Raw genomic sequence first — 56,747 nt, forward strand, 5'->3', positions numbered from 1 at the left:
GTTCTAACCCACACAATCCTGCGGCGGGGTGAACTCTGGCGGGGGCCCGGCCCCCGCCCGGGGCCCGCCCCGCACCCCCCCCCCCCCCCCCGCCGTTGTCGTATCCGGTCACCTAGCTCGAGACACACCCGACCCCCCTCGATGGACAATCCACAGCTATCGATCGAGCAGGCCGTTTCAACCGGTCCGAACTCGGCATACATTGCACCTGAACCTGTTTCCGCAGGTGCAAATCACTCGATTACTAATCGGTAGTTAATAGCTGGCGATCAATATCGAAGCGCTTTGTGACCGACCAGTAGTCGAGCGATGTCAACAGTCTATGAAAAAACGTGACCTTCGTCACAACATGCCGTTATACAGGCGTTATAGCAATGTGATCTAATTCCCGAATTCTGACCGGGTGATACATTGATGCATACAGAATTGATGCATTCACCTTTCGGGGGTGGGAAGTATGACGGCTTTACAAGCCGGAGTTTTGATGATCGGATCATACCGGCCCGATCGAATTGTTTCCAATTCCGACCTGGCCCCCGAATTGGGTGTCGACGAAGAGTGGATAACCACGCGGACCGGAATTACCGAACGTAGATACGCCGGAAATCACGAGACAGTAATTTCGATGGCCGCGACGGCCGCGCGAAGAGCGCTCGACGCCGCCGAAATGTCCGCTCGACAAATCGATGTCCTCATGCTCGCGACGTCGACCCATCTCAACAACACTCCGGCCGCCGCCGCCATAGTCGCCGCCGAACTCGGCTGCGCGGGACCGGCGGCCTTCGACATTTCCGCGGGCTGCTCCGGCTACGCGCACGGCATCGGACAAGCCGCCGCACTCATCAACGCAGGTCAAGCCGACAACATTCTCGTCATCGGGTCGGAAAAGTTCAACAACGTCATCGATCGTGACGACCGTTCGGTGGGACCGATCTTCGGTGACGGCGCCGGCGCCGCACTCGTCGGCCGCACGGAATCCGGCCACATCAGGCGCACCGTATGGGGTAGCGACGGCACCCGAGCCAATCTGATCCGCCAGGAACCCACCTGGGAGGAATTGCGCTGCGCGCCGACCACGACGGCACCTCCGACTCTGCACATGGAGGGGACCGAAGTATTTCGCTGGGCGACCGGCGAGGTGCCCAGAATAGTATCCGAAATCGCGCATGCCGGCGGTATCACCCTCGCCGACGTAGAGGTATTCATCCCGCATCAGGCGAATTTGCGAATCATCGACGGGGTTGCTCGCAAACTCGGCTGGCAGGACGAATCGGTAGTGATCGCAGACGACATCCGGCGGGCCGGAAACACTTCCGCCGCCGCCCTGCCGCTGGCGATCGACGACCTGGTGTCTTCGGGCCGCGCAAAGCCGGGACAACTTGCACTGCAAGTTTCTTTCGGCGCCGGTCTGTCGTATGCGGGACAGGTTTTCGACCTGCCCCAGGTTGCCTGAACCGAATTGCTCGATCGCTCTTCGAAAGTTGCTCTGCCATGACCGTTTCTTTTTCCAGCTACGACGAACCCCTCGGACCCCGGTCCGATCGATACTTCGGTGAAGGTTACAAAAAGGTCAGCCCCGAGCTGGCCGACCTGCAGATCCGCCGCTCCACCCAGCTCGGCGCCAAGCACACCGGTGTGGCGCGGCTGAGCTACCCGGCCGCCTGGTCGACCAAGAAGCACCGCGAGCTGGTGCCGCACGTCAGCAGCGTCGACACGATCATGCTCGCCGCCTCCCTGTGCGACGCCTCGATCACCCACTCCCGGGACCTCGGCCCGGCCGAGTCGTCCCGCATGTGGGTGCGCCAAGCGGCCGTGCGGGCGGGCGCCGCACCACACGAGGATCTCGACAACATCCCGGTCGAGGCCGAGATCACCACCACCACCGCCGCGGAGGACGCCGACGAGATCGAGACCGCGTTCAAGTTCCGCGTCGGCAACCTGACCGGCACGCTGACCATGGTGCACCCCGTCGGTTCGGGCGCGCTGGACGTGCCGGGAACCGATCACATCGCGCAGCTCAGCGACATCTACGGCCCGGCGCCGCACTACTACCTCAACGGCGTCAAGGACCACACGCTGACCGCCGCGGACCTGATCGTGGACGAGACCGCCACCCGCATCAACAGCAGGCAGCGGGTCACCACCGGTGTCGAGGGCGGCTACGTCGGCGCGGAATCGGCCTACTGGGATTCGGTCTCGCCGATCGACGCCATCGTCGGCGCGGCGCAGCTCTCCCAGATCCTGCTCTACGAAATGGACGGACTGGACCGGCGCAACAGCAACACCCTGTGGATGCGCAAACTCGAGTTCGTCACCGAGGGGCCGCGCCGCCCCTCGAACGAACCGTTCGACGGCACGGTGGAGATCCGGCGCACCTCGACCATCGACCGCGGCGGCCAGCGCTGGCGCAGCGCGGATCTTCTGATCAAGGAGTTCCAGGGCGTCACCGGGTTCTGCCTGCTCGCCCACCAACTGCCCGACTGAGAATGCCGGGCAACAGAATTCGGTCCGTCTCACTCCGATTCCGGAGCGTCGAACCCGCAGTCCTGGCCGAGCGCGCATTCCGCGAGCGCGGCCAGCGCGGGGTCGTCGGCGTGTTCGGTGGCGTTCATCGCCAGCAGCGCGTTGAGCAGCATGCCGTTGGCGATGAATTCCCGTGCGCGCTCGGGGTCGCAACCGGTGCGTTCGACCAGCAGGGTGTACAGCGCGGAGACGAAACGCCTTGCGGCGGCGGCGATCTGCGGATGACCGGCGGCCGCGCTGAAGCCCTGCAACAGGACGACCAGCACGTCCCGGTCCTCGACCAGGCTGTTGTAGACCCCGCCGAGGCGTTTCCACACCTCGGGCGACGCGGCGACCTCCGGATCCTCCAGTTCGGCGGCGAACGCGGCGAGCAGGGACTGCACCGCCCGGTCGAAGACCTCCTGGAAGAGGTCGGCCTTGGTGCCGAACATCCGCACCACGTACGGCTGCGAGACCCCGGCCTCCAGCGCGACGACGTCGGTGCTGGTGCCCGCGTAGCCGCCGCGCGAGAACGCTCGGCCAGCGGCCTCGAGAATCATCTCGCGACGCTCGGCCGCGCTCAGTCTGGCCCTCATGTTGACAAGTTATCACTTGATTACTAGATTTTCGATGAACCCGGTGAAACCGCATTTGGCGTTCGCGTATTCCGCTTGCACACAAGGGGATACGCGGAAATGCGGGCACCCGCTATACAAGGACGCCCGATGAAGGATGCACCCGCGCTACGACTGGCCGTGACCGGCGCACCGCGAACGGGTAAGACCACCGTTTGCACCGCTCTCGCGCTGGCCACCGGCCTGGACCACGCGGCCATCTCCACCCACCTCGCCACCCCGGGCGTCGACCGGAGGCTCGCGCCGACGGTCGACGCCGCGGTGCGCGGCTTCGAACAGCGCGTGGATTCCGAAGCCCGGCTGACCTCGGGTTTCGTCTCCGACGGTTCGGTGCTCCAGGAATGGGTGGCGGCCGAGGCGCTGCGGCGAACCCGCAGACTCCGGCGCTGGCTGTGGAACCCGCGCGACCTGCCCTATCGCATCTTCGAGAAGAAGTACCTGCTGGCGCACGGCGGAATCGTGACCCGGCGGGCCAACGTCACCTACGACGGGTTCATTCATCTGCGGATGGACCGGGAATCGGCCACCGAAGGCGATGACCGATACCGCAGCACGATCGACCGACTACTGCTCGACACCCTGCACGAAGGGACCGTCCCCTATCTGGTGATCGGGGGGTCCATCGAAGAAATCGTCACCCGGGTGGCCGGAATGTATCAGCTACCGCAGCTGATGCCGGTGCCCGACGCGGTCTCCGCAGCGTTGCACGCCGCATAACCAACAGCCGTCGCCGCATACCACCTGGAGGGGAATTCCCATGGCATCCGCAGACGCCTTGACCAAGCCACCACAGCGATCGGACAGTGCGATCTGGACGCTGGTCGTCGTCGCGCTGGCGACGTTCATGCTGATGCTCGACCTCACCGTCGTCAACGTCGCGCTACCCGATATCCGCGAAGCCTTCGATTCCACGTTCTCCGCCCTGCAGTGGATCCTCGACGCCTACGCCCTCGGCCTCGCCGCGGTGCTGCTCGCGGCGGGTTCGCTCGCCGACCGCATCGGCCGCAAGAAGGTCTTCGACGCGGGCCTGGTGATCTTCGTGCTCTCGTCGCTGGCCTGCGGCCTCGCGCCGAACGATTTCGTGCTGATCGTCGCCCGCCTCGTGCAGGGTCTCGGCGGCGCGATCCTCTTCGCGGTCGGCCCGGCGCTGCTCGGACACGAGTTCCGCGGTAAGGACCGCGGCATGGCCTTCGGTGTGTTCGGCGGCGTCGCGGGTCTGGCGATCGCGTTCGGCCCGCTGATCGGCGGCGCCCTCACCGAGACCGCTGGCTGGCGCTGGATCTTCCTGATCAACGTGCCGGTGACCATCGCCGCGCTCGCCGTCGGCTACCTGAAGATGCGCGAATCCCGCAGCGACACACCGCCGCCCGTGGACTGGACGGGCATGGTCACCTTCTCGGCCGGTCTGTTCTTCCTGGTGCTCGGCTTCATGCGCGGCGAGCAGGACGGCTGGACCAGCGGCCGGATCATCGGCTGCTTCGCACTGGCGCTCGTGCTGCTCGCGGTGTTCACCTGGCTGCAGATCTCCCGGCCGAACCGCGCGATGTTCGACCTGACGCTGTTCCGCAACCGCACCTTCAACGGCCTGTCCGTGGTGACCGCGCTGTGCGCGCTGTCGGTGATGCCCGCGCTGTTCCTGCTCATCTCCTACGTGCAGAACCTGCTCGGCTACTCCGCCTTCGCCAGCGGCGTGCGCTTCCTCCCGCTGACGCTGCTGCTGTTCGTCGCCGCCGCCATCGCGGGCAGCATGGTCGCCAAGCTGCCGCCGTCCATCCTGGTCGGCGCCTCGCAGCTGCTCATCGCCGCGGGTTTGGTCGCGGTGCTGCTCGTCGAGCCCGGCTCCTCGTGGACCGCGCTGATCCCCGGCATGGTGCTGATCGGTCTCGGCATGGGTGTGTTCAACCCGCCGCGCGCCGCGTTCTCGATCGCGGTCACCAGCCCGGACAAGGCGGGCATGGCCTCGGGCGTGAACGAGACCTTCCAGCAGGCCGGTCTGGCCATCGGCATCGCCGCGGTCGGCGCGTTCTTCCAGAACCGGGTCGGCAGCGCCTTCACCGAATCCGAGGCGGCGCGCACGGTCTTCGGCGACAAGGCCGCCGAGGCGGGCGACGCGGTGGCGGCCGGCGGTCCCGCCGTCGTCGCGGCCGAGGTGCCCGAGTCGGTCGCCGAATCGGTCCGCGCGGCAGCGGAATCGGCCTTCGTCAGTGGCTTGGAGAACGCCATGGTGCTGGCCGCGGTGCTCGCGGCCGTCTCCGGCGCGATCGCGTTCCTCACGCTGCGCAGTCGCGATCTGGACGAGGCCGCGCTCGCCACCCCCGGCGTGCCGACCGAGGATGCCGACACCCAGCCCGCGCCGGTGGCCTGACCGTGCTGGCGACCAGGCCGCGCTTCGCGTTCACCGACGTGGACCACACCCTGCTGCGAATCAGCACCTTGCAGCACTTCGCCCAGTACTTCTTCGAAGGCACCGGGCGCGGGGAGGTGCTGGCCATGCATCAGAAGCGGATGCAACGCCTGGCCGAGACCGGAGCGGACCGGGAGACGCTGAACCGGAGCTATTACCTGCTCTGGACCGACATCCCGGTCCGCGAGGTCGAGGACAACGCGCGCGCCTGGCACGATCGCGTCCGCGCCGACGGGCTCTACCGCGAGCCCCTCGTGCGGCGGCTCGGCGAGCTGCGCGCGCAGGGCGTGGAGACGGTACTGGTCTCCGGCTCCTTCCGCGCCTGCCTGCGACCGATCGAGATCGAACTGGACTGCGCGGGCGTGCTGTGCACCGAGCTGGAAGAGCGCGACGGCGTGTACACCGGCGCGGTGCGCAAGTCCCTCATCGGCGCGGCCAAGCGCGCCGAGGTGGAAGCGTTCGCGGCCAGATACCCCGAGCACGACCTCGCGGGCGATTTCGGCTTCGGCGACCATCTCAGCGATGTACCCGTACTGGAGACGATCGGCCACCCGGCCGTCGTCCCGGTCGACCCCGCGCTGGAGCGGGTCGCGGCCGAGCGCGGCTGGGAAGTGCTGCGTGACGACCACTGAGCGATCGGAGAAGAAACCCGTGTATCTAGTTGGCGGGCAGCGCCGCGACAGCCTGAAGCTGGCCATCTCGGGCACCTACGGCGTCGGCAAGAGCACGACGACCGAGACGCTCTCGATCGCCACCGGAATCCCGCGTACGCACGCGCTCACCTCTCGTGAGTTGCTGATCGATCTCGCTCCGGGCAAGACGGTGATGGAGCTGAACTCCATCGAGCTGCTGCAACTCGGGCTGCGCCGCTTCGAGGAGCGGGTGCACAACGAATCCGGTGGCGGCTCTTTCATTTCCGACGGTTCCGTGGTGCACGAATGGGTGTACGGCACCGCGCGAATGGCGGTCGGCATCAATCCCGGCGCGGGGCTGCTGCTGCGCACTGTGAAGGCCGCCGCGGGCATCGGGCGCAAGGCGCCGCTGCGGGAGTACACCGACATCATCGGCGACGTCGTCAAAGAGCGGGCCGCCAGGCTCTACGACGCCTATGTGCACCTGCCGGTGGAATTCGAGATGAAGGCCGACGGCCACCGCCCGGTGTCGGAACCGTTCCGCAAGCTCTCCGACGACACGCTGCTGCAAGTGGTGAAGGACATCGGGCTGCCCTATGAAGTGGTGGGCGGGACCGTGCACGAACGGGTTTCGCGGATCATCGAGCTGTTCGACCTGGAGACCGTGATGCCGGTCGACGAGGCCATCGCCGAGGCCAAGCGCCGGGTGTCCGCCGCCACCGAGGTGCTGGAAGAGGACGACCGGTTCAAGGAAGCTCAACGCAAGAAGTCGCTGTGGCGCAAGGTCTCCTACGCCATGCGATACTGACCATCGGCGAAAGCACCACGCGGGCAAGACCCCTCAGACCATTCACGCGAAAGACGTGGGACCCCGAGAGCTAGTCCCGGGGTCCCACGTTGTTTTTCGCAGGCGTAGACGGTGTCCGGCTACGGAATCGTCAGCACCTGACCGGGTTCGATCGCGTCGGGGTTCGGAATGCCGCTGGCCTCGGCGATCTCCTGGTAGCGGTTGCCGTCGCCGTAGAAGCGCTCGGCGATCGCCCACAGGGTGTCGCCCGGTTCCACCGTGTAGGTCTGCGCCGCGGGCTGCGGGGGCGCCTGCTCGGCGGCCTGCGCCTCGGCGGGCTGTTCCTGCTCCGGTGCGGGCAGCGGGTTGTCGGTCTTGGTTTCCGACGCCCACAGCGCGCTGCCGTCGGTGCCGTACAGCACCACGTTGCGGTCGGCCTGCACGACGAGGCGGTCCGCGTCCTTGCCGTTGGTCTCGGTCGACCAGGCGGCGCCCTCGCCCTTGTAGAGCACGAAGTTGCCGTCGTGCTGGAACGTCGCCCGCTCCACACCCTGATCATGAGTCTGAGTGGCCCAGACGACGTTTCCATCCGGCTCCGACAGGACGAGGTTGCCGTCGGATTGCAGAGTGAGGGTGTACGCACCGCCACTCAGGGATTGGCCGAGTGCAAGTTCTTCGCCTACGCGCAGCGTGTCGCCCACGTTTTTCCTTTCGAAGATCAACTGTGCGGAGCATTCGACATCGATGCGGGGCGTATGCCACTTGCCCACATCGGAGCCGAATCTACAGTCGAGTCCACGTCGGTGAAGGCAGTAACGCGCGGGGTTCCAGGAATGTTCACCGGCGCGTCGATCGCTATGGTGGTCGCCATGAATCGCCGCCGCACCAGCCTCGTCATCGCCGCCCTGCTGCTCGGCCTCACCGTCGCGGGGTGCGGTAGCTCGAACGACGATGGCGCGCAACAGAACACCACCTCCGGCGCAACCACTTCCCCGCCGCCCACGCCGAGCGAGGTCGCGCAGCCGCAGGGCCAGCCGTTCATGGCCGATCCGACGATCGTCGGCGCGCACCCGATCCCGTTCACCTCGTGGGCCCGCGTCGCCGACGACAAGATCGCCGTCAACTTCCAGACCGGCGCGCCGGAATGCTACGGCGTGGACGCGGTGACCACCGAGACCGACAAGACGGTCACGGTGGAGTTGCGCGGCGGCACCCGCGCCGACGCCGTCGGCCGGATGTGCGTGATGATCGCGGTGTTCGGCACCATGGAGATCCCGCTGAAGGCGCCGCTGGGCGACCGGACGGTGCTCAGCGCAGCCTGACCACTCAGCGCCGCCTGACCACTCAGCGCCGCCTGACCACACAGCGCGGCCCGGCCACCCAGCGCCGCCTGACCACACAGCGCAGCCCGACCACACAGCGCCGCCTGACGCGGGCGTCGGCTCGACCCGACGCTTGCCCGGCGGTCCGGCCGGACGGTCCGCGCACCACCCCTCGGCGTAACCGCTCAGCGCGTGGCGAAGGTGTACTTCATGGCTTGATCCAGCGTGCTGTGCGTGAACTCGAAACCATTGCCCACCAGCACCTTCGGCACCATCTTGTGCCCGTGCAGCATCTCCGCGCCGCCCTCGCCGCCGATCAGTTTCAGCACGGCGCCGGGCAGCGTCAGCACGGCGCGCCGGTTCATCGCCGCGGCGAAGGCGGTGGTGAACTCGGCGTTGGTGACCGTCTCCGGGGCGGACAGGTTCACCGGGCCGGAGACCGAGAAGGTCAGCAGCCAGTTCACCGCCTCGAGCCAGTCATGCAGGGTGATCCACGGCAGGTACTGGCGGCCGGTGCCGAACTTGCCGCCGAGCCCGAGCCGGAACAGCGGGCGAAGCCGCTCGACGAGCATCGAGTCGGCGGAGAGCACGTTCGCGGTGCGCAGCAGCACCACCCGGACACCGGCGGTGGCGGCGGCCTCGGTGGCCGCTTCCCAATCCCGGCACATGGTGCCGAGGAAATCCGTTCCGTGCGGTGCGAATTCGTCGACGTCCTGATCGCCGCTGTCGCCGTACCAACCGGCGGCCGACGCGTTGAGCAGGACGGGGACGCCGGTCTCGGCCACCGCGCGGGACAGCACCCTGGACGGCACGATGCGGCTGTCGCGCATCTCCTCCTTGTACGCGGGCGACCAGCGCTTGCCGGCCACGGTCGCGCCGCACAGGTTGATCACCGCGCCCGCACCCGCCACGATGCCGCTGTCGAAGCTGGAACCGTAAGGGTCCCAGCTGATCTCGTCCGGACGCACGGCTTCTCGACGCACCAGGCGGACCACATCGTGGCCGTCGTCGTTCAGCTTGGAGACCAGATACTTGCCGAGGAACCCCGATGCCCCGGCGACCACGATACGCATGCGTACATTCTGCACCATGGAAATACTGTTCCGGGGATTCCATACCGGATAATGAGATCCAGACGTCCAGTTCGGTTACCGAAAAGCCTTGCGGCACCGCGGCATCGATTGCTCAGGGGTGCCGGTGAACACGAAAAACGCGGAGAGCGGACCCCTTTCGGGATCGCTCTCCGCGTTCGCTCGGATCAGTGCGCGAAGTGGCGAGACCCGGTGAGGTAGAGCGTCACACCGGCCTCGCGGGCCAGGTCGATGGTCTCCTGATCGCGGACCGAACCACCGGGCTGCACGATGGCGCGGATACCGGCCTGGATCAGTTGCTGCGGTCCGTCCGGGAACGGGAAGAACGCGTCGGAGGCGGCCACCGAGCCCTTGGCCCGGTCCCCCGCGCGCTGCACCGCGAGCTGCACCGCGTCCACCCGGTTGACCTGCCCCATGCCGACGCCGACCGACGCGCCGTCGTGGGCGAGCAGGATGGCGTTGGACTTCACCGCGCGGCATGCGCGCCAAGCGAATTCGAGATCGGCGAGGGTCTGCTCGTCCGCGGGCTCGCCGGTGGCGAGGGTCCAGTTGGCCGAGTCGTCGCCCTCGGCGTCGAGGATGTCGCGCTGCTGCAGCAGCGCGCCGCCGCTGATCGGACGCAGTTCCGCGCCCGCCCGCTGCGGCGGCTCGGCGACCAGGATGCGCACGTTCTTCTTGCGCTGCAACACCTCTACCGCGCCGTCCGCGTAGGACGGCGCCACGATGACCTCGGTGAAGATGTCGGCGACCTGCTCGGCCATCTCCACGGTGACCTCGCGGTTGGCCGCGATCACGCCGCCGAAGGCGCTCACCGGATCGCAGGCGTGCGCCTTGCGGTGCGACTCGGCGATGTCGGCGCCGATCGCGATGCCGCACGGGTTGGCGTGCTTGATGATCGCCACCGCGGGCGCCTCGTGGTCGTAGGCGGCGCGCCACGCGGCGTCGGCATCGGTGTAGTTGTTGTACGACATCTCCTTGCCGTGCAACTGCTCCGCCTGCGCCAGCCCGACCGAACCGCCGTTGTCGGTGTACAGCGCCGCCGCCTGGTGCGGATTCTCGCCGTAGCGCAGCACCGCGGCGCGCTCCCAGCTGCCGCCGATCCACTCGGGGAACGGCGTGCTGGCGGGCTCCTCGGCCACGCCGGGGGCCAGCACGCTGGTCATCCAGCTCGCCACCGCGACGTCGTAGCTCGCGGTGTGCTGGAAGGCCTTGGCCGCCAACGCCGTCCGCTGCGCGAGGGTGAAGCCGCCCGACTTCACCGCGGCGAGCACGTCGTCGTAGTCGCCGCTGTCCACGACCACGGCGACCGACGGGTGGTTCTTCGCGGCCGCGCGCACCATGGACGGGCCGCCGATATCGATCTGCTCGACGCACTCGTCCGGGCTCGCGCCGCTCGCGACGGTCTGGGTGAACGGGTAGAGGTTCACCACCACGAGCTGGAACGCCTCGACGCCCAGCTCGACCAGCTGATCGACGTGCTCCTGCTTGCGCGTGTCGGCGAGGATGCCCGCGTGCACCCTCGGGTGCAGGGTCTTGACCCGGCCGTCCAGCGTCTCCGGGAACCCGGTCAGCTCCTCGACCTTGGTCACCGGGATGCCCGCGTCGGCGATCTTGGCGGCCGTCGAACCGGTGGAGACCAGCTCGATGCCCGCCGCGTGCAGACCGGTCGCGAGCTCGATGAGCCCCGTCTTGTCGTAGACGCTCACCAGCGCCCTGTTGATCGCCTTGCGATCGGCCGGAACCACGGTCGCTTCGCTACGCTCACTCACTGGCGCACCCGCTCATCTGGAATTACTGCCTTTCGTCCGTCGGAGACAATGCCTCGCGTCGCGACGGCGGCGACAACCTCCGCCAGCAACCGTCGCTCGACAACCTTGATCCGCTCGTGCAGGGAGTCCTCGTCGTCGTCGGGCAGCACCGGCACCGCCTCCTGCGCGAGGATCGGTCCGGTGTCGACGCCCGAGTCGACCAAGTGCACCGTCGAGCCGGTGACCCGCACCCCGTACGCGAGCGCGTCGCGCACGCCGTGCGCACCGGGAAACGACGGCAGCAGCGCGGGATGGGTGTTGATGATCCGCCCGCCGAAGCGGTTCATGAACGCGGGACCGAGGATCTTCATGAACCCGGCCGAGACCACCAGGTCCGGCTCGTGGGCGGCCACCGCCTCGGTCAGCGCGGCATCCCATGCCGTGCGGTCGGGAAAGTCCTTCAGCGCCACCCGGAAATGCGGGACGCCCGCGGCGTCGGCGTGTTCGGTGGCGGCGCAGACACGGTCGACGCCGACCGCGACGATCTTCGCGGGATAGTCGGCGGCGCTCGCCGCGTCGAGGAGCGCGCGCAGCAGCGACCCGGTGCCCGAGGCGAGCACGACTACGGTGGCGGGCGCCGCGGCGGGCACCCACTCGGCATGCGGAGACGTCAGCGCTCTACTCCTGCGTGTCGGTCGGAACGGCGGCCGGATCGGGGCGCCGCCGGAGTAAAGCCTAGTCGGTGGCCTGTTCGTGACTTTCGACCGGTGGCGAGCGCGGCCGAACGCGCGGATGCTAGTGCGTGCCTTCTCCTCCGTCAGGGCTGGCCCGCCGCGACCTTCTCGACCGAAGGTGACCACGACCAGGTACCAGCCGGTGAAGGTGACATTCAGTCCACTACGACCATCCCGACCGAAGATGACCTCCAGCTGGCGTCGGCCGGTGAGGGTGACATTCAGTCGGGACGGTCGGGCGAGTGCGACGAGCCGGGGCCGGTGGGGCTGGTGGTGTTGGTAGAGCTGGCCTCGAAATCGGCGCGGCCGTGCGGCGGTCGTCGACGGGGTCTGCCGCTAGCGCCGGGTGTCGGGGTGGGGGTCGAGGTCGGCGTCGGGCTCGATGACCTCGGCGTCGACGATGTCCGGTGCGGCTTGGCGTGGGGCGGTGGTGAGAGTGGGCGGCTCATCGATGAGTTCGCCGTCGAGGGCTTCGTCGGACTCGTCCTCGTAGAGCGAGTCGTCCTCGTCGTGCGGGTCGTCGTCGTGGTACCGGTCGTCGTAGTACTCGTCGTCTCGGTAGTGGTCGTCGCGGTAGTCGTCGTAGTCGCCGTCCGCGTAGCGGTAGCCGTCGGATTCGTAGTCGTCCGAGTCGTCGTAGTAGTAGTCCGCGTCGGTGTCGTAGTAGTCCGCGTCGTAATCGTCGTCGTAGTCGTAGCCCGGCAGCACCGCGCCGACCGGAGCGATGAAGTACCTGGCGCAGACCAGGCCGACGTAACCTGCCCCGGCCAGCCATAGGAAGCTCACCAAGGCGAAGATCGGCAGCTCCAGCCCGACCCGCCCGAAGGAGCCGAGTTCTCCGCCCGCCAGCGCACCGAGCAGCACGAGCGACAAGGTCGCCACACCGGCGGAGGTCAGGGTCGCCCACGGCGCGGTGCGGCGGTCGCCGGATGTGCGTGCGGCGTCCACGCCGCCGAGCGCGCCGACCGCCGCGGGGATCACCAGCAACACCGCCCACCAGGCCGCCGCCGGTCCGGTCGGCACCGCCGCGATCACCGGCACCGCCGGAACCGGTCCGCCGACCACGCCGAACAGGCCGAGCGAGGCCGCACCGAAATTCGCGCCCGCGCCCATCAGGACGCCGAGCGCGCCGAGCACGACATTCGGCAGGTAGGCCAGCGAGAGCAGCGTCAGACCGATCAAGCCCCAAGCATTTCCGGCGGAGCGGTAGGTATCGCCGACGGCGCCCCAGTGCGCGAGAAACGACACCAGGGTGACCGCCGCGGCGCAGCCGAGCAGGCGAAGCACCGTGCGGCCCGCGCCGTAGACGCCCGCGATCGCCCATTCGGGTGCGCGCAGATCGAAGATCCGGCGTCGCATCCGCAGCGCGATACCGGCGCAGGCAGCGAGTAGGTGCAGGAAGAGGACCCAGCCGAAGGAGGCGAGGCTGTTCGGCGGTTGCAGCGCGACCACGGCGGAGGCGTCCTCCGCGACGGCCAGGCAGACCGCGGTGAGCAGCAGCGGCCCGCCGAGCGCGGCCCCCACCACCCAACCGAGCTCGGTGCGCGAACTGTTCGGCGCCACCGCGTGATAGCACTCCCGCCCTGCCGCGCCGAGCAGCAGCGCGGTCGGCAACAGCGGAAGAAGACCGAGCGTAGTTTTCCCGATCACCAACGGAACCTGGTGCATCGCAAGCCAGCTCGCGGCGATGGCGCCGGAGGCGCCCGCCAGTCCGCTGTCCGCGGCGAGCAATGTGACCAGCGCGAGCACCACGATCGCGCTGAGCGCGAAGGTGGCCGGGCGGGCCGCGACGAGCAGCAGGACGCTGGCGCGTTCCGGGGTGAGGGACAGGAACCCGGATTCGTCGGCTTCGGACGGATGACCGCTACTCATCGGCGATTCCGATGTGTCGGGTTCCCCACCGGTCCAGCGGACGAGAGAGTTCCGTGACGAGTTCATGGCACTTCAGCGTGACACCTTTCCCGAGGTGAGCGGGTCAGGCGCGCCGCGAGCACCCACCCGGTCCGGGTAGGTGCTCGCGGTACCTGCGTCTCTTACTTGTTGTCGTCGGACGGGCGGAACGCCTGGGTGGCGTCGCTCGCCGGGTCGGACGGCTTCTCGCCGCCGAACGGCTGGCCCTGCTGGGCCTGACCGTAACCGGGCGCACCGTACTGCTGCTGACCGGACTGCGCGCCGCCGAAGTGCTGCGTGGCGCTCTCGTCCGGACGCGGCTGCTGCTGCGGCTGCGCGGGCGCGGCGCCGTACGGCGAACCCTGCTGCGGCGCACCGTAACCCGGCTGCTGACCGTAGGACTGCTGGCCGTAGGTCTGGCCCGGCTGCTGCTGACCGTAAGTCGGCTGGCTCGGCTGGCTCTGGCCGTACGGCTGCTGCTGCGACTGGTACTGCTGGCCGGTGCCGTAGCCCGCCTGGCCGTAGGTCTGGCCCGGCTGCTGACCGTAGACCGGCTGGCTCGGCTGGCTCTGCTGGCCGTACTGACCGGCCTGGCCGAACTGCTGCTGGCCGTAGCCGCCCTGAGCCTGACCGCCGAAACCGGCCTGCGCGCCCTGCGCGGACGCGGGCTTGGGGGCGGGCGCCTTGATGATGCCCGCCTCGAACAGCACCGCGGCGACCGCGACGCCGGTCTGCACCAGCGCGAGGAAGATCAGCACCCACGCGCCGAACTCCGCGGTGAGCTGGTCCGGTAGCGCGATGGTCTGGAACAGCAGAAGGAGGAAGCCCGCGGCCGACGCGGCGGCGGCCGCGCCCTTCCAATTCTGCTTGGGCAGCAACGAGAATCCGGCGAGAAGACCGCCGAGCAGCAGCAGCCCGAGCGCGCCGGGCGCGCCGAACAGCGTGAAACCGCTGTAACTGTCGCCGGTGATGGTGGCGCCGGAGCGCTCGATCTCCTCCACCGCGAACGGCAGGAATCCGAGCAGGAAGTTGATCACGCCGAGCGCTGCGACACCGACCACCAGGAAGAACGGCAGCCCCTTGGCATCGGAACCGGAAGCGCTCGCACCTGTGCCTGCACCACCAGCGGTCTGGCTCGGGCTGGATGGTGCGGAGGGCGTCGCGGGTGTGTTGTACCCGGAGCCCCCGGTCGGGTATGACATGTCGTCGTCTCCTACGTCGAGTCGTTGTTCGGCTGGATCTCTCTTGACGCTACTGCACTCGCCCCTTCGGGTCATCCTCGAACAACTGGTCAGACGACCCGGCGGACGGACGACGAGGGCCACCTTTCCAGCGGAAAGGCGGCCCTCGTAACGATTTCGTTCGAACCGAATCAGGCGCTGATGCTTGCCTTCTCCAGGATCTCGCGAGCGAGCGCGGCGGTCTCCGACGGCGTCTTGCCGACCTTGACGCCCGCGGCCTCCAGCGCGTCCTTCTTCGCCTGGGCGGTGCCCGCCGAGCCGGAGACGATCGCGCCCGCGTGGCCCATGGTCTTGCCCTCGGGGGCGGTGAAGCCCGCGACGTAGCCGACCACCGGCTTGGTGACGTTGGCCTTGATGTAGGCCGCGGCCCGCTCCTCGGCGTCGCCGCCGATCTCGCCGATCATGACGATGAGCTTGGTCTCCGGGTCCTTCTCGAACGCCTCGATGGCGTCGATGTGGGTGGTGCCGATGACCGGGTCGCCGCCGATGCCGATGGCGGTCGAGAAGCCGAAATCGCGCAGCTCGTACATCATCTGGTAGGTCAGCGTGCCGGACTTCGAGACCAGGCCGACCGGGCCCTTGCCGGTGATGTTGGCCGGGGTGATGCCGACCAGCGACTCGCCGGGGGTGATGATGCCGGGGCAGTTCGGGCCGATGATCCGGGTCTTGTTGCCCTTCTCCACGTTGTAGGCCCACGCGTAGGCGGTGTCCTGCACCGGGATGCCCTCGGTGATGACCACCAGCAGCGGGATCTCCGCGTCGATGGCCTCGATGATGGCGTCCTTCGAGAACTTCGGCGGGACGAACGCGATGGACACGTCCGCGCCGGTCGCCTTGATCGCCTCTTCGACGGTGCCGAAGACCGGCAGCTCGATCGCGTTGCCGTCCTTGTCGGTGTGCGCGACGGTGGTGCCCGCCTTGCGCGCGTTGACACCGCCGACGACCTGGGTGCCCGCCTTGAGCATCAGCGCGGTGTGCTTGGTGCCCTCGCCGCCGGTGATGCCCTGGACGATGACCTTCGAGTCCTTGTTCAGGAAGATAGACATTTCCGGTTTCCTTACTTGGCCGCTGCCAGTTCGGCGGCCTTGTCGGCGCCTTCGTCCATTGTCTGCGCAAGCGTGATCAGCGGGTGCGCGGCGTCGACGAGGATCTTGCGACCCTCGTCGACCTTGTTGCCGTCCAGACGCACGACCAGCGGCTTGTTCGCCTCGGAACCGAGGATCTCCAGCGCTTTGACGATGCCGTTCGCGACCGCGTCACAGGCGGTGATGCCGCCGAAGACGTTCACGAACACGCTCTTGACCTGCGCGTCGCCCAGGATGACGTCGAGCCCGGCCGCCATCACCTCGGCCGAGGCGCCGCCACCGATGTCGAGGAAGTTGGCGGGCTTGACGCCGCCGTGGTTCTCGCCCGCGTAGGCGACGACGTCCAGGGTCGACATGACCAGACCGGCGCCGTTGCCGATGATGCCGACCTCACCGTCGAGCTTGACGTAGTTGAGGTCGTTCTCCTTGGCCTTCAGCTCCAGCGGGTCGGTCGCGTCCTTGTCCGCGAACGCCTCGTGGCCGGGCTGACGGAACTCGGCGTTCTCGTCCAGGGTGACCTTGCCGTCCAGGGCGAGGATCTCGTCCTGAGGGGTGCGCACCAGCGGGTTGACCTCGACCAGGGTGGCGTCCTCCTTGATGAACACCTCCCACAGCTTCTGAATGGTCACCGCCGCGGCGTCCAGCACGTCGGCGGGCAGGTGGCCCTGCTCGGCGATCGAACGCGCGAACGCGAGGTCGACACCCTTGACGGCGTCGACGGGGACCTTGGCGAGGCGCTCGGGCTTGGTCGCGGCGACCTCTTCGATCTCCATGCCGCCCTCGACCGAGCACATCGCCAGGTAGGTCCGGTTGGAGCGGTCGAGCAGGAAGGAGATGTAGTACTCCTCCGCGATGTCCTTGGCCTCGGCGACCAGGATCTTCTTGGTGATGTGGCCCTTGATGTCCAGGCCGATGATGTTCTGCGCGTGCGTGAACGCGTCCTCCGGGGTGGCGGCGTACTTGACGCCACCCGCCTTACCGCGGCCACCGGCCTTGACCTGGGCCTTGATCATCACCGGCTTGCCGATTTCCTCCGCGATGGCGCGGGCGTCCTCGGCCGTGTCCGTGACGCGGCCCTCGGACGAAGGCACTCCGTGCTTAACGAAGAGCTCCTTCGCCTGATATTCGAAGAGATCCATGTACTCACCGTCTCGTCTGCGTTGTGATGACAACGTCTTTGTTGGCGGCCCGACGTCGGAAGCGGGTCGGGTCGGACTCTAACCAGTCACATGGAGGGCCAATCGGCCACGTTCATCCTAAGTGGCGCAGGTCACGGGCGGCGCCGCCGGTCGGAAAAACCGCTGGCCAAGGCTACTGGCGAGTAGTTTGTTGGGGGTTTGCCAGGTAGAGCCGCTCGAGCCGGGAGCGGACGGCGATCTACTACAAATCGTCGTCGGCGAACCTCACTCGAGTGCCCCGGAAATAGTGAGTTATTCCGTGCTGTTACGGTGATCAATCTCACATGTTTGGACAGATCGACCGCAACGCTTGCGGACCCCGCAATCGTTTCGTTACCGTAAATGCGGTCGAAGTCACAACTAGGTTACGACCCCGTTGTTCCAAGGATCCAGGAGGACGGCAAGCCTTGATGCAGCACAGCGCTCCGTGGGCGGTGAGTCGCTCCGCGGACCAGCCTTCGACGTCGACCTTCTGCCGATTTCTCGGCACCGTGACCATCTCCCGCTCCACGATGTGGCACCGCCGATGAACCACCGCTCCACCCTCGCTCCCGGCAATCGCTCTCGCTCGGGACATCGTTATCGCGACGACGACGAATCCTTCGATCACGGTGATCACGGCCGACGCGCCTTCCCGTCGTCGAACAGCCGTTACGCAGGCGCCACGGGCGCCACCGCATACTCCAGTGCCGCTGGCGCGACCGGATACGCCGCCGCAGGCGCGGCCGATTACGCCGCCGAGGGCGCGCACCACGACGAGAACACGGGCGCGTGGTCCGCGAATACCGAATGGGCCGAGCAGGATTCGTGGTCCGACGGCGGCGCGTGGACCGCCGACAACTCCTGGTCGCCGGACGCGGACGAGGCGTGGACGCCGCAGGCCGACAACGGATGGACCGCCGACAGCGCGTGGACCGCGCAGCCCGGAGCGGCTTGGACCGAACAGGGTGACAACTCCTGGGGCGCCGAGGCCGGCAACGGATGGTCCGAGGGCGGTGACGCCTGGACCGAAGCTTCCGAGAACGACTGGTCCGCCGAGCACTCCTGGTCTTCCGAGAACACCTGGTCTGCCGAAGAGGCTTGGGGCGACGGGGAGGAGCCGACCGCAGGCTCCGCTACGCCGACCGTCATCCCGGCCAGAGATCCCAGCAGACGTGGTGGCGCGCACCGGATGCCCGCGCCCCCCACCGCGCTCAAGGGCCGCGCCGCGGTCGTCGCCGTCGCGGCGGGCGCTGTCGTCGCCGCGGGACAGGCCGCGATGGCCTCGCCCGAGCAGCCCTCGCACACCATCGACTACGAGGCCGCGGGACAGATCCACGAGATCGCCGCCCAGTCGGTCAGCATGGCCGACCCGAACTCCTCGCCCGACTCGCCGCAGGTGCTGAACGTCTCCAGCCCGGCGAATCTCGGTCAGTTCAACGACATCCTGGAGAAGGGCCGCAAGTACGCGGAGGATCTCGCCGCCGCGGAGGCCGCGAAGCTGCGCCCGCTGTTCGCGCGCTTCGCCGCGGGCAACTTCACTTCCGGTTTCGGCGCCCGCTGGGGCGTCCAGCACCTCGGCATCGACGTCGCCGGCCCGATCGGCACCCCGATCTACGCGGTCGCCGACGGCACCGTCATCGAGGCGGGCCCGGCCGCGGGCTTCGGCATGTGGGTGCGGCTGCTGCACGACGACGGCACCGTCACCATCTACGGCCACATCGACACCGCCACGGTCTCCCAGGGCGAGCGCGTGTTGGCGGGCGACCAGATCGCCACCATGGGCAACCGCGGCTTCTCCACCGGCCCGCACGTCCACTTCGAGGTCTGGCTCAACGGCGTCGACAAGGTCGACCCGCTGCCCTGGCTGGCGACCCGCGGCATCGGCCTCGGCCCCCGGCGCGACTGACTAGTGAGCAACGGCACGCTTCCCGTGCCGTTGTCCACGTTCTAGCGTCGGGTCATGGCTCGTACATCGACGTACACCCAATTCCTGGCGCTCCCACCGGAACTCGTGTGGCGGGTGGTCGGTGATCCCGCACGCTGGCCCGAATGGAACCCGGCCGTCGCCTCGGTGCGGCTACACGGTCCCGTCGAAGTCGGGGAGACCGGCGACTATCTGCCGCGGGGACGCTTCGTCGGCGCGCTGCACGGTCGGACCGCGCCACCGTTCTCGATCACCGTGCTGCGCCCCGAACGCGAACTGACCATCGAGCAGCCGGAACCGGCGGGGCTGATGCGGCTGACCTGGCGGCTGGCTCCTGTCGACGGCGGTACGAACCTCACCCAGGAACTGTCTTTCTCCGGGCCCTCGGCGGCCGCGGCGCGGGCCGTTGTCCCCCGTCTGCTGGAGGCCGATCTCCGCGTCTGCTTCGCCCGGCTGGCCCGGCTGGCCGGTCTCACTCCCGAACCCGACGCGCTGACGGCGGTGATCGCAGGCGGCACCGGCGCACTCGGCAGACACCTCGCCGCCGACCTCACCTGCCGCGGCCAGCGGGTCACCATTCTGACCCGCCGCCGCGACCCGGGACTGCCGTTCGACCAGGTCGAATGGGACGGCAAGTCGGTCGGCGAATGGGTTGCGGCACTTCGCAATCCGGGTCCCACCGCGATCGTCAACCTGGCGGGCAAGCTGGTGGACTGCCGCCCCACCGAACGCAACATCGCCGAATTGCGCAGCAGCCGAGTCGAGCCCACCAGCGCATTGGTGGCGGCCGCCGCCACGTTGCCCGCGCCCGTCGACTACTGGGTACAGGCCAGCACCACCGCGATCTGGTCGGACGCGGGCGAAACCCGTTGCACCGAAACCACTCCGCTGCCCGTCGGCCTACCCCAGATGACCGGCGTGGCCGAACCGTGGGAGCGCGCGTTCGCCGGTGCGAACACCGCGCACCACACCATCCTCCGCACGTCCATCGTGCTCGACCCGGACGCCCCCGCGCTGCGGCGGCTCTGCCAGTTGACCAAGGCCGGGCTCGGAGGTCGAGTCGGATCGGGCGACCAGTGGTTCAGCTGGATTCACATCGAGGATTGGTTGGCCATCGTCCGCGCGGCACTCGGTCTGGACCCCACAGTCGCTCTCCCGGACGGAATTCTGGTGGCCGCCACCGATTTCCCGGTACGAAACCGAGAACTGATGCGCACACTCCGGCGACACCTCCACCGACCGCCCGCCCCGCCAACCCCCGAGGTGATGCTGAAACTCGGCGCGGTGCTGCTGCGCTCGGACGCGGCACTGGGATCGACGGGCCGACACGCTACCTCGGCCATATTGAAGCCAGCCGGCTTCCAATTCCGCTATCCACAGCTGGACGACGCCCTCGAATCTCTGCTACCGCACTGACCACCGATATTGCCAAAATCGACTGTAGTCAAATGGCGATAGCCCCCTGGACAAACGAAACACAACAGCCCCAAACGACCAATCAGAAACGCAACCACAGCCGGTCGACCACGCCGGAAGCCGAACCCACGCCCACCGACTGCGGGAGGTAAGCCGGGTACGGCACCCGACGCGCCCAGCACCGTTCAGAGGAAAACCCGCATAGGCCATTTGGACCGGGCGACCCCGGGCATCGCCCCTACGGCGCAGCGACGACCGCCAACCCCACCAACGCGACCACCTTCACAACCTCCAACCCGACATACCAGTAATGCGCATGCGACCGCGGTAACTCTTCTCCCGCGAGCACCCGATCGGACCTGCGAGTCAGCGGCGGCCGAACCACGAGAATCTGCACAGCCAGAACCCCGACCGCGATCCCCAACCACACCCACGTCCCCACACCGGGCCCGACCACCACCGCACTCAGCACCAGCAGCCCCGCGAACACCGCCTCCGCGATATTCAACGCGCGGAACACGATCCGCCCGATACCCAACCCCAACGCCAGGGTCACGCCCGGCGCACGGAACTTCAGCGGCGCTTCGAGGAACGAGATGGCCAGCACCATGCCGAGCCACAGCATGGGCAAGAACCACACCAGATGTTGCGCGAGGGTCTCCATGTGCCGGACGCTACCGGCTTCTAGCGGCCTCCGGCAGGGGCCAAAGGTACCTCCCCGTCACTTCCCCATTACGCGTCACCACCGGCCGACAGCGTCCACCACGGAGGCGGCCCCGCCTCAGCCAGGCCCAGGCCACGGCCCAGGAGCACGGCGCTCGACGACCTTCGTACGCAGCGCGCCTACCGCCACGGCCTCCGACAGATCGAACGGACCTCTCCGCTCATTTCGGCCGCCAGCCGACCCAGCGCCTACCGACTACCGCTGCGGCCTCCCGCAGCGTCAACGGACCTCCCCGTCACTCTCGGCCGCCAGCCAACCCAGCGCCCATCGCCAACCTTGCCGCCTCAGCGGACCGACCGACCGGACGGCGCACCGCTCAGAGCTTCACCAACGTCCGGCTGTACTGCGGAATCAACCGGATCTTGCCCGCCGTACCGAAGTCGATCGTCACCGTCGCCAGCGGGCCGAAACCTTCCGCGGCGATCACACGGCCCAGGCCGTACTTGTCGTCGCTGACCCGGTCCCCGACGGCCAGCACCAGATTGGTGTTGTTGCGGGTGGCTCCGCCCGGTGCCGGGCGACGCGGGCCGCGGTCGGGGCGCACGCCCGGTCGCTCGGACCAGCCGTCGCCTCGGGTCCAGTCGCGTTCCAGTCCGTCGTCGTCGCCGCGCCGCCGGATGCCGCGGCTGGCGGCGGAACCGGCCGGTTCCAGTCGACGCCAGTCCATCAGGTGGCCCGGGATCTCCTGGAGGAAGCGCGACTCCGGGTTGGACACCGGCTGTCCCCAGCCGGAGCGGACCACCGCGCGGGTCAGGTAGAGCCGTTGCCGGGCTCGGGTGATGCCCACGTACGCGAGGCGGCGCTCCTCGGCCAGTTCGGTGGGATCGCCCAACGCGCGCATGTGCGGGAACTGCCCGTCCTCCCAGCCGGTCACGAAGACCACCGGGAACTCCAGGCCCTTGGCCGTGTGCAGCGTCATCATCGTGACGACGCCGGACCCTTCGTCCGGGATCTGGTCGGTGTCGGCGACCAGCGAGACGCGCTCCAAGAACGCCGCGAGCGAGCCCGGATCCGGTTCGCCCTCGCCGAGATCGGGCACGATGCCCTCCTCGCGAGCCGCGACCGCGTTGTTGTACGCCTCGGAGCTGAACTCGCGCGCCACGCTGACCAACTCGTTCAGGTTGTCCAGCCGGGCGCCGTCCTGCGGGTCGTCGGAGGCCTCGAGTTCGGCGCGGTACCCGGTGCGATCGAGCACCGCCTCCACCACATTGCCCACGTCCGGGAAGTCCGCGTCGGCCTGGACACCGGCCGCCCTGATCTCCTCGAGCAGATCGAGGAACCCGGCGATCGCCCGCTGCGCACGGGTGTTGAGCAGCGCGACCTTGCCGTCGGCGGCATCGCGCAGCGCCGCGGCGAAACCGATGTCGCGCTGTTCGGCGTGCACCGCGACGCACGCCTCGGCGCGGTCGCCGATGCCGCGGCGCGGGGTGTTCAGGATGCGGCGCAAGCTCACCGCGTCGTTGGGGTTTTCCAGCACGCGCAGGTAGGCGACGATGTCGCGGACTTCCTTGCGCTCGTAGAAGCGGACGCCGCCGACCACCTTGTACGGCAGACCCATCCGGATGAAGATCTCTTCCAGCGCACGGGAGTTGTTGTTGGTGCGGTAGAACACCGCGACATCGCTGTAGTTGGCGTCGCCCTGGTCGACCAGCCGGTCGATTTCCCGTGCGACGAACGAGGCTTCGTCGTGCTCGTTGTCGGCCACGTAGCCGACGATCAGGTCGCCCTCGCCGGAATCGGTCCACAGTCGCTTGTCGCGCCTGTTCTCGTTGCGCGAGATGACCGCGTTCGCCGCCGACAGAATGTGCTGGGTGGAGCGGTAGTTCTGCTCCAGCAGAATGGTTTCCGCGTCCGGGAAATCGCGCTCGAATTCCTCGATGTTGCGAATGGTCGCGCCGCGGAAGGCGTAGATGGACTGATCGGCGTCGCCGACGACGCACAGTTCGCTCGGCGGCGCGGCGTCCTCGTTCGGCTCCCCCTCGCCCGTGTGGTGGCCGACCAGTTCGCGCACCAGCACGTATTGCGCGTGGTTGGTGTCCTGGTACTCGTCGACGAGCACGTGCCGGAAGCGGCGGCGGTAGTACTCCGCGACCTGCGGGTGGTTCTGCAACAGTGCGACCGTCTCGCCGATCAGGTCGTCGAAGTCGAGCGCGTTGGCCGCGCGCAGCCGCCGCTGGTATTCGGTGTAGACGCGGGCCACCAAACCGGGCAGTTCGGTGTCGTCGGATTCGGCGTCCGCGGTGGCCTGCTCCGGCCCGATCAACTCGTTCTTCAGATTCGAGATGGCGGTCGCCAGGAGGCGCGCGGAGTATTTTTTCGTATCGATGTCGAAGTCGCGGCTGATCATCGTCAGCAATCGCCGGGAATCATCGGCGTCGTAGATCGAGAAATTGGAATTCAAGCCGGGCAGCAGCGCCGCCTGCATACGCAGGATCCGCACACAACTGGAGTGGAATGTGGAAACCCACATGTTGTTGGCGCGCGGCCCGACCAGGCCGATCACCCGCTCCCGCATCTCCGCGGCAGCCTTGTTGGTGAAGGTGATCGCCAGGATCTGGCCCGGCGTCACGCCGCGGGCGGCGAGTAGATAGGCGATGCGGCGGGTCAGCACGGCCGTCTTGCCCGAGCCCGCGCCCGCGACGATGAGCAGCGGCGAACCGGTGTGCACCACGGCGGCCCGCTGCTGTGGATTGAGCCCGTCGAGCAGTCGCTCGGCTTCCTCGGCGCGTTGCCGATCCCGCTCGGCGCGTCGCTCGGCCTGCTCGTCGGCGCGCCGCTGTGCTTGTTCGGCCAAGGAGGCCGGTGCTTGTTCGGCCAAGGAGGCAGGTGCCTGTTCGGTGAGAGAGACCGGCGCTTGTTCGGCCAGAGAGACCGGCGCCTGCTCCGCCGAAGTGAGCGGCGCCTGCTCCGCCGAGGCGGGTAGCTCCGCCGATGACCGCGGCGACTCCCCCGCACCGGGCGCGCCGGAGAGCCCCGCCGCCCGGCCCGCGTGGGCCTGCGGCTGCGGAGCGGGGTTCACGTCCTGATGCCGGTTCCGACCGGCCTGCGTCTGAGGAGCCACCGTGATATCCATTGCCCATCCACGCTACCGGCGGCCCCCGACACAGGCGAAGCCCCCGGGTGCGCTCCCGGCTCCGCGGCGATCACCGGCTAACATTCAGTGAACACATCGCGGCGCGCGACCCTGCAAATCTGTGCGACTCGTTCTCAGCAGATTCACAAAATCAGACGTTTTGCATCGGTTCGGCCGCGTGGCAGACTGGCCCCCATGGTCAGCCTTGCCGCGATGCACCCGATTCGGTTACCCGCCGGATATCGGTCTCGCGGAGCCTTGTAGCCGACCACACGCGTCTGGGGGGACTAATGAAGCCCCTCAGGTCTGTTTCACGGTGAAAGAACCGGACGGTAACGCGCCGCGCGCAGTAGCCGATCCACGTTCTGACACGAGGAGATGAATGATGAGCACTTCTGCCACGACCACCGGGTCCGACGCGGCGCTGCCGCAGTCAGAGGCGGAGATCGACAAGCTCCGCAAGGAGATCGACCAGCTCGATGCCGAGATCCTCGCCGCCATCAAGCGACGCAGTGAGATCTCCCGGCTGATCGGACGGACTCGGATGGCCTCCGGTGGCCCGCGACTGGTGCACAGTCGCGAGATGAAGGTGCTCGAGCGCTTCAGCGAACTCGGCCAGGAGGGGCACACCCTCGCCATGCTGCTGCTACGTCTGGGGCGCGGCCGCCTCGGCCACTGATCCCTCGCTTTCCGGCCGCGAAGTCACCGCTGCCACAGACCGCCCCGGGTGTCGAAACCTCGGGGCGGTCCTTGCGTTTCAGGCCGTGGTTATCAGGTCAGCGCGATGTACTTCGTCGACAGGTACTCCTCGATGCCCTCGGTACCGCCCTCGCGGCCGAAACCGGAGGCCTTCACGCCGCCGAACGGCGCGGCCGGATCCGAGATGACACCCCGGTTGACGCCGACCATGCCCGACTCCAAGCCCTCTGCCACCCGCAGCGCGCGATCCAGCGTCCTGGTGTAGACGTAGGCGACCAAGCCGAATTCGGTGTCGTTGGCGGCGGCGATGCCCTCTTCCTCGGTCTCGAAGCCGACGATCGGCGCGACCGGACCGAACACCTCTTCGCGCAGAATCCTGGCCTGCGGCGGCACGTCGCTGAGAATGGTGGCCGGGTAGAACCAGCCGGGTCCGCCGGGAGCCTTGCCGCCGAGGCGAACCCGCGCGCCCGCCGCGACCGCGTCGTCGACGAGCTCGCCGACGGTGGTGAGCTGGTCCTCGTTGATCAGCGGTCCGAGGGTCGTCTCGGGATCGGTGCCCGGCCCCATGGTGACCGAGTTCGTCATCGCCTCGGCGAATTTGGCGGTGAACTCCTCGAGCACACCGTTCTGCACGTGGAACCGGTTGGCCGCGGTGCACGCCTCGCCGCCGTTGCGCAGCTTCGCCAGCATCGCGCCCTGCACCGCCGCATCGATGTCGGCGTCGTCGAACACCACGAACGGCGCGTTGCCGCCGAGTTCCATCGAGGTGCGCAGCAGTCCGTGCGCGGACTGTTCCACCAGCTTCTTGCCGACCTCGGTGGACCCCGTGAAGGTGAGCTTGCGCAGGCGCGGATCCTCCAGCAAGGGGCCGGTCACGGCGCTGGAACGGCTGGTCGTGATGACCGAGAGCACTCCGTCGGGCAGTCCGGCCTCGTGGCACAGCTTCGCGAGCAGCAGCATCGTCAGCGGCGTCTCCGAGGCGGGCTTGACGATCATGGTGCAGCCCGCGGCCAGCGCGGGACCGATCTTGCGGGTGCCCATGGCCAGCGGGAAGTTCCACGGCGTGATGGCGAGACAGGGGCCGACCGGCTGCTTGTGCACCATGATCCGGCCGGTGCCCGAGGGCGCGTGCAGGTAGCGCCCGTGCACCCGCACCGCCTCCTCACTGAACCACCGGAAGAACTCGGCGCCGTAGCGCACCTCGTTGCGGCTCTCCGGCAGCGCCTTACCCATCTCCAGGGTCATCAGCAGCGCGACTTCCTCGGCTCGCGCGGTGATCTGCTCGAACACCGCGCGCAGGATCTCGCCGCGCTCCCTTGCCGAGGTCGCCGCCCATTCGGCCTGCACGGCGACCGCGGCGTCGAGCGCGCGCATCGCGTCGCCCGGGCTCGCGTCGGCGACTTGGATCAGCACCTCCCCGTTCGCGGGATTGTGCACCGGAAAGGTGGCGCCGCCCTCGGCGTCGACGGGCCCGCCGATCCACAGCTGCGTCGGTACGGATTGGAGTAGTTCGCGTTCGGACACCATGTCGCCAGCGTAGGCCGCGCACCGCTACCACGCCCGGCACCGACGCGACCCCGGATTGCCCGCCTCAGCCGTGCGTCGGCGCCGCGCGGTGAGTACGCTCGGCGGACGTGAGCAGCGACATCACCGCATCGGCGGCATGGCGGAAACTGCACGATCACTACGGCGCCGTGTCCGAGCGACACCTACGAGAGATCTTCGCGGACGACCCGGAGCGCGGTCGTGAGCTGACCGTCCAGGTGGGCGACCTGCACATCGACTACAGCAAGCACCGGGTCACCCGGGAAACCTTGCAGCTACTCGTCGAATTGGCACACGAGGCGGGGGTGGCCGAGCGGCGCGACGCCATGTTCGCGGGCGCGCACATCAACACCTCCGAGGACCGCGCGGTCGGCCACGTCGCCCTGCGGCTGCCCGCGGGTGAGTCGATGACCATCGACGGCGCCGACGCGGGCGCCGAGGTGCACGAAGTGCTGCGGCGGATGGGCGAATTCACCGACGCGCTGCGCTCGGGCGAGTGGCGCGGCGCCACCGGCGAGCGGATCAGCACCGTGGTGAACATCGGCATCGGCGGCTCGGACCTCGGTCCGGTGATGGTGCACCAGGCGCTGCGCCACTACGCCGACGCGGGGATCGGCGCCCGCTTCGTCTCCAACGTCGATCCCGCCGACCTGGTCGCCGAACTCGTCGGCCTCGATCCGGCAACCACTCTTTTCATCGTTGCTTCCAAGACCTTTTCGACGCTCGAGACCCTGACCAACGCCACCGCCGCGCGCCGCTGGCTGGTGGCCGCGCTCGGTGAGGACGCGGTCGCCAAGCATTTCGTCGCGGTCTCCACCAATGCCGAGCGGGTGGCCGAATTCGGCATCGACACCGCCAACATGTTCGGTTTCTGGGATTGGGTCGGCGGCCGCTATTCCGTGGATTCGGCGATCGGCCTTTCGGTGATGGCCACCATCGGCAAGGAGCGATTCGCGGAATTCCTGGCCGGAATGCACGCCGTCGACGTGCATTTCGCGAACGCGCCGCTGGAGGCGAACGCGCCGGTGCTGCTCGGCCTGATCGGCGTCTGGTACTCGAATTTCTTCGGCGCGGAATCCCGCGCGGTGCTGCCTTATTCGAACGATCTGGCCCGTTTCCCGGCCTATTTGCAGCAGCTCACCATGGAGTCGAACGGCAAATCGGTACGCGCCGACGGCACCCCGGTCACCACCTCCACCGGCGAGATCTTCTGGGGCGAGCCGGGCACCAACGGCCAGCACGCCTTCTATCAGCTGCTGCACCAGGGCACCCGCCTCATCCCCGCCGACTTCATCGGATTCGCCCGTCCCACCGACGATCTGGCGACCCGCGACGGCACCGGCAGCATGCACGACATCCTGATGAGCAACCTGTTCGCGCAGACCAAGGTGCTCGCGTTCGGCAAGACCGCCGAGGAGATCGCCGCCGAGGGCGCGGACCCGAAGGTGGTGCCGCACAAGGTGATGCCGGGCAACCGTCCGAGCACGAGCATTCTGGCGCCGCAGCTCACGCCTTCGGTGGTCGGCCAGCTCATCGCGCTCTACGAGCACCAGGTCTTCGTCGAGGGCAGCATCTGGGGCATCGACAGCTTCGACCAGTGGGGCGTCGAACTCGGCAAGCAGCAAGCCTTGGCCCTCGCCCCGCTGCTCACCGCAGCCGAAGAGCCCGCGCCGCAGGACGATTCGTCCACCGACGCGCTCATCCGCTGGTACCGCGCCAACCGCTGAGGGCGCTCAATGATCCCCGGTCGGGTCCTCCGGCCGGGGATTACGTGTGTCGTCGGCGCCGTGCTCCGGTTCGGCGACTTGGGCTCGGCGCGCGGCCACCTCCAGCCGGTGGGTGATTCCCGTGCTGACGATGGCCAGCAGGCTGCCGATCACGACGAGGTCGAAGACGATCTGCACCATCGTCGCGATCCGCGCCGCCTGGCCGGTCGCGTGGATGTCGCCGTATCCGACCGTACCCAGCGTGACGATGGTGTAGTAGAGCGCGTCGGTGCGGGTTTCGAGGCCCTCGAACTGGCCGGGGTAATGCACCGCGAGACGGTAGTAGTACAGCGCGAAGAACATGGCGACCACGCACAGCATCAACAGCATGCCGTCGACGCGGCCGCCGGTCGCCTGTGGTTCGCGCAGGTAGCGGTTGATTCGGCGGGCCGTCAGCCAAATGAGACCCCCGACTCCGGCGAGGAAGGCCGTCAGTCCGGCCACCCTGCCCGGCCAACTGTCCGCGAAGTTCCACTCCATCGGGACGCCGTAGAAGAACAGGAGCGCGCACACCAGCGCGGCGACGTTGCGCAGCACGTGCCTGCTCCCCGAAACCCGCCGCGTGTTCGTCATGGGTCAATGATCGGCGCGCTCGGGTGGTCGGGGACTGACCCACGCCGGGCGATTCGCCGACATTGCCGCACGGACGCGCCGGGTTGGTTCGGTCGAGTCGCACGGCAGCAATCGACGCACCACCCATCGCGCCGAGGTAGATGGCCGGATGCATCCGGCCGTAACGAGCGCGATCACCCGACGACGAAGTAGCGCCCGTCTCGCTCACGCAGCACGAGGTCGGCGCGGTCGCGGGTCGCGCTCACGAGGTCGGCATTGCGTAGATCGCTGTCCATCACCTTGATCCTGGCCGCCTCCGCCGACCTCCCGCCGAGCAGATGCCGTTTCAACAGGCGCTGCTCCAGCACGGCGCGGTCGGCGTCGAGGTACCAGCACTCATCGAGTTCCTTGCGCACCGCGGACCAGTCGCCGTCCAACAGCAGGTAGTTGCCCTCGGTGATGGCGACCCACTGGTTCACGAAGACCACACCCGCGGGCGTCGGCTCGTCCGAGGCTCGATCGAACGTCGGCCACGGCACCGGCGTCCCGTTCGGGGTGCCGCGCAGGCGGCGCAGGTTCTCGACGAAGCCCGCGACGTCGAATGTGTCGGGTTCGCCCTTGCGCGCCAGGTGTCCCGCCGCGCGGAGCCGCGCGTTGGACAGGTGGTAGCCGTCCATCGGCGCGATCTCGGCCGCCGGGCCGCCCACTTCGGTGACGAAGGTGTCGCGGAGCAGCACCGACAGCGTCGATTTGCCCGCGCCGGGCGGTCCGGCGATGCCGAGCAGGTACCGCCGCTCGGGATGTTCGGCCACTCGATCCAGCACCCGCCGCACCAGCCGATACAACGGAATCTCGATCACTACCGAGTACCCGTCATGCGACGAAGGCCCGTTCGATGATCGCGCCGGTGTCCACGCCGGTCGGCAGGGTGCCGAAGGCGATGCCCCAGTCGTCGCCGAGCCGGGTGGCGCAGAAGGCGTCCGCGACCGCGGGGTGACCGTGGCGGACCAGCTGCGCGCCCTGTAGGACCAGCGCCATCAGTTCCACGACGCGGCGGGCTCGGTATTCGATGTCGCTGAGATCGGCCAGTTCCTTGCCGACCTTGGCGATGGCGTCGTCCAGCCGCGGGTTCGCGCCCTTGGCCAGCGAGATCTCGTTGAAGTAGGCCTCGACGGTCTCCGGCTGACGGCCCATGGCGCGCAACGCGTCCAGCGCGGCCACATTGCCCGAGCCCTCCCAGATCGACATCAGCGGCGCCTCGCGATAGAGCCGCGGCATTCCCGACTCCTCGGCATATCCGTTGCCGCCCAAGCACTCCAGCGCCTCCGCGGAATGCGACGGCGCGCGCTTGCACACCCAGTACTTGGTGACCGCGAGGGCGATGCGGCGCAGCGCGGACTCGGCGGGATCGGAACTCGACCGGTCCGTGGCTCCGGCGAGGCGCATCATGACGGTGGTCGCGGCGTCGGACTCGATCACCAGGTCGGCGAGCACATTGCGCATGGCGGGCTGGTCGATCAGCTTGGCGCCGAATGCTTCTCGGTGCCTGGCGTGGTGCACGGCGTAGACGACGCCGGCCCGCATGTTGGTCGCGGAACCGATCACGCAGTCCAGGCGGGTCATGTTCACCATCTCGATGATGGTCTTCACGCCCGCGCCTTCCGCGCCGACCAGCCAGCCGGTGGCGTTCTCGTATTCGATCTCCGAGGAGGCGTTGGACTTGTTGCCCAGCTTGTCCTTGAGCCGTTGGATGCGAATGGGATTGCGCGTGCCGTCCGGCAGCACCCGGGGCAGCAGGAAGCAAGACAGACCAGCGGGCGCCTGGGCCAGTGTCAGGAACATGTCCGACATCGGCGCGGAGGTGAACCACTTGTGCCCGACGATGCGGTAGCTGCCGTCCGGCTGCGGCGTCGCCGTCGTGGTGTTGGCCCGCACGTCGGAGCCGCCCTGCTTCTCCGTCATCGACATGCCCGCGATCAGCCCGGCCTTGGTCGACGGTTCACGGAGGCCGAAATCGTAAGTGCGGGAGGCGAGCAGCGGTTCGTACTTCGCGGCGAGCTCGGGGTTGTTCCGGAGCGCGGGCACGATCGCGTAGGTCATCGAGATGGGACACATGTGTCCCGCGTCGGCGACGCCCCAGGTGTAGAACTTGGCGGCACGGGCGGTGTGCGCGCCCGGCCGGTCGTCGGTCCACGGCGAGCCGTGCAGACCGTGCTCGACCGCCACCCGCATCAGATCGTGCCAGTGCGGGTGGAATTCGACCTCGTCGACGCGATTGCCATAGCGGTCGTGGGTGTGCAGCACCGGCGGGTACTCGTTCGCCAGCCTGCCCCACTCCTGCGCCGCGAAATCGCCCGCGAGCCTGCCGAGTTCGCGCACCTCGTCCTCGGCCCAGCCCGCGCCCTCGCGGCGCAGGCCCTCCAGCAGCGCCGGGTTGCGCGCGGCGTCGAAGGGCACGATGTTCGGGACCTGGTTGAAGACCTCATGAGTCTGCATCGGACACTCCTGATCTCTCGGCGCTCACCGGCACGCCGAGGGCGCGGATGGCGAAGGTGACGAGTTGGGGAACAACGGATTCGGCGTGCGGCGCGGCGGCGAGCGGGCCGACGAGCACCTCGCCGATGGCGCCGACGAGGGCGGCGGCGCTGGTGCGCGGGTCCTGCGCGGGCAGTTCACCGGCCGCGACGCCGTCGGCCACCGCGGATTCGAAGGCCTCGGCGAAGGCGCGGCGGAAGCGCAGGCGCTCGGCGTCGACCACGGTGTCGACCGGCTCGACGAGCAGCACGTAGGCGAGCTTGGGGTTCTTCATGGCGCGCCCGGCGAAGGTCTCCACGGCCGCGGTCACCCGCTCCACCGCGGCGCCGGTTCGGGCGGCCTCGGTGACGGCGGCGACCTCTCTGGCGACAACGGTGCGGAAGACCGCGGTCACCAGGTTCGCCTTGCCGTCGAAGTGCTTGTACACGGTTCCGGTGGCCACGCCCGCGCGGTTCGCGACCGCCGCCATCGACAGGCCCGCGAACCCGGCCTCGGAGAGGACCTTGGTCGCGGCCTGCACGATCAGCTGCTCTTGGGCGTCCAGGCGGGCCTGGACGGCGGGGGTCCTGCGGTACGCCACGAAAGAAGTGAATCATGGATTCACTTCTTCACACAAGGGCCCCGCCGTCGTATGGTCGAGGCGTGATCCATCCACACAGCACCGGCCCGCGACGCGGCGGGGCGGCAATCCGGAGGGGGCGTCGGTGAGCGTTCGCGTCGAGAAAAAAGGGCCCGTGACGACGGTGATCCTGCACCGGCCGCAGGCACGCAACGCGGTGGACGGTCCGACCGCCCACGCGCTGGCCGACGCCTTCCGCGAGTTCGACGCGGACCCCACCGCCGCGGTCGCGGTGTTCTGGGGCGAGGGCGGCACCTTCTGCGCGGGCGCCGACCTGAAGGCGCTCGGCACCGAACGGTCGAACCGCGCGGACGAGGACGGCGACGGGCCGATGGGCCCGACCAGGATGACCCTGTCCAAGCCGGTGATCGCCGCGATCTCCGGCTACGCCGTGGCGGGCGGGCTCGAGCTTGCGCTGTGGTGCGATCTGCGAGTCGCCGAGCAGGACAGCACCTTCGGCGTCTTCTGTCGCCGCTGGGGCGTGCCGCTCATCGACGGCGGCACGGTCCGGCTGCCGCGGATCATCGGCACCGGTCGCGCCATGGACCTGGTGCTGACCGGCCGCGCCGTCAGCGCACCGGAAGCGCTCCAGATAGGCCTGATCAACCGCGTCGTGCCGACCGGCGAGGCGCGCAACGCCGCCGAGGAACTCGCGGCCGAGCTCGCCGTACTGCCGCAGACGTGTTTGCGCTCGGACCGGATGTCGCTGCTCGAGCAGGACGGCATGGACGAGGACGCGGCCATCCGCAACGAATTCCGGCACGGACTCGCCGCGCTGGCCGACGGTGCGCTCGCGGGAGCCCAGCGGTTCGCCGCGGGCGCGGGACGGCACGGAGCCTCCGGCTGAGAATGGACCGCCTCGGCGTCGTCGACGAGATCTTCCTGCGCACCCACCGCGGGCTCGGCACCCCCATCGCCCTCCAGGGGCTGTGGCGGACCTCGGATCGCGTCGAACCCGCGCTCTTGCAACGGATTCACGACGCACTGCGCTCCGGGCCGTTGGGGCGCAGGGTGGTTCGTCCTCGTGTTCCCGGTGCGCGTCGCGGGTGGCGGGTGAACACCCGGGCCCACCCTCTGTTGTTCATCGATGATCCGCTTCCGACCTCCGCGTTGTTGCCGTGGGCGGACGACCTCGGGGCGGAGCTCGATCCGGAGTTCGGGCCGGGTTGGCGTCTCGCCGCGGCCTGGCTCGCGGACGGGGGGTCGGTTGTCGTGCTGACGTGTTCGCATGCGCTCGCGGATGCGCGGGGGCTGGTGTACGCGGTGGATGTCGCGCTGCGCGAGGTTGGCGCTACCGCCGGGGCAGCTCAGGCTCGGACCGAGTCGGCGCGTGCTGATCGACCGGAGGCCGAGTCCGTCCGCCACGCGACATCTCTCCCGGACACGGATCGGCTTGCCGATCGCGCTGCGGCGGAACCCAGTTCGCGGCGGTCAGGTGACGCGGCGGCTCGTGCTGCGGAATCGAGCACGGCCCGTTCGGCAGCTGCTCGCGAGTCCGATTGGGCGGACGCGCTCCGGCAGTGGTCGATCGTGGCGGGCGGCACGATTCGAGCACTGCGCCAAGGCATTCCGAAACGTCCCGTATCCAGCGCATCGGTGCGTACGGGCGGGAGCGAACTGCGCGTGCACAGTGCGGTGGTGCAGTTCCGCGCCGCCGATTGGGACAGTGTGGCGAAGGCACACCGCGGCACGGCGAACAGCCTGTTCATCCAGCTGGTCGTGAACCTGCTGTGGGACATCGGCTTTTCCGACCCGACCATAGGAGCGAGCCTTCCCGTCGACACCCGCGATGAACCGCGGGTCGACAACGACCTGTCGATGACCGAGATCATCGTCGACCGCTCCGACACCCCCGCGACGCTGCGCGCGAAGGCCCGCGCCGCCTACGAGCGCCGGATGACCAGCCCCGGCGGCATGCCCGAGGAACTGCTCCAAGTGATCCCCGACCGCTGGGCCTACGCCCTGTCCAAAGGCGCGGGTGAACGAGACATCTTGTGCTCCAATATCGGAACGCTGCCCGATTCACTGCGCACGATCGGCGCGCACCCCTGCACCGGCGTCGCCGCCCGCGCCATCCACCCGCACCTCACCCCCGCCCGCTTCCCCCGCACCCGCTTGTCCGGCTACCTGTGCCGCACCGGAGACGACTACGTCCTCTCCCTGGTCGGCCTCGACCCAGCCATCCAATCCGGCACGGCCCTATGCGAACTCACCGTCGAAGCCGCAACCCGCCTCGGCCTCGACGGCTCACCCTGGTGATTCACTCGACGCACCCGGAACGGATCGACCGGCAACATTGAAGCCGCCCGGCATCGCAAGCGAATCGCCCGGCCTCCGCTTTCGCACGGCACCCCCAATCCCTCACCGCACGTATGAAACCCCCGATGCGCTCCGCTCGAGCACGTCGGGCGCCACCTGGATCCCGGCCGCGAGATCGGGGGAATCGATCGGTGCGCCCCACACCTGACGCAGGGGCAGCACACCCGCCCACGTGGGGCTGTCCACATCCTCGGGGTCGTCGACCGGCCCGCCCGCGCGGACTTTGACCGAGGCCTCGGTCAGGTCGAGGGCCAGCACCATGGTCGCGGCGAGCTCCTTCTTGTTCGGCGGACGCACCCGGCTCCACGCGCCCGGCGCGGCGTGCTCGACGATGACCCGCAGGGCGTGCGTGCGCGCATCGGGATCGGTCAGTTCGACCGCCCGCCCGTGCACCACCGCCGAGCGGTAGTTCATCGAGAAGTGCATGGCGGAGCGGGCGTAGACGATGCCGTCGACGTGGGTGACCGCGACGGAGATGTCGGAGGTCATGGCGGCGCGCATGTTGCCAGAACCGGTCGACCCGTGCAGGTAGAGGGTGTCGCCGTCGCGGCCGTACGCGGTCGGCAACACCACGGGACTGCCGCCGAGGAGGACGCCGAGGTGGCAGATCAGACCGGCGTCGAGCACGGCGTCGAGTTCGGCACGGTCGCTGCGGCCGCGTTCCTTCGACCGGGTCAGCGTGCTGCGCGGGGTCGGGGACAGGGGCGGGCGGGCGCTGATCGAATTGGTCATGAAGACAGCGTCGCGTGGGAAGTGGCATTCTGAAATAGCCAATTCAGTCTGATTCTCACAGTCCAATCCGAGGTTTCCGGATGCTCGACGAACTCCCGCTCACGCTCGACCGCGACGCGCCCGAACCGCTGTCGGTGCAGGTCGCCGACGGTCTGCGCGCCGCGGCGACCTCCGGTCTGCTGCGGACCTCGGACCGGCTGCCGTCCTCTCGGGCATTGGCGCAACGACTCGGCGTGAGCCGGACGGTGATCGCCGCGGCCTACGACCAGCTGCACGCCGAAGGCTGGATCGCGGGCAAACGGGGTTCGGGCACCTACCTGACCACCGCCCCGGCCGCCGCGCCCACCCATCACCGCGTCACCCTCGACGCCGCGGACGAAGGCCCCGGCTACGACCTCGGCCCCGGCGCGCCGTGCGTCGAGGCCATCGACCGAACGGCATGGCGTCGCGCCTGGCGCGCCGCCTCCGACCAGCCGCCGGTGGTGCGCAAAGACCGCGCGGGCGAACCGGAATACCGCGCGGCCGTGGCCGAACACCTGCTCCGCCATCGCGGATTGAGCGCGGGCAGCGACACCGTCGTATTGGCCACCGCCGGAACCAGTTCCGCCGTGGGCGAACTCGCCGCCGCGCTGCTGCGTCCCGGGGACGCCGTCGCCATGGAGGACCCCGGCTATCAGCGCGCGGCGGGCGCCTTTCTCGCCGCGGGAATCCGAGTGCTTCCGGTGCCGGTGGATGCCGAGGGTCTGCGGGTGGACGAACTGCCGCCCGATATCGAAGCGGTGTATTGCACACCGGCGCACCAGTTTCCGCTCGGCGCGCGAATGCCCGCAGCTCGTCGGGTTCAGCTCGTCGAGTTCGCCAGACGCACGGGCCTATTCGTCATCGAGGACGACTACGACGGTGAATTGCGTTACGACACCGCACCGCTGCCGCTGCTCGCCGCGATGGCGCCCGACGTCGTCGTGCACCTCGGCACCACGAGCAAGATCCTCTCCCCGGTCCTCGGCGTCGGCTGGCTGGTCGCGGCGCCCTGGATCGCCGCGGCGGTACTCGCGCATCGCGATCGCACCGGCACCTCGCCGAGCCCGGCGGGCCAACGCGTGCTCGTCGAACTCGCCGCGCACGGCGATCTCGCCAGGCACCTGCGCAGGCTCCGACGCGCACTCCCGCCGCGCCGGGAGCTCGTCGTCACCGAGCTGCGCCGCAGGAGTGCGACCGTGCTCGGCGACGACGCGGGTTCGCACGTCGTCGTGCCGCTGCCGACGGCGGAGGCCGAGCGACGCGCGGTCGCCACGGCCCGGGCGCGCGGTGTCGTCATCGACGGCCTGGCCCGGCATCACCTCTTCTCCCAGCACGACACGCGATCGGCGCCGCCGAGCACCTTCGGCATCGCCATCGGCTACGCGGCGCCGAGTTCGCGCGACCTCCACGCGGCCGTGCCGATCGTCGCCGACTGTCTCGCCGAAACACTGGCCAGGGGCAAGTCGATCGGGCCCGCCGACAGGGCCTAGATCCGCCCCTGACGACCGGATCACCCGCCCGCTTCGCGATCCAGCCCGTCTCCGACCGCACCCGCGCACGCCGGACCCGGTCGTAGCATGGTCCATGACCGCAACCGGTCGCTGCACGTCCTGCCGTATACCTCCGAGTATCGAAGTGGTGACTCATGACCGAACAGGACATCCTGGAACGCATCAAGCAACTGGTCGACGACGAGCACAAGCTGCGCTCCAAGGCGACCTCCGGCGAGGTGGACCCGGTGACCGAACGGCAGCGGCTGGCCGAGCTGGAGGTGATGCTCGACCAGTGCTGGGACCTGCTGCGGCAGCGCAGGGCCAGGATCGACGCGGGCGCCTCGCCCGACGAGGCGCAGGTCAGCTCGCCGCGCCAGGTCGAGGGCTATCTGCAGTGAGTTCCGAGCCGTCCGCCGAGTACGACGTCATCGTGATCGGCGGTGGGCCCGCGGGAGAGAACGCCGCCGCCTACGCCATCGCGGGTAGCGACCGCACCGCCGCCATCGTGGAGCGCGAACTGCTCGGCGGCGAGTGTTCCTATTGGGCCTGTATGCCGAGCAAAGCGCTGCTGCGCCCCGGGCATCTGCTCGCCGCCGCCCGCGCCTTGCCCGGCATCGATGCCCACGGCTTGGACGCCAAGGCAGTGCTCGCCCACCGCGACCGGATCGTGCACGACCACGACGACTCCGGCCAGGTCGAGTGGGCGGAAAGCAGCCGCATCGACGTGATCCGCGGCGCGGGGCGGCTCGCCGGAGAAAGGTTGGTCGAGGTCGACGGCCGCACGCTGCGTGCCAGGCACGCGGTGGTGCTGGCGACCGGAACCCGAGCCCGCATCCCCGACGTGCCGGGCCTGCGCGATGCCCTGCCCTGGACCTCGCGCGACGCGACCAATCTGCACGAGATCCCGCAGCGCGTGGTGCTGGTCGGCGGCGGCGTGGTGGCTTGCGAGGCGGCGACCTGGCTCGCCGCGCTCGGCAGCGAGGTCACCGTGCTGGTGCGGGGCAAGGCGCTGCTCACCAATACCGAGCCGTTCGCGGGCGAGCGGGTCGCCGACGCATTCGCCGCTTCCGGTGTCCGGGTGCTGTTCGAGACCGAACCTGAGCGCGTCACACGCTCGGAGCCGAAGGACACCGGCGAGGGCCGGATCCACGGCGGCCCGGTCACCGTGTGGACGCGCGGCGCGCACACCGAAACGATCGAGGCCGACGAAATCGTGGTCGCGGCCGGGCGCGGACCCGCGACCGCGGAACTCGGGCTCGGGTCCGTCGGATTGGCGGACGGCTACGTCGAGGTGGACGACCACCTCTCGGCGCGCGACGTGCCAGGCCAGTGGCTGTACGCGGTGGGCGACGTGAATCACCGTGCGGCACTGACACATATGGGCAAGTACCAGGCCAGAGTCTGCGGTGACGTGATCGCCGCGCGCGCCGAGGACCGCCCGCTCGCCGGGGCGCGGTACGCCGCGACCGCCGACCACGAGCAGATCCCGCAGGTGGTGTTCACCGATCCCGAGGTCGCCTCGGTCGGCCTGACCGAAGCGGCGGCCCGGCGCGCGGGCTACGACGTGGACACCGTGGAGATCGATATCGCGGTCGCCGGCTCGACGCTGGCCCGCGAAAACTATTCCGGCCGAGCCAAGATCGTCATCGACACCGCCTCCGACACCCTGCTCGGCGCGACCTTCGTCGGACCCGAGATCGGCGAACTGCTGCACGCCGCCACCATCGCCGTCGTCGGCAAAGTCCCCGTCGACACCCTCTGGCACGCCGTACCCGCATATCCGACGGTCAGCGAGATCTGGCTGCGATTGCTGGAAGCCCGCCGCACCTAGCTTTCGCCCAACCGCACGCTGCTTCTTGTTCTGGAAAGCTGCGGCAACGAAGCCAGAATCAGCTGGTGGGAACTAGTCGAGCGAGGACAGCTCGAACGAGAACCTGATCCAGTTACCATCGATCAATGGTGGCGACGATCGACGTGAAGACCGCCGACGGTGTAGTCCGCGGTCGCCGGGGCCGCCGCGTGCTGCGCTGGCGCTCGGTGCCGTACGCGGCGCCGCCGGTGGAAGACCTGCGATTTCGCGCTCCGCAACCGGTGCGGCCCTGGTCCGGGGTGCGCATGGCGACCGAGTTCACCAACGCCTCCATGCAGCATCGGGCGGGTGCTCGTATCGGGCCGAGGACGTACCAGCCGACCAGCGAGGACTCCCTGACGCTGAATGTCGTCGCGCCCGCCACACCGTCCGCGGGTCCGCGACCGGTGCTGGTGTTCATCCACGGCGGCGGCTACGTGATCGGCACCTCGGCGCTGACGCTGTATTCCGGAGCGCGGCTCGCGCTGCACGGCGACGCGGTCGTCGTTTCGCTGAACTACCGGCTCGGCGCGTTCGGTTACGTCGACTTCAGCGCCTTCGGCACGCCGCAACGCCCCTTCGACGCCAATCTCGGTCTGCGCGATCAGGTCGCCGCGCTCGAATGGGTGCAGCGCAACATCGCCGAGTTCGGCGGCGACCCCGACAACGTCACCGTCTTCGGTGAATCCGCGGGCGCGCACGCCGTGCTCACGCTGCTCGCCACGCCCGCCGCGGGTGGACTCTTCCACCGCGGCATCGCCCAAAGTCCGCCCGCCGATTGGGCTTTGAACGCCGAGGACGCACAGATCTTCGCCCAGCGCTGCGTCGAAGCGCTCGGCGCCGATCCCGCCGACGTAGCCCGCGCCCTCACCGAGGCGCCCGCCAACGACATCCGCAGGGCCGTCGACCGCACCAGCGGCGCGGTGCTGCGGGAGCGGCCAGGGCTTTTCGCGATCTGCCCGGTAGTGGACGGGGATTACCTGCCGCGGTCCCCTGTCGACGCGATCAGCGACGGCACCGCCCACCGGGTGCCGCTGATCATCGGCACCAATCGCGAGGAGGGCACGCTGTTCGCGCGCTTCGCCGACCACCTGCCCACCAACCCCACCCGCCTGCACGCGCTGTTCACCCGCGCCGGGGAGGGCGTCGAGGCCCGCGTCGCCGCAGCCTATCCGGGTTACCCACAGCCGCGTGTCGCCGTGCGGATGGGCGGTGACTACGTGTTCTGGCGGCCGTCGGTCACGGTGATGGAGGGACACAGCCGCTACGCGCCGACCTACGCCTACCGCTACGACTTCAACCCGCGCGCATTGCAACTCGCAGGCATCGGCGCCACCCACGCGACCGAACTGATCCCAGTCTTCGGCGTGGCCGACAGCCCGATCGGGCGCACCTTCACCGCGGCGGGTGGACGCCACGGCCTGCTCGCGGTGACCAAGCAGTTCCAGGACAACTGGATATCCTTCGCGCGCACTGGCGCGCCGCTGCCGTCCTGGCCCGCCTACACCGAAGACAGCCGAACCACACTGATCATCGACAACCCCACCCGGCTCGAGCACGACCCGGATCGCGCGAAACGCCTTGCCTGGCAAGGCATTCGAGTCCCGACCCTCACCTGACGGCTCACTTCAGCAACCGCGACATCCTGCGGTCGGCGAGCACCTTGCCGCCGGTCTGGCAGGTGGGGCAGTACTGGAAGGACCGCTCGGCGTAGGAGACCTCGCGAACGGTGTCACCGCAGACCGGACACGGCTGCCCGGTGCGCGCGTGTACCCGCATTCCGGAGCGCTTCTCGCCCTTGAGCCGCGCCGCGTCCTGTCCGACCGAGCGCTGGACCGCGTCGGTGAGCACGGTGCGCATCGCCTCGTACAGTTGCGCGGTCTTCTCGGCGGTGAGGGTCTTGGTGTTCGCGAACGGCGAGACCTTGGCGGTGTGCAGGATCTCGTCGGAGTAGGCGTTGCCGATACCGGCCAGCAGCGTCTGGTCGACGATGGCCGTCTTGATCCGCTGCGAGGTGCCGTGCAGGATCTCGCCGAACTGCGGCTCGGTGACCTCGAGCGCGTCGGGCCCGAGCCGCGCGATGCCGGGCACCATCTTCGGATCCTCGACGATGTAGACCGCGAGCCGCTTCTTGGTCCCCGCCTCGGTCAAGTCGAAGGCGGGCGTCGCGCCCTCCGGCGTGAAGAAGTGCACCCGCAGCGCCAACGGGCTCTTGCCGCCCGGTTTGGGCGGGGTCGGGCTCGGCTCGTCGATCCAGCGCAGCCAGCCGCCGCGGGACAGATGGGTGATCAGCCAGAGTCCCGAGCAGTCCATGCCGAGGAACTTCCCCCAGCGGCCCGCGCCCGTGACGTCCCGTCCGGACAGCGCCGTCACGGGCGGGTCGAACGTCTTGACCGCGCTCAACGCGGCCACGTCGACACGCCCCACCACCGCGCCGACCGCGTGTTCCCGCAGGAACTGCGCCAACGCCTCTACTTCCGGCAGCTCGGGCACGCGTCCCAGGGTACTGAAGAGCACCGACAGGTCCGGGCCGAACGATCAGCCGCGACGCAACAGGTAGATGTCCATGATCCAGCCCTTCTCGGCGCGCAGCGCGGCCCGCCGTTCCAGGATCTCGTTCTGGACCGCGCGCAGCGGTCCCGCGACGAGCGTCTCGTCCGGCATGCCGAGGTAGGCGCCCCACCAGATGTGCACGTCGTCGCCGGGCAGCTCGGTGAAGGAGCACTCACCGTCGAGCATGACCAGCGTCGAGCCGGATCCGAGCCCCTCCTCGCGCAGGCGTCGGCCGGTGGTGACGTGCACCGGTTCGCCGATGCGGTGCAGCACCATGCGGTGCCGCGCGGCCAGCGCCTGCGCACTGGTCACGCCGGGGATCACCTCGTAGTCGAAGGTGGTCCGCCCGCTGTCCAGCACCAGCTCCACCATGCGCAGGGTGCTGTCGTAGAGCGAGGGATCGCCCCACACCAGAATCCCGCCGACGCCTTCCTCCGCCGCGAAAGCCTCCGCGAGCAGGGTGGCCCTGCGCTCGTGCCAGTCCGCGACGACGCCGCGGTAGTCGGACGGATCGCGATCGCGCGGCGGATCGGTGATCTCCACGACCCGGTACGGCCGCTCGACGTGCTCGGCCAGGATCGCGGTCCGCACGTCGAGCAGCTCCTGTTTCTCGACGCCCTTCGCGATCACGAAGAACGTGTCGACCTGCCGCATGGCCTTGATCGCCTGCACCGTCACCTGATCCGGGTCGCCCGCACCGATGCCGATCACGAAGAGCTTGCGCATGCGCGAAAGCTTGCCAGCACCCCGCCCCGACGCCGCGAGCCGCACCGCGTCCGCGCACCACTACAGCCGCTCGGTCCCACCGACCCGGACAAGTAAGCTTGCCAACCGTGGCGACGGATACGCAGTACGAGGACTTGCTCCGCCTGGTGTTGGAGACCGGGACCGCGAAGGCGGATCGCACCGGCACCGGCACCCGCAGCGTGTTCGGTCATCAGCTGCGCTACGACCTCGGGGCGGGCTTCCCGCTGATCACCACGAAGAAGGTGCACCTCAAGTCGATCGTGTACGAACTGCTGTGGTTCCTGCGCGGCGATTCGAACGTCGGCTGGCTGCGCGAGCACGGCGTGACGATCTGGGACGAGTGGGCCGACCCGCAGGGCGAGCTCGGCCCCGTCTACGGCGTGCAGTGGCGCTCCTGGCCGACCCCGGACGGCGCGCACATCGACCAGATCGGCCAGGTGCTCGACACCCTGCGCACCGATCCGGATTCGCGCCGCATCATCGTCTCCGCGTGGAACGTCGCCGAGCTGGACAAGATGGCGCTGGCCCCCTGCCACGCGTTCTTCCAGTTCTACGTCGCCGACGGGAAACTCTCCTGCCAGCTGTACCAGCGCAGCGCGGACCTGTTCCTCGGCGTGCCGTTCAACATCGCGAGCTACGCGCTGCTCACCCACATGGTGGCCCAGCAGACCGGGCTCGAACCCGGCGACTTCATCTGGACCGGCGGCGACTGCCACATCTACGACAACCACGTCGAGCAGGTCGCCGAGCAGTTGCGCCGCGAGCCGTATCCGTTCCCCCAGCTTCGCCTGCGCCGCGCGGCGAGCCTGTTCGACTACACCTACGAGGACATCGAAGTGGTTGGCTACCAACATCATCCGGCCATCAAGGCGCCGGTGGCGGTGTGAGTACGGCCGTGCGCACCCGCACCATCGGCCTGATCTGGGCCCAGACTCCCGACGGCGTGATCGGCTTCGAGAACACCATCCCCTGGCGCGTGCCCGAGGACATGGCCAACTTCCGCACCGTGACCTGGGGCCACCCGGTGATCATGGGCAGGCGCACGTGGGATTCGCTGCCGCCCAAGTTCCGCCCGCTGGCCGGGCGACGCAACATCGTGGTGACCAGGCAGCCGCACTGGTCCGCGCCGGGCGTCGAACGCGCGGGCTCGCTGGCCGAGGCGCTCGAGCTCTCCGCGCCGGATCCGGTGTGGATCGCGGGCGGCGGCGAAATCTACCGCGCCGCCATGGATTTCGCGACCGAACTGCTGGTGACCGAGGTGGAGATCAGCGTCCAGGGCGACGCGCACGCTCCCGCCATCGGTCCCGAATGGCACGCCGACGAGCCGGAGGAATGGCGCACGTCCACCACCGGCTTGCGCTACCGCATCCGCAGGTACCTGCGCCGCACCGCCGGCTGACCGCCGCAACACGCCGCCTACCGGGGAGGCCGGGCAAACCCGGCACGCGGGCGGCCCCGGTCGGGCATACTCCAGGTAAGCGGCGGTGCGGACCATCGTTCGCCCGAGCGCTCAGAGCCGGTGACACCAGCCCTGCACCGGCGGATGTGACGCGAAAGGCAGTCCATGGACAAGAAATCCCTGACCGCGGTCGCTCGACAGCAATTGAAATTGGCCGCAACTGCCACCAGCGGGCGCAGCTCGCAGACCATCTACGGCGGCCACGCCCATACGCTGCGCCAGACCGTCGTCGGCCTCACGGCGGGCCAGAGCCTGGCCGAACACGACAACGCGGGCGACGCCACCCTGCTGGTGCTCACCGGCACCCTCACCCTGATCAGCGGCGCGAACGAATGGAAGGGCTCGGCGGGCGACCTGCTCGTCGTCCCGAAGGCGCGGCACAGCGTGAAAGCGGTCGACGACGTCGCGTTCCTGCTGACCGTCGCGAAGTGAGCGAGCGCCATCCGGTCCGGGTCTCGACGGCCCCGGTCGGACGGCACCACTACTCTGTTGATCATGGGTGAGCCGCAGCCGATCCTCGAACCGCTCACACCGGCCGCGATCTTCCTCGTCGCCACCATCGACGAGGGTGGCGAAGCGACGGTGCGCGAGCTGCTCGCCGATATGCCCGGTTTGCGCCGTTCGGTCGGTTTCCGGCTGCCCGGCGCCGGGTTGAGCTGTGTCACCTCGATCGGCTCGGACGCGTGGGATCGCCTGTTCGCCGGACCGCGTCCGGCCGAGCTGCATCCGCTGCGCGAGTTCGTCGGCGAACACCATCGGGCGCCGTCGACGCCGGGCGATCTGCTGTTCCACATCAGGTCCGAGGTGCACGACGCCTGCTTCGAGCTGGCCATGGTGATCGGCGACCGGCTCGCGGGCGCGGCGACCATCGTCGACGAGACCGTCGGCTTCCGGTATTTCGAGCAGCGCGATCTGCTCGGTTTCGTGGACGGCACCGAGAATCCCGAGGGCACGGCCGCGATCGGCGCCGCGCTGGTCGGCGACGAGGATCTCGAATTCGCCGGTGGCAGTTACGTTGTGGTGCAGAAATATCTGCATCCGCTGGACGAGTGGCGCGCGCTGACGGTCGAGCAGCAGGAGAAGATCATCGGCCGCACCAAGCTGGACGATTTCGAGCTCTCCGACGAGGACAAGCCCGCCGATTCGCACGTCGCGGTGAACACCGTGGTCGACGCGGACGGCACCGAACGCCAGATCGTGCGCGCCAACATGCCATTCGGCAGCGTGCGCGAGGGCCAGTTCGGCACCTACTACATCGCCTACGCGGCCACCCCGAGCGTCACCGAGACCATGCTCTCGCGGATGTTCGAGGGCACCGAAGAAGCGGCCTACGACCGGATTCTGGATTTCTCGGTCGCGGTCACCGGCACGCTGTTCTTCGCGCCGCCGCTGGACTTCTTCGACGAGCTGCCGCCGCCACCGGACGCGGAGACCAGCGCGGAATCTCTGCCGCGCAACGACGTTGATATGTCCGCCGTGGCGGGCGACGGCTCACTCGGTATCGGCACGTTGAAAAGGAGCACCCCGTGAACAACCTCCATCGCGAACTCGCGCCGATCACCTCCGAGGCATGGACGGCGATCGAGGAAGAGGCGACCCGCACCTTCAAGCGGCACATCGCGGGCCGCCGGGTGGTCGACGTGTCCGGCCCGCACGGCACCGACTACTCCGCCGTCGGCCTCGGCCGCACCACCCCGATCGCCGCGCCGGACGAGGGCGTGCAGGCGCGCCAGCGCGTCGTCGCGCCGCTGGTGGAGCTCCGGGTGCCGTTCACGCTCTCCCGCGAGGAACTCGACAACGTCGAGCGCGGCGCCAAGGACACCGATCTGGATCCGGTCAAGGAGGCCGCGCGGCGCATCGCCTTCGCCGAGGACCGCGCCATCTTCGAGGGCTACGCCGGGGCGAGCATCACCGGTATCCGCGCGAGCTCGTCGAACGAGCCGATCCAGCTGCCCGAGGATCCGCGCCTGGTCCCGGAGGCCGTCGCCCAGGCGCTGAGCGCGCTGCGCCTGGCCGGTGTCGACGGACCGTACTCGGTGCTGCTGAGCGCCGACCTGTACACCGCCGTGAGCGAGACCTCCGACCACGGGCACATGATCCGCACCCACATCGAGCGCCTGATTCCCGAGGGCGAGATCATCTGGGCCCCGGCGATCGACGGCGCGTTCGTGCTGACCACCCGCGGCGGCGACTTCGACCTGAGCCTCGGCCAGGACCTGTCCATCGGCTACCTCTCGCACGACGCCGAGTCGGTGCGCCTGTACTTCCAGCAGAGTCTGCAATTCCTGGTCCACACCGCAGAAGCGGCAGTCGCCCTACGCGCCTGACACCCCCACCCCACCACCTTCGGGGTGCTGCCACAGAAGTTCCACACGGTCCACATAGGCACCAGCTATGTGAACCGTGTGGTACCCGTGTGGCAAGGGCGCAACGTCGGCCGCGGGAAAGGCCGGTGGGGCGGCGGGTACGGTGAGCCCGTAGTTGCGAGGAGGTGCGACGGTATGACGATGGTGCGCGCGGGTGTGGTCCCGACTCGGCGAGCGATGCTCTACGGCATGTTCGGCATCGCGGTGACCGTCCTCGTATGCGCGGCGATCGTCACCGGTTTCGGACTGAATCGCGTGTTCACCGGCCTGCTCGCGGGCGCGGTCGCGGGTATCGGGCTCCTGGTGGCGCTCTTCGGGCGCGACGCGATCGTGCTCACCGACGGCGCCATCTATCGCCGCACGCCGTGGGCGGAGTCGAGCATCGATTGGGACCGGGTGGTCGCGGGCCGCTTCACGCTGGACGAGCGGGCGCGCTGGTCGCTGGCGCTCGATCTGTCGGGCGGCGACGAGCGGCACGGCGAACTGGTGCTGTTGTCCATCCCGCCGGTGGTCCGGCCGGTCTCCGGCGCGTACGACCTGCGCAAACGCGATCAGGTCAAGCAGATCCGGGAGATGTTGCGCCACAAGCGGGTACCGGTGACCGTGTTGCCGGAGATCGCCGGTGCGCTCAACGCGCACTGGAAGATCGCGCCGCCGACCCGCTGAATCGCCCGGGACGAACTGTTCTCCGCCGTGGCGCCGAACACGGATGACGAGCACCGCCCGCGTCGTATACGTTGACTGCTGTGTCGATGATGAAGGGCGCCAATGTTGCGGTGCCGATGTCCGCGGTCCGCATCGAGCTGGGGTGGCAGTCGGGTCCCGGAATCCCGGACGCGGATGCCTCGGCCCTGTTGCTGGTCGGCGGTAAGGTCCGCTCCGACAACGACTTCGTTTTCTACAACCAGCCGCTGCACCCGTCGGGCTCCGTCCGGCACGAGGGCAAACAGCAGGGCCCGACGGTGCTCGACGTGCTGTCGGTGCAGCTGGCGCAGGTCGAACCGCAGGTCGAGACCGTTGTCATCGCGGCGTCCTCCGACGGCGGCACCTTCGGCCAGTTCCAGGGTCTCTACGTGCGGGTGCTGGACGCCGCGAACGGCGCCGAGGTGGCGCGCTTCGACAGCACCGGCGCCACCACCGAGACGGCGTTCGTGCTCGGCGAGCTGTACCGCCGACAGGGCGCGTGGAAGTTCCGCGCGGTGGGTCAGGGTTATGCCTCCGGGTTGGCGGGACTGGCCACCGATTTCGGCATCTCCGTCGACGACGATCCGGCGCCCGCGGCACAGCAGTCCGCGCCGCCCGCCCAGCAGACCCCGCCGCCCGCGCCGACCCAGCAGTTCGCGCCGCCGCCGCAGCAATACGCGCCGCCCCAGCAGCAGCCGTACGCTCCGCCGCAGCAGCCGTACGCACCGCCGCCGCAGCCGCAATACGCTCCGCCGCCACCGCAATTCGCGCAGCAGCAGTACGCACCGCCCCCGCCCCCGCCCCAGCCGCAGTACGCACCGCCGCCACCGCAGCAGCAGTACGCGCCCCCGCCGCCTCCGCAGGGCGGTGGCGCGCCGGTGAACATGAGCAAGATCTCGCTCACCAAGGAAGCGCCCTCGGTCTCGCTGACCAAGCAGGGCGCCACCGGCGGCACCATGCGGGTGAACCTGAACTGGACCAGCCAATCCCACCGCGGCGGCGGCCTGTTCGGCAGGCGGCGCGGCAGCGGCGGACTGGATCTGGACCTCAGCTGCTTCTTCGAGCTGGCCGACGGCCGCATCGGTTCGGTGCGCGCACTTGACCGCTCGTTCGGCGCGCTGGACCGCCCGCCGTTCATCCGGCTGGATCAGGACGACCGCACGGGCGGCAGCGCCACCGGCGAGAACCTGGACATCAACCTGGATTTCACCGCGCAGTTCCGTCGTATTCTGGTGTTCACCTCGATCTACGAGGGCGCCAACGATTTCCGCGGCGTCCAAGCCACCGCGACGCTGTACCCGTTGAACTGCCCGCCGATCGAGATGACACTCGACGGCTGCATGGACGACTCGCGGGACGCGGTGCTCGCGCACATCGAGAACATCAACGGCGAGCTGGTGGTCCGCCGCGAGGGCACCTTCATCCGGCCGCCCGCGGGCAGGCCCGGCGCGGGTGTCATGGAGATCGCGCGAATGTACAACTGGGACTTCGGTTTCAAGGCGGGTCGCGGCAAGGGCTGACCCGCCCGTCTCAGTGCACGGCGAGGCGTTCCAGCAGGACGGCCGCGTCGTCGCGCGCCTCCTCCAGGTCTCCGTTCCAGCCGAGCATGCGCAGCGCGGCGTCCGGAATGGTCTGCTCGGCGTAAGCGGGCGCGCTGCCCTCGTCGGACCGGATGCTGATCACCGTCTCCACGAGCCGGAACGGCAGAACCTCCGCGCCCGGAATCCCCGCCGCGCCCGCGCCTTCGATCACGGCCTCGGCCAGTGTCTCGTAGTGCCCGCGTAATTCGTCGCGACGAAGGCGAAACGCCGCGAAGCGCTTGGTGCGCAGCTCGGGAAGCAGGTACAGCGCACCGAGATTCCAGCGCGCCGCGCAGAGCTGGCGCACGTCGTACCAGGCCAGCGCGTAGAGCCGGGTCGGCGCGGGTTCCGCTTCGGCGCGCAGCCGCTCGGCGAGTTCCAGTGGCGTGGCGATGGTTTCGGTGAGCAGTGCGTCGAGGATGTCGTCTTTGGCGGCGAAATGGTGGTACAGCGAGGCCTGGCGGATGCCGACGGCGTCGGCCACCGCCCTCGTGGACGTATTGGCGTAGCCCTTGGTGGTGAACAGTTCGCCTGCCGCGTCCAGGATTTCGGCGCGCGGCGTATGGCCGCGACGGGGTCGCTGTTCCAGACGGGGACGGCCGGGACCGGGGTTTGCCACGTGCCCATTCTGGCACTGTCGACCGACAGCGGCGGTCGGGCCGTCTGCGGCCGTCACCCGACGGAGAGGTTTCTGTCACTTGATAGAAACTCGGGCAACGCAGAAGTTACCGGCGTTGCCGCAAGCGATACACGGCGGACACCGAAATCGCGATCGTGAGCGCAAAACTGTCATGCGATAGGTATTGGCCGCACGCCGAAGGACCCCGCCCATGGCCACAACAGTCGTTCCGCCCCCATCCTCCGACGCCAACGTCGACAGCGCAGACCTCGCCAGTTTCGGCTATCGGCCGGTGCTGCACCGCAAACTGGGCCGCTACGCCTCGTTCGCGGCGGGCTTCTCGTTCGTCTCGATCCTCACCACGATCTTCCAGTTCTTCGGCTTCGGCTATTCGTTCGGCGGCGCCGCCTTCTTCTGGACTTGGCCGATCGTCTTCGCCGGACAGTTCCTCGTCGCGCTGAACTTCGCCGAACTGGCCGCCCGCTACCCGCTCTCCGGCTGTATCTACCAGTGGTCGCGGCGGCTGGGCGGCGAGCTCGTCGGCTGGTTCGCGGGCTGGATGATGGTCATCGCACAGATCGTCACCGCTGCTGCGGCCGCCATCGCGCTGCAGGTGGTGCTGCCGACGATCTGGAGCGGTTTCCAGATCGTCGGTGAGGACACCGCGCTCACCTCCGCGTCGGGCGCGACCAACGCGGTGCTGCTCGGCAGCGTCCTGCTCGTCGTCACCACGACGATCAACGTCATCGGCATCGATTTGATGGCGAAGATCAACTCCATCGGCGTCACCATCGAGATCGTCGGCATCGCCGCGATCATCGGCCTGTTCTTCGTGAACAGCGAGCGCGGACCCGGCGTCGTGTTGCAGACCGATCAGGCCGCGCCGGGGCCGTACTGGGCCGCGTTCCTGGTCTCCGGTCTGATGGCCGCCTACGTGATGGTCGGATTCGATTCCGCCGGTGAGCTTTCCGAGGAGACGAAGAACCCGCGCCGGGTCGCTCCGCGCACCATCCTGACCGCGCTGTCGGTGTCCGCGCTCGGCGGCGGGCTCATGCTGCTCGGCGCGCTGATGGCGGCCCCGAGCCTGACCGACGGCGCGCTGGCCACCGAGGGTCTCGCCTACGTGCTCACCTCGAAGCTGGACAGCCCGGCGGGCAAGGTCCTGCTCGGCTGCGTCGCCATCGCGATCATGGTGTGCACCTTGGCGATTCAGACCGCGGGCTCACGGTTGATGTTCTCCATGGCCCGCGACGGCAAACTGCCCTTCGCCCGGCGGCTCGCCGCGGTGCATCCCCGGTACGGCACGCCCGTGCTGCCGGCCGTGGTGATCGGCCTGCTCGGTATCGCCCTGCTGATGGTCAATCTCGGCAACGCCGCGATCTTCGCGACCCTCGCCAGCGTCTGCATCGTCTCGCTGTACGTGGCCTATCTGCTGGTCACTGTTCCGCTGCTGATCCGGCGGCTGAAGGGCTGGGGGCGCACCGTGGAGGCCACCGACGAATCGCTGTTCAGCTTGGGCCGCTTCGGCATTCCGATCAACGCGCTCGCGGTGGTGTGGGGCGTCGCCATGGCGATCAATCTGGCCTGGCCGCGCGCCGAGGTCTACACGCCGCACGGTGGCGGCTGGTGGATGCTCTGGGCCGCACCGCTGTTCGTGCTCACCGTGGCGGCCGTCGGCGCGGTCGTGCACCGGTTCGTCGTCGCCGTTCCGCGCGCCGAGACGAGCGGCGAACCCGCCGTCCAACCGGCCTGACCGCATCCATGCCGTGCGCGGCGGTTCTGCCGACCGCCGCGCACGGATCACTCGAAAAGGGAACACCATGACCGAGTCCCCCACGGGAACCGCTTCCACCGAGGCCGCGCGCTCCCACGCTCGCGCCCAAGCCGCGGCCGCGACTCTCGCGGCCCCGGACCTTCCCTCCGACGTGCCGTCCGCCAAGGTCACTTGGTCGCAACGCATTCCGCCGAGCGGCTACGCCAATGTCGTTCTGGGTCGAGGCACCCGCGTCCGGCTGAGCGACCCGGCCGGATCCGCCTGCGCCCACATGCTTCTGCTCCGCGCCGATGCGCCGTGGGAGCGGCTGAACGTGGCCGACACCGTGAAAGTGCCGTGGCAGGCGTATCTTTCGACGGGTCACCCGCTGCTCACCGATCAGGGCCGAGTGCTGGCCACCGTGCTGGCCGACAATTCCGGACACCACGACACGCTCTGCGGACCCACCCCCGAAGCCCGCGGCCTGCTGCGTCTCGCGGGGGCCAAACAAGGCTTGGCGGCTCGCGATATCGCGCCGAGCGTCTCGTTCTTCCGCGGCGTCCGGGTGGCCGCCGACGGCGCGCTCGTCGCCACCGGCAGCGCGGCCGCCGGATCGTCGGTTGATCTGCTCGTCCACCTGCCCGCGGTGCTGCTGGTGGCCAATGCCGCGCACCCGCTCGACGAGCGCGCCACCACCGATCTCGATGTCGTCGCCTGGTCCGCGCCCGAGGATCTGGTCACGACCCACAACAGCGACCCGGAATACCTACGGGCCGTGCAGAACACCGAAGCGGCCTGGACCGCCATGACGCTGGAGGCGACGGCATGACCTCGACCCTGTCCCGCGTCATCGTGCTCGACGAGACCGTGCCCGCCTGCGCGCCGTGGTCGACGATCGTCCGTGCGGGCGATCAGTGGGAGATCATCGATCTGCACGGCAATCAGGCGGTCGACTGCCTGCTCTACTCCGCCACCGACCACGCCGACCGCTACAGCGCCCAGGCCACCATCGTCGCCCAGCGCAACATCTTCCTGACCACCGGCAGCGTCCTGTTGACCGACGCGGGTACCTCGCTGATGACGGTGCTCGCCGACGAGGTCGGCAACCACGACACCATCGCGGGCGCGTGCTCACAGGAATCCAACACCCTCCGCTACGGGCACCACACCCGCCACCAGCACGCCTGCGTGGAGAACTTCCTCGCCGAGGCGATGAAATGGGGTCTGGGCAAACGAGATCTCGTCTCGAACATCAACTGGTTCATGAACGTCCCGGTGGAGCCGGACGGAACTCTCGGCATCGTGGACGGGTTGTCGGCTCCCGGCAAGAAGGTCACCCTGCGGGCCGAGATCGACACGCTCGTGCTGGTCTCCAACTGTCCGCAAATCAACAACCCCTGCAACGGCTTCGACCCGACGCCCGTGCGCATGGTGGTCACGCGATGACGGTCGTCGAGGCGCCCGCCCGCACGCCGGAAGCCGACATCACCGACGCTGTGCGCGCGCACGTCGAAGTGCTGCGGCCGGGAACGCTCGTCACCGTGCAGGATTGGCCGGGTCGCGTCGGCTACTGGCACGTCGGCGTTCCGCCATCCGGCCCGATGGACGACCTCTCCTTCCGGCTGGGCAACCGGGTGCTCGGCAATCCCGAGGGTGCGGCGGGGTTGGAATGCACGCTCGCCGGTCCCGCGCTGCGATTCGCCACCGCCACCTGGGTGTGTGTGACGGGCGCGCCCGCGGAGGTGACGGTGGACGGCGTGCCGGTCGAACAGTGGCGGACGGTGCGGGTGCCGGACGGCGGCGTGCTGGAGGTCGGCGCGATTCACGGGCCGGGAATGCGGACTTATGTGCTGCTCTCCGGCGGCATCGACTTGCCCGAATACCTCGGGAGCGTCGCGACTTTCACGCTCGGGCGATTCGGGGGCAGCACGGGTGCCGCCCTGCGCGCCAGAGAAGTGCTGCGCCTGGGGGCATCCCATGCTCCCCTCGCCACCGCTGTCCCGGCCGACGACCGACCGGTGCTGGCCAGGCGTTGGGAACTAGCAGTCACGGAAGGACCGCACGGCGCACCGGAGTTCTTCACCCGCGCCGACTTCGACACCATCATCGGCACCGACTACGAAGTGCACTTCAACTCCGATCGCACCGGCGTGCGGCTGATCGGACCCAAGCCGGAGTGGGCGCGCACCGACGGCGGCGAAGCGGGTCTGCACCCGTCCAACATCCACGACACGCCCTATTCCGTTGGCGCACTGGATTTCACCGGCGACACACCGATCCTGCTCGGTCCCGACGGCCCGAGCCTCGGCGGTTTCGTCTGCCCGGTCACGGTGGTCGCGGCGGATCGGTGGAAGCTGGGCCAGCTCTGTCCCGGCGACGCGGTGCGGTTCGTGCCGGTGCGCCGCGAACACGCCGCGTCGCTGCGCGATCTCGGTCCCGGTAGACGGGCTTCGTGGCCTTCGGTGCTCTCCCCCGGTGGTGACGGCGACGACGGCGTGCTGCGCCGCGCCGAAGCGGACGGCGAGACCGGGGTGACGTACCGCCGCGCGGGCGACGACGGTGTGCTCGTCGAATACGGCGCGATGACATTGGATCTCGGCCTGCGCGCCCGTGTGCACGCGCTGCACCAGCACCTGCTCGCGGCGGATCCGCGCGGGGTGGTCGAGCTGACCCCCGGTGTGCGGTCCTTGCAGATTCGCGTCGATCCGCACGTCCTGCCCGTGCCGAAGCTGTTGGATCTGCTCGCCGAGGCCGAGCGGGAGCTACCCGCCGTCGCGGAGCTCGTGGTGCCGAGCCGCACTGTGCACTTGCCGCTGTCCTGGGACGACCCCTCGACCAGGGAGGCGATCACCCGCTACATGCACGGTGTGCGCGCCGACGCGCCGTGGTGCCCGTGGAACATCGAATTCATCCGCCGCATGAACGGACTGGCCACGGTCGAGGACGTCTACGACACCGTCTTCGGCGCGCAGTACCTGGTGCTCGGTCTGGGCGATGTGTACCTCGGCGCGCCGGTGGCCACCCCGATCGATCCGCGCCACCGCTTGGTGACCACCAAGTACAACCCGGCCCGCACCTGGACACCGGAGAACGCGGTCGGAATCGGCGGCGCCTACCTGTGCGTCTACGGCATGGAAGGGCCGGGCGGCTACCAGTTCGTCGGCCGCACGACCCAGGTGTGGAACCACGCCGCCACCGAGACGCCTTGGCTGTTGCGCTATTTCGACCGCATCAGCTGGTATCCGGTGAGCGCGGAAGAATTGCTCGACATGCGAGCCGATTTCGCCGCGGGCAAGGTGGAGGTGCGTGCGGAGGACGGCGAGTTCCGGCTCGCGGAGTACCGCGCGTTCCTCGCCGACAACGCGGCCGCCATCGACCGATTCCGCGCGACGCAAGCGGAAGCCTTTGCCGCCGAGCGGGAATCGTGGCGGGCGGCGGGTGAGCTCAGCGCCGAGTGAATCGGTTACCAGCCGAGCAACTCGGCCATGTCGATCCATTCGTCGCCCCAGCGCTGTTCGATCTCGCGGCGCTGGGCCTCGGATTGCTCGGGTGACCAGCCGCAGCGCCGCCAGAAGGCCTCTCGATGTTCCTGCGTCATCCGCAACGGTTCGGTCATGGCGATCGCTCCTGCTCACCGCGGTCCTGCGCTTCCGAGTGTGCGCTTGAATCGGCTCTGCTGGAAACCGTTTCGCCGATCTCGGGTGCGTCCGCCGATAGTCCGCACATGGCCCGCCTTGTTCCGGAAGTGATAGACCGGAACAAGGCGCGGCCGTGGACTTTCAGCGCAGCTCGCGGAAGAACGCGCGGACGTCGTCGGTGAGCAGCTCCGGTTCCTCCAGCGCGGCGAAGTGCCCGCCGCGGTCGACGTCGGTCCAGCGGGTGATGGTGTTCTCCCGCTCGTCGTAGCGCCGGATCGCGACGTCGTGGGCGAATACGATGACGCCGGTCGGCACGCCGGGGTTCACCTTCGGGGCGCCCCACGGTGCGTCCTGTGCGTAGCCCACGTACGCCGCGGAACCCGCTGTGCCGGTGAGCCAGTACAGCATCGCGTTGGTCAGCAGGCGATCCCGGTCGATGATCTTGTCCGGCTCCACCGCCCGCGGGTACGTCCACTCGCGGAATTTGTCCATGATCCAGGCCAATTGGCCGACCGGCGAATCCGTGAGTCCGTAGGCGAGCGCCTGCGGACGGGTGGACTGGATCGCGATGTAGCCGAATTCCTCGTTCATGAACGCCTCGATCCGGCGAATCCGATCACGCTCCAGGTCGGTCAGCTCGGCGAGCTCCTTCTCCGACAGCGGCAGCTGAGGGAAACCGCCCAGCCCGCCATTGGTGTGCACGCCGATCACCCGATCCGGCGCGACCCGTCCGACCTCGGGGCTGACCGCCGCGCCGATGTCGCCGCCCTGCACGCCGTAGCGGTCGTAGCCGAGCCGCCGCATCAGTTCCGCCCAGGCTCGGGCGATGCGTTCGATGGTCCAACCGGATTCGCGCACCGGCCCGGAGAATCCGAATCCCGGCAGCGCGGGAACGACGACGTGGAACGCGTCGGCGGGATCGCCGCCGTGCGCCCTCGGGTCGGTCAACGGGCCGATCAGATCGAGGAATTCGACCACCGAACCGGGCCAGCCGTGCGTGAGCAGCAAGGGAAGCGCGTCCGGCTCCGGCGAACGGACGTGCAGGAAATGGATGGTCTGTCCGTCGATCTCGGTACGGAACTGCGGATGCGCGTTGATTTCGCGCTCGGCGGACCGCCAGTCGTAGGCGGTGCGCCAGTACTCGACCAGCGAGCGCAGCCAGGCGGTGGGCACGCCGGTATCCCAGTCGTCGCCGGGCAGCGGATCGGGCCAGCGCACCGCGTCGAGCCGTCGGTGCAGGTCGTCGAGTTGCCGCTGCGGGATGTCGATGCGGAATTCGGTGATCTCGAAGGTCATGAGAACGACGATATGCGGCACCTAGGACAATACAGGCCCTAGGTTTCGGGCAGACTTCTCGGCATGTTGGAAACCTCCGCCCGCCTACTGCGCCTGCTCTCTTTGCTGCAAACTCCGCGCGACTGGACCGGAGCCGAACTGGCCGAGCGTCTCGAGGTGGACGTGCGCACCGTCCGCCGCGACATCGACAAGCTGCGCACGCTCGGCTATCCGGTGCAGGCCAGCGCCGGTGTGGCGGGCTATCGGCTCGGGGCGGGCGCGAAGCTGCCGCCGCTGCTGCTGGACGACGACGAGGCGGTGGCCGTCGCGATCGGTCTGCGCACCGCGGCGGGTGGGACCGTCGCCGGTATAGAGGACAGCTCGCTGCGCGCGCTCACCAAGCTCGAGCAGGTACTGCCTTCGCGGTTGCGGCACCGCGTGCAGCTGCTGCACTCGGTGACGGTCACCGTTCCCGCGGCGGGCGCCACGGTCGACCCGGACGTGCTCACCGCCGTCGCCGCCGCCATCCGCGACCAGCACCGCCTACGCTTCGACTACCGAAACCACCGGGGCGACAGCACTTCACGTACCACCGAGCCACACCGGCTCGCGCACACCGGCCGCCGCTGGTATCTCATCGGCTGGGACGTCGACCGCGGCGACTGGCGCACCTACCGCGTCGACCGAATGCACCCGCGCATCCCCACCGGCCCGAAGTTCACACCGCGCGAGGCGCCCGACATGAACCTCTCCGGCTACCTCTCACGGGGCGTGACGACCTCCCCCTACCGCTACGCCGCCCGCATCACCCTGCTGGTCCCCGCAGAGGTGGCAGCCGACCGCGTCGCGCCGACGGTGGGCGTCATCGAACCGATCGACACCGAAAGTTGCCTGTTGCGAACGGGTTCGAACTCGCTCGACGAACTCGCCATCTACGTTGCGCTGTTCGACTTCCCGTTCCGGGTACACGAACCGCCCGAACTGATCGAGCGCGTGCGCGTTTTGGCGGCTCGCTTCGCCGACGCTGTGTCCTGAATTCCCTCACCCCGCCGAACTTCGATCGCCAACCCACCTTGGCAACCGAATAACGTTGCAACAGAGTCATTTCAGGCTGTCGATGGTCGAGTCGCGAATCGTCGGACGCAGGGGCGCGGTCCGCTGGCCGTCGACCGCTTCGGTGACGAGGTCGGCCCACCGGGTGGCCAGATAGCCGACGTGCGACCATGCCCGATGCAATTCGTCGGCGGTGTGCTCCGCCATCAGGACGAGCTCGGCCGCCACGTGCGCGGCAGCCATGTCATCGACGGCCCGGCCATAGCCGGTCTTCTGCGACCAAGGCTGACGCGGTTGGATGTGGACGGCGACCCAGTCGTCGATCAGGGTGCAGAGTTCGGTGCGCCGGACGTCGATTCGAGCCTGTTCGGCGGGGTTGATGATTCGGGTCCAATGCAAGTGCGCGAGTGCGTTCGCCCATCGCAACACCAGATGATCGCCGGGCAGCTGCCCGGTAGCGCCCCGGAACGCCGCCGACAGCTCTTGCCATCGCGGAAGTGTCCGAGGCGCGCCATAGGCACC

The 56,747-nt window shown here is 68.9% G+C and carries 51 protein-coding genes and 1 pseudogene; 29 read left to right on the plus strand and 23 right to left on the minus strand.

Annotation, left to right across the window (positions count from 1 at the left end):
• The first annotated feature begins 457 nt into the window (after window positions 1-457).
• Both AB0H49_RS27265 and AB0H49_RS27270 read left to right on the plus strand, forming a co-directional pair.
• Entirely contained in the window at window positions 458-1,453 is a 996-nt protein-coding gene (locus AB0H49_RS27265) for a beta-ketoacyl-ACP synthase 3 (protein ID WP_355002115.1), read from the plus strand.
• Window positions 1,454-1,491: 38 nt separating this feature from the next.
• Window positions 1,492-2,484, plus strand: a complete 993-nt coding sequence (locus AB0H49_RS27270) for an AvrD family protein (protein WP_355002116.1) — start codon at window positions 1,492-1,494, stop codon at window positions 2,482-2,484.
• A gap of 29 nt (window positions 2,485-2,513) precedes the next feature.
• Here the strand turns inward: AB0H49_RS27270 and AB0H49_RS27275 are convergent, their stop codons facing one another.
• The gene (locus AB0H49_RS27275) at window positions 2,514-3,098 is read right to left on the minus strand and encodes a TetR/AcrR family transcriptional regulator (RefSeq protein WP_355002117.1); all 585 of its coding nucleotides are present in this window, start codon (window positions 3,096-3,098) and stop codon (window positions 2,514-2,516) included.
• 129 nt (window positions 3,099-3,227) lie between these two features.
• On the opposite strand from AB0H49_RS27275, the gene AB0H49_RS27280 reads away from it, so the two are divergent.
• The 4 genes from AB0H49_RS27280 to AB0H49_RS27295 are packed head-to-tail and all read left to right on the plus strand — an operon-like array spanning window position 3,228 to window position 6,981.
• Entirely contained in the window at window positions 3,228-3,854 is a 627-nt protein-coding gene (locus AB0H49_RS27280) for a hypothetical protein (protein WP_355002118.1), read from the plus strand.
• Window positions 3,855-3,894: 40 nt separating this feature from the next.
• Window positions 3,895-5,502: an MFS transporter gene (locus AB0H49_RS27285; RefSeq protein WP_355002119.1), complete on the plus strand. Its 1,608-nt coding sequence runs from the start codon at window positions 3,895-3,897 to the stop codon at window positions 5,500-5,502.
• 2 nt (window positions 5,503-5,504) lie between these two features.
• Entirely contained in the window at window positions 5,505-6,173 is a 669-nt protein-coding gene (locus AB0H49_RS27290) for an HAD-IB family hydrolase (RefSeq protein ID WP_357255537.1), read from the plus strand.
• Between the two features lie 19 nt (window positions 6,174-6,192).
• Window positions 6,193-6,981 (plus strand): AAA family ATPase, encoded by a 789-nt coding sequence (locus AB0H49_RS27295; protein ID WP_357255539.1) that lies wholly within the window; start codon window positions 6,193-6,195, stop codon window positions 6,979-6,981.
• Window positions 6,982-7,100: 119 nt separating this feature from the next.
• On the opposite strand, the gene AB0H49_RS27300 is transcribed toward AB0H49_RS27295, so the two are convergent.
• Complete coding sequence (locus AB0H49_RS27300) at window positions 7,101-7,661, minus strand: LysM peptidoglycan-binding domain-containing protein (protein ID WP_357255541.1); 561 nt, start codon at window positions 7,659-7,661, stop codon at window positions 7,101-7,103.
• Window positions 7,662-7,829: 168 nt separating this feature from the next.
• Here AB0H49_RS27300 and AB0H49_RS27305 point away from each other — a divergent pair, with 168 nt between their 5' ends.
• Window positions 7,830-8,282 carry a hypothetical protein gene (locus AB0H49_RS27305; RefSeq protein ID WP_357255543.1) on the plus strand — a complete coding sequence of 151 codons (453 nt, stop codon included), beginning with the start codon at window positions 7,830-7,832 and terminating at the stop codon, window positions 8,280-8,282.
• Window positions 8,283-8,467: 185 nt separating this feature from the next.
• On the opposite strand, the gene AB0H49_RS27310 is transcribed toward AB0H49_RS27305, so the two are convergent.
• The 7 genes from AB0H49_RS27310 to sucC all read right to left on the minus strand — a co-directional run bounded on the left by AB0H49_RS27310 (window position 8,468) and on the right by sucC (window position 17,210).
• Window positions 8,468-9,355 (minus strand): TIGR01777 family oxidoreductase, encoded by an 888-nt coding sequence (locus tag AB0H49_RS27310; protein ID WP_357255545.1) that lies wholly within the window; start codon window positions 9,353-9,355, stop codon window positions 8,468-8,470.
• 185 nt (window positions 9,356-9,540) lie between these two features.
• A complete protein-coding gene (purH, locus tag AB0H49_RS27315; protein ID WP_355002226.1) occupies window positions 9,541-11,118 on the minus strand; it encodes a bifunctional phosphoribosylaminoimidazolecarboxamide formyltransferase/IMP cyclohydrolase in 1,578 nt (525 codons plus the stop codon).
• A gap of 20 nt (window positions 11,119-11,138) precedes the next feature.
• A complete protein-coding gene (gene purN / locus AB0H49_RS27320) occupies window positions 11,139-11,771 on the minus strand; it encodes a phosphoribosylglycinamide formyltransferase (RefSeq protein WP_357255547.1) in 633 nt (210 codons plus the stop codon).
• A gap of 420 nt (window positions 11,772-12,191) precedes the next feature.
• The gene (locus tag AB0H49_RS27325) at window positions 12,192-13,727 is read right to left on the minus strand and encodes a DUF6350 family protein (RefSeq protein WP_357255549.1); all 1,536 of its coding nucleotides are present in this window, start codon (window positions 13,725-13,727) and stop codon (window positions 12,192-12,194) included.
• Window positions 13,728-13,888: 161 nt separating this feature from the next.
• Entirely contained in the window at window positions 13,889-14,947 is a 1,059-nt protein-coding gene (locus AB0H49_RS27330) for a DUF5336 domain-containing protein (RefSeq protein WP_355002127.1), read from the minus strand.
• 170 nt (window positions 14,948-15,117) lie between these two features.
• A complete protein-coding gene (sucD, locus tag AB0H49_RS27335; protein WP_355002128.1) occupies window positions 15,118-16,032 on the minus strand; it encodes a succinate--CoA ligase subunit alpha in 915 nt (304 codons plus the stop codon).
• Window positions 16,033-16,043: 11 nt separating this feature from the next.
• On the minus strand, window positions 16,044-17,210 hold the full coding sequence (gene sucC / locus AB0H49_RS27340) for an ADP-forming succinate--CoA ligase subunit beta (protein ID WP_355002129.1): 1,167 nt from the start codon (window positions 17,208-17,210) through the stop codon (window positions 16,044-16,046).
• Between the two features lie 1,183 nt (window positions 17,211-18,393).
• On the opposite strand from sucC, the pseudogene AB0H49_RS27345 reads away from it, so the two are divergent.
• A pseudogene (locus tag AB0H49_RS27345) lies at window positions 18,394-19,137 on the plus strand (M23 family metallopeptidase); the annotation flags it as partial.
• A 54-nt stretch (window positions 19,138-19,191) separates the two neighbouring features.
• Window positions 19,192-20,571: a DUF1731 domain-containing protein gene (locus tag AB0H49_RS27350; protein WP_357255550.1), complete on the plus strand. Its 1,380-nt coding sequence runs from the start codon at window positions 19,192-19,194 to the stop codon at window positions 20,569-20,571.
• 238 nt (window positions 20,572-20,809) lie between these two features.
• Here the strand turns inward: AB0H49_RS27350 and AB0H49_RS27355 are convergent, their stop codons facing one another.
• Both AB0H49_RS27355 and pcrA read right to left on the minus strand, forming a co-directional pair.
• Window positions 20,810-21,235 (minus strand): hypothetical protein, encoded by a 426-nt coding sequence (locus AB0H49_RS27355; RefSeq protein ID WP_357255552.1) that lies wholly within the window; start codon window positions 21,233-21,235, stop codon window positions 20,810-20,812.
• 376 nt (window positions 21,236-21,611) lie between these two features.
• Entirely contained in the window at window positions 21,612-24,368 is a 2,757-nt protein-coding gene (gene pcrA, locus AB0H49_RS27360) for a DNA helicase PcrA (RefSeq protein ID WP_357255554.1), read from the minus strand.
• Between the two features lie 385 nt (window positions 24,369-24,753).
• Here pcrA and AB0H49_RS27365 point away from each other — a divergent pair, with 385 nt between their 5' ends.
• Window positions 24,754-25,047, plus strand: coding sequence for a chorismate mutase (locus tag AB0H49_RS27365; protein ID WP_084482917.1), 294 nt, complete (start codon window positions 24,754-24,756; stop codon window positions 25,045-25,047).
• A gap of 92 nt (window positions 25,048-25,139) precedes the next feature.
• Here the strand turns inward: AB0H49_RS27365 and AB0H49_RS27370 are convergent, their stop codons facing one another.
• A complete protein-coding gene (locus AB0H49_RS27370; RefSeq protein WP_357255556.1) occupies window positions 25,140-26,594 on the minus strand; it encodes an NAD-dependent succinate-semialdehyde dehydrogenase in 1,455 nt (484 codons plus the stop codon).
• Window positions 26,595-26,701: 107 nt separating this feature from the next.
• Here AB0H49_RS27370 and pgi point away from each other — a divergent pair, with 107 nt between their 5' ends.
• A complete protein-coding gene (gene pgi / locus AB0H49_RS27375) occupies window positions 26,702-28,339 on the plus strand; it encodes a glucose-6-phosphate isomerase (RefSeq protein WP_357255558.1) in 1,638 nt (545 codons plus the stop codon).
• Window positions 28,340-28,345: 6 nt separating this feature from the next.
• Here pgi and AB0H49_RS27380 read toward each other — a convergent pair whose 3' ends face one another.
• The 4 genes from AB0H49_RS27380 to AB0H49_RS27395 all read right to left on the minus strand — a co-directional run bounded on the left by AB0H49_RS27380 (window position 28,346) and on the right by AB0H49_RS27395 (window position 32,045).
• Window positions 28,346-28,951: a potassium channel family protein gene (locus tag AB0H49_RS27380; RefSeq protein WP_357255560.1), complete on the minus strand. Its 606-nt coding sequence runs from the start codon at window positions 28,949-28,951 to the stop codon at window positions 28,346-28,348.
• 173 nt (window positions 28,952-29,124) lie between these two features.
• Entirely contained in the window at window positions 29,125-29,790 is a 666-nt protein-coding gene (locus tag AB0H49_RS27385) for a nucleoside/nucleotide kinase family protein (protein WP_357255562.1), read from the minus strand.
• 13 nt (window positions 29,791-29,803) lie between these two features.
• Complete coding sequence (locus tag AB0H49_RS27390) at window positions 29,804-31,426, minus strand: acyl-CoA dehydrogenase family protein (protein WP_357255564.1); 1,623 nt, start codon at window positions 31,424-31,426, stop codon at window positions 29,804-29,806.
• Entirely contained in the window at window positions 31,413-32,045 is a 633-nt protein-coding gene (locus AB0H49_RS27395; RefSeq protein WP_355002138.1) for a TetR/AcrR family transcriptional regulator, read from the minus strand. Before AB0H49_RS27395 ends, AB0H49_RS27390 begins: the two co-directional genes overlap by 14 nt.
• Window positions 32,046-32,169: 124 nt before the next feature.
• Between AB0H49_RS27395 and AB0H49_RS27400 the strand changes: the two genes are divergently transcribed.
• Together AB0H49_RS27400 and AB0H49_RS27405 are read left to right on the plus strand one after the other, a co-directional pair.
• A complete protein-coding gene (locus tag AB0H49_RS27400; RefSeq protein WP_355002139.1) occupies window positions 32,170-32,931 on the plus strand; it encodes a crotonase/enoyl-CoA hydratase family protein in 762 nt (253 codons plus the stop codon).
• Window positions 32,932-32,933: 2 nt separating this feature from the next.
• On the plus strand, window positions 32,934-34,343 hold the full coding sequence (locus AB0H49_RS27405) for a hypothetical protein (RefSeq protein WP_357255567.1): 1,410 nt from the start codon (window positions 32,934-32,936) through the stop codon (window positions 34,341-34,343).
• Between the two features lie 102 nt (window positions 34,344-34,445).
• On the opposite strand, the gene AB0H49_RS27410 is transcribed toward AB0H49_RS27405, so the two are convergent.
• Complete coding sequence (locus tag AB0H49_RS27410; protein WP_357255568.1) at window positions 34,446-35,135, minus strand: pyridoxamine 5'-phosphate oxidase family protein; 690 nt, start codon at window positions 35,133-35,135, stop codon at window positions 34,446-34,448.
• Between the two features lie 80 nt (window positions 35,136-35,215).
• On the opposite strand from AB0H49_RS27410, the gene AB0H49_RS27415 reads away from it, so the two are divergent.
• The 4 genes from AB0H49_RS27415 (at window position 35,216) to AB0H49_RS27430 (ending at window position 40,117) form a co-directional block, all read left to right on the plus strand.
• Window positions 35,216-36,646 (plus strand): PLP-dependent aminotransferase family protein, encoded by a 1,431-nt coding sequence (locus AB0H49_RS27415; RefSeq protein ID WP_357255570.1) that lies wholly within the window; start codon window positions 35,216-35,218, stop codon window positions 36,644-36,646.
• A gap of 155 nt (window positions 36,647-36,801) precedes the next feature.
• Window positions 36,802-37,047 carry a DUF2630 family protein gene (locus AB0H49_RS27420; RefSeq protein WP_355002143.1) on the plus strand — a complete coding sequence of 82 codons (246 nt, stop codon included), beginning with the start codon at window positions 36,802-36,804 and terminating at the stop codon, window positions 37,045-37,047.
• On the plus strand, window positions 37,044-38,480 hold the full coding sequence (locus AB0H49_RS27425) for an NAD(P)/FAD-dependent oxidoreductase (protein ID WP_357255572.1): 1,437 nt from the start codon (window positions 37,044-37,046) through the stop codon (window positions 38,478-38,480). Before AB0H49_RS27420 ends, AB0H49_RS27425 begins: the two co-directional genes overlap by 4 nt.
• Window positions 38,481-38,605: 125 nt before the next feature.
• Entirely contained in the window at window positions 38,606-40,117 is a 1,512-nt protein-coding gene (locus tag AB0H49_RS27430; protein WP_357255574.1) for a carboxylesterase/lipase family protein, read from the plus strand.
• A gap of 4 nt (window positions 40,118-40,121) precedes the next feature.
• Here the strand turns inward: AB0H49_RS27430 and AB0H49_RS27435 are convergent, their stop codons facing one another.
• Together AB0H49_RS27435 and cobF are read right to left on the minus strand one after the other, a co-directional pair.
• Window positions 40,122-40,991 (minus strand): DNA-formamidopyrimidine glycosylase family protein, encoded by an 870-nt coding sequence (locus AB0H49_RS27435; RefSeq protein ID WP_357255576.1) that lies wholly within the window; start codon window positions 40,989-40,991, stop codon window positions 40,122-40,124.
• Window positions 40,992-41,036: 45 nt separating this feature from the next.
• A complete protein-coding gene (gene cobF / locus AB0H49_RS27440; RefSeq protein ID WP_357255578.1) occupies window positions 41,037-41,777 on the minus strand; it encodes a precorrin-6A synthase (deacetylating) in 741 nt (246 codons plus the stop codon).
• A 107-nt stretch (window positions 41,778-41,884) separates the two neighbouring features.
• Here cobF and AB0H49_RS27445 point away from each other — a divergent pair, with 107 nt between their 5' ends.
• From AB0H49_RS27445 to AB0H49_RS27475, 7 genes are all read left to right on the plus strand, one after another.
• Entirely contained in the window at window positions 41,885-42,685 is an 801-nt protein-coding gene (locus AB0H49_RS27445) for a thymidylate synthase (RefSeq protein WP_355002148.1), read from the plus strand.
• Window positions 42,682-43,197 (plus strand): dihydrofolate reductase, encoded by a 516-nt coding sequence (locus AB0H49_RS27450; protein WP_355002149.1) that lies wholly within the window; start codon window positions 42,682-42,684, stop codon window positions 43,195-43,197. The genes AB0H49_RS27445 and AB0H49_RS27450 overlap by 4 nt, the downstream gene beginning before the upstream one ends.
• A 165-nt stretch (window positions 43,198-43,362) precedes the next feature.
• The gene (locus AB0H49_RS27455; RefSeq protein ID WP_067784180.1) at window positions 43,363-43,689 is read left to right on the plus strand and encodes a LuxR family transcriptional regulator; all 327 of its coding nucleotides are present in this window, start codon (window positions 43,363-43,365) and stop codon (window positions 43,687-43,689) included.
• Between the two features lie 63 nt (window positions 43,690-43,752).
• Window positions 43,753-44,787 carry a Dyp-type peroxidase gene (locus AB0H49_RS27460; protein WP_355002150.1) on the plus strand — a complete coding sequence of 345 codons (1,035 nt, stop codon included), beginning with the start codon at window positions 43,753-43,755 and terminating at the stop codon, window positions 44,785-44,787.
• Window positions 44,784-45,584: a family 1 encapsulin nanocompartment shell protein gene (locus tag AB0H49_RS27465; RefSeq protein WP_355002151.1), complete on the plus strand. Its 801-nt coding sequence runs from the start codon at window positions 44,784-44,786 to the stop codon at window positions 45,582-45,584. The genes AB0H49_RS27460 and AB0H49_RS27465 overlap by 4 nt, the downstream gene beginning before the upstream one ends.
• A gap of 174 nt (window positions 45,585-45,758) precedes the next feature.
• Window positions 45,759-46,289 (plus strand): hypothetical protein, encoded by a 531-nt coding sequence (locus AB0H49_RS27470; protein ID WP_357255582.1) that lies wholly within the window; start codon window positions 45,759-45,761, stop codon window positions 46,287-46,289.
• A gap of 86 nt (window positions 46,290-46,375) precedes the next feature.
• Window positions 46,376-47,827 (plus strand): TerD family protein, encoded by a 1,452-nt coding sequence (locus AB0H49_RS27475; protein ID WP_357255677.1) that lies wholly within the window; start codon window positions 46,376-46,378, stop codon window positions 47,825-47,827.
• Between the two features lie 10 nt (window positions 47,828-47,837).
• Here AB0H49_RS27475 and AB0H49_RS27480 read toward each other — a convergent pair whose 3' ends face one another.
• Window positions 47,838-48,506, minus strand: coding sequence for a helix-turn-helix domain-containing protein (locus AB0H49_RS27480; protein ID WP_355002153.1), 669 nt, complete (start codon window positions 48,504-48,506; stop codon window positions 47,838-47,840).
• Window positions 48,507-48,717: 211 nt separating this feature from the next.
• Here AB0H49_RS27480 and AB0H49_RS27485 point away from each other — a divergent pair, with 211 nt between their 5' ends.
• The 4 genes from AB0H49_RS27485 (at window position 48,718) to AB0H49_RS27500 (ending at window position 53,717) form a co-directional block, all read left to right on the plus strand.
• Window positions 48,718-50,259, plus strand: coding sequence for an amino acid permease (locus tag AB0H49_RS27485; RefSeq protein ID WP_355002154.1), 1,542 nt, complete (start codon window positions 48,718-48,720; stop codon window positions 50,257-50,259).
• Window positions 50,260-50,326: 67 nt separating this feature from the next.
• The gene (locus tag AB0H49_RS27490) at window positions 50,327-51,088 is read left to right on the plus strand and encodes a DUF1989 domain-containing protein (protein WP_355002155.1); all 762 of its coding nucleotides are present in this window, start codon (window positions 50,327-50,329) and stop codon (window positions 51,086-51,088) included.
• On the plus strand, window positions 51,085-51,705 hold the full coding sequence (locus tag AB0H49_RS27495) for an urea amidolyase associated protein UAAP2 (RefSeq protein ID WP_357255584.1): 621 nt from the start codon (window positions 51,085-51,087) through the stop codon (window positions 51,703-51,705). Before AB0H49_RS27490 ends, AB0H49_RS27495 begins: the two co-directional genes overlap by 4 nt.
• A gap of 50 nt (window positions 51,706-51,755) precedes the next feature.
• Complete coding sequence (locus tag AB0H49_RS27500) at window positions 51,756-53,717, plus strand: 5-oxoprolinase/urea amidolyase family protein (RefSeq protein WP_357255679.1); 1,962 nt, start codon at window positions 51,756-51,758, stop codon at window positions 53,715-53,717.
• A gap of 5 nt (window positions 53,718-53,722) precedes the next feature.
• On the opposite strand, the gene AB0H49_RS27505 is transcribed toward AB0H49_RS27500, so the two are convergent.
• Window positions 53,723-53,875 carry a hypothetical protein gene (locus AB0H49_RS27505; RefSeq protein WP_169810847.1) on the minus strand — a complete coding sequence of 51 codons (153 nt, stop codon included), beginning with the start codon at window positions 53,873-53,875 and terminating at the stop codon, window positions 53,723-53,725.
• 163 nt (window positions 53,876-54,038) lie between these two features.
• Window positions 54,039-55,193, minus strand: coding sequence for an epoxide hydrolase family protein (locus AB0H49_RS27510; protein WP_357255586.1), 1,155 nt, complete (start codon window positions 55,191-55,193; stop codon window positions 54,039-54,041).
• 63 nt (window positions 55,194-55,256) lie between these two features.
• Here AB0H49_RS27510 and AB0H49_RS27515 point away from each other — a divergent pair, with 63 nt between their 5' ends.
• A complete protein-coding gene (locus AB0H49_RS27515) occupies window positions 55,257-56,207 on the plus strand; it encodes a YafY family protein (protein ID WP_357255588.1) in 951 nt (316 codons plus the stop codon).
• A gap of 66 nt (window positions 56,208-56,273) precedes the next feature.
• On the opposite strand, the gene AB0H49_RS27520 is transcribed toward AB0H49_RS27515, so the two are convergent.
• Window positions 56,274-56,624 (minus strand): hypothetical protein, encoded by a 351-nt coding sequence (locus tag AB0H49_RS27520; RefSeq protein ID WP_357255590.1) that lies wholly within the window; start codon window positions 56,622-56,624, stop codon window positions 56,274-56,276.
• Window positions 56,625-56,747: the final 123 nt, after the last annotated feature.

Origin of the sequence: Nocardia sp. NPDC050713 (genome assembly GCF_040654315.1) — a bacterium.
Classification (GTDB): domain Bacteria; phylum Actinomycetota; class Actinomycetes; order Mycobacteriales; family Mycobacteriaceae; genus Nocardia.

Coding starts and splice junctions, on each gene's coding strand:
- AB0H49_RS27265 (WP_355002115.1), top strand. CDS start 458: ATGACGGCTTTACAAGCCGGAGTTTTGATGATCGGATCATACCGGCCC.
- AB0H49_RS27270 (WP_355002116.1), top strand. CDS start 1,492: ATGACCGTTTCTTTTTCCAGCTACGACGAACCCCTCGGACCCCGGTCC.
- AB0H49_RS27275 (WP_355002117.1), bottom strand. CDS start 3,098: ATGAGGGCCAGACTGAGCGCGGCCGAGCGTCGCGAGATGATTCTCGAG.
- AB0H49_RS27280 (WP_355002118.1), top strand. CDS start 3,228: ATGAAGGATGCACCCGCGCTACGACTGGCCGTGACCGGCGCACCGCGA.
- AB0H49_RS27285 (WP_355002119.1), top strand. CDS start 3,895: ATGGCATCCGCAGACGCCTTGACCAAGCCACCACAGCGATCGGACAGT.
- AB0H49_RS27305 (WP_357255543.1), top strand. CDS start 7,830: ATGAATCGCCGCCGCACCAGCCTCGTCATCGCCGCCCTGCTGCTCGGC.
- AB0H49_RS27310 (WP_357255545.1), bottom strand. CDS start 9,355: ATGCGTATCGTGGTCGCCGGGGCATCGGGGTTCCTCGGCAAGTATCTG.
- AB0H49_RS27325 (WP_357255549.1), bottom strand. CDS start 13,727: ATGAGTAGCGGTCATCCGTCCGAAGCCGACGAATCCGGGTTCCTGTCC.
- AB0H49_RS27330 (WP_355002127.1), bottom strand. CDS start 14,947: ATGTCATACCCGACCGGGGGCTCCGGGTACAACACACCCGCGACGCCC.
- sucD (WP_355002128.1), bottom strand. CDS start 16,032: ATGTCTATCTTCCTGAACAAGGACTCGAAGGTCATCGTCCAGGGCATC.
- sucC (WP_355002129.1), bottom strand. CDS start 17,210: ATGGATCTCTTCGAATATCAGGCGAAGGAGCTCTTCGTTAAGCACGGA.
- AB0H49_RS27350 (WP_357255550.1), top strand. CDS start 19,192: ATGGCTCGTACATCGACGTACACCCAATTCCTGGCGCTCCCACCGGAA.
- AB0H49_RS27355 (WP_357255552.1), bottom strand. CDS start 21,235: ATGGAGACCCTCGCGCAACATCTGGTGTGGTTCTTGCCCATGCTGTGG.
- pcrA (WP_357255554.1), bottom strand. CDS start 24,368: ATGGATATCACGGTGGCTCCTCAGACGCAGGCCGGTCGGAACCGGCAT.
- AB0H49_RS27365 (WP_084482917.1), top strand. CDS start 24,754: ATGAGCACTTCTGCCACGACCACCGGGTCCGACGCGGCGCTGCCGCAG.
- AB0H49_RS27370 (WP_357255556.1), bottom strand. CDS start 26,594: ATGGTGTCCGAACGCGAACTACTCCAATCCGTACCGACGCAGCTGTGG.
- AB0H49_RS27380 (WP_357255560.1), bottom strand. CDS start 28,951: ATGACGAACACGCGGCGGGTTTCGGGGAGCAGGCACGTGCTGCGCAAC.
- AB0H49_RS27390 (WP_357255564.1), bottom strand. CDS start 31,426: ATGCAGACTCATGAGGTCTTCAACCAGGTCCCGAACATCGTGCCCTTC.
- AB0H49_RS27405 (WP_357255567.1), top strand. CDS start 32,934: ATGGACCGCCTCGGCGTCGTCGACGAGATCTTCCTGCGCACCCACCGC.
- AB0H49_RS27410 (WP_357255568.1), bottom strand. CDS start 35,135: ATGACCAATTCGATCAGCGCCCGCCCGCCCCTGTCCCCGACCCCGCGC.
- AB0H49_RS27415 (WP_357255570.1), top strand. CDS start 35,216: ATGCTCGACGAACTCCCGCTCACGCTCGACCGCGACGCGCCCGAACCG.
- AB0H49_RS27420 (WP_355002143.1), top strand. CDS start 36,802: ATGACCGAACAGGACATCCTGGAACGCATCAAGCAACTGGTCGACGAC.
- AB0H49_RS27430 (WP_357255574.1), top strand. CDS start 38,606: ATGGTGGCGACGATCGACGTGAAGACCGCCGACGGTGTAGTCCGCGGT.
- cobF (WP_357255578.1), bottom strand. CDS start 41,777: ATGCGCAAGCTCTTCGTGATCGGCATCGGTGCGGGCGACCCGGATCAG.
- AB0H49_RS27455 (WP_067784180.1), top strand. CDS start 43,363: ATGGACAAGAAATCCCTGACCGCGGTCGCTCGACAGCAATTGAAATTG.
- AB0H49_RS27460 (WP_355002150.1), top strand. CDS start 43,753: ATGGGTGAGCCGCAGCCGATCCTCGAACCGCTCACACCGGCCGCGATC.
- AB0H49_RS27470 (WP_357255582.1), top strand. CDS start 45,759: ATGACGATGGTGCGCGCGGGTGTGGTCCCGACTCGGCGAGCGATGCTC.
- AB0H49_RS27475 (WP_357255677.1), top strand. CDS start 46,376: ATGATGAAGGGCGCCAATGTTGCGGTGCCGATGTCCGCGGTCCGCATC.
- AB0H49_RS27485 (WP_355002154.1), top strand. CDS start 48,718: ATGGCCACAACAGTCGTTCCGCCCCCATCCTCCGACGCCAACGTCGAC.
- AB0H49_RS27490 (WP_355002155.1), top strand. CDS start 50,327: ATGACCGAGTCCCCCACGGGAACCGCTTCCACCGAGGCCGCGCGCTCC.
- AB0H49_RS27495 (WP_357255584.1), top strand. CDS start 51,085: ATGACCTCGACCCTGTCCCGCGTCATCGTGCTCGACGAGACCGTGCCC.
- AB0H49_RS27505 (WP_169810847.1), bottom strand. CDS start 53,875: ATGACCGAACCGTTGCGGATGACGCAGGAACATCGAGAGGCCTTCTGG.
- AB0H49_RS27510 (WP_357255586.1), bottom strand. CDS start 55,193: ATGACCTTCGAGATCACCGAATTCCGCATCGACATCCCGCAGCGGCAA.
- AB0H49_RS27515 (WP_357255588.1), top strand. CDS start 55,257: ATGTTGGAAACCTCCGCCCGCCTACTGCGCCTGCTCTCTTTGCTGCAA.